The organism is Paenibacillus sp. J31R122 (genome assembly GCF_056269185.1).
Genome location: NZ_JBWDNM010000027.1, coordinates 1 through 52,840 on the forward strand (window position 1 = coordinate 1; position 52,840 = coordinate 52,840).

The 52,840-nt window shown below is 42.5% G+C and carries 51 protein-coding genes and 4 pseudogenes; 43 read left to right on the top strand and 12 right to left on the bottom strand.

The window, feature by feature from the left end:
• Positions 1 to 254 precede the first annotated feature (254 nt).
• The 5 genes from AC0YN7_RS28410 (at position 255) to AC0YN7_RS28430 (ending at position 3,949) form a co-directional block, all read left to right on the top strand.
• Positions 255 to 623: a WG repeat-containing protein gene (locus tag AC0YN7_RS28410; RefSeq protein ID WP_475813376.1), complete on the top strand. Its 369-nt coding sequence runs from the start codon at positions 255 to 257 to the stop codon at positions 621 to 623.
• Between the two features lie 68 nt (positions 624 to 691).
• Complete coding sequence (locus AC0YN7_RS28415) at positions 692 to 1,192, top strand: WG repeat-containing protein (protein WP_475813423.1); 501 nt, start codon at positions 692 to 694, stop codon at positions 1,190 to 1,192.
• 732 nt (positions 1,193 to 1,924) lie between these two features.
• Entirely contained in the window at positions 1,925 to 2,692 is a 768-nt protein-coding gene (locus AC0YN7_RS28420; protein ID WP_475813377.1) for a hypothetical protein, read from the top strand.
• A 108-nt stretch (positions 2,693 to 2,800) separates the two neighbouring features.
• Positions 2,801 to 3,280, top strand: a complete 480-nt coding sequence (locus tag AC0YN7_RS28425) for a hypothetical protein (RefSeq protein ID WP_475813378.1) — start codon at positions 2,801 to 2,803, stop codon at positions 3,278 to 3,280.
• Positions 3,281 to 3,358: 78 nt separating this feature from the next.
• Positions 3,359 to 3,949 carry a hypothetical protein gene (locus AC0YN7_RS28430; protein WP_475813379.1) on the top strand — a complete coding sequence of 197 codons (591 nt, stop codon included), beginning with the start codon at positions 3,359 to 3,361 and terminating at the stop codon, positions 3,947 to 3,949.
• A gap of 268 nt (positions 3,950 to 4,217) precedes the next feature.
• Here AC0YN7_RS28430 and AC0YN7_RS28435 read toward each other — a convergent pair whose 3' ends face one another.
• The 3 genes from AC0YN7_RS28435 to AC0YN7_RS28445 form a co-directional block, all read right to left on the bottom strand.
• Complete coding sequence (locus AC0YN7_RS28435) at positions 4,218 to 4,553, bottom strand: thioredoxin family protein (protein ID WP_475813380.1); 336 nt, start codon at positions 4,551 to 4,553, stop codon at positions 4,218 to 4,220.
• Positions 4,554 to 4,731: 178 nt separating this feature from the next.
• On the bottom strand, positions 4,732 to 5,001 hold the full coding sequence (locus AC0YN7_RS28440) for a GMC family oxidoreductase (RefSeq protein WP_475813381.1): 270 nt from the start codon (positions 4,999 to 5,001) through the stop codon (positions 4,732 to 4,734).
• On the bottom strand, positions 4,967 to 5,173 hold the full coding sequence (locus tag AC0YN7_RS28445; protein ID WP_475813426.1) for a hypothetical protein: 207 nt from the start codon (positions 5,171 to 5,173) through the stop codon (positions 4,967 to 4,969). Before AC0YN7_RS28445 ends, AC0YN7_RS28440 begins: the two co-directional genes overlap by 35 nt.
• A gap of 210 nt (positions 5,174 to 5,383) precedes the next feature.
• On the opposite strand from AC0YN7_RS28445, the gene AC0YN7_RS28450 reads away from it, so the two are divergent.
• The 4 genes from AC0YN7_RS28450 to AC0YN7_RS28465 all read left to right on the top strand — a co-directional run bounded on the left by AC0YN7_RS28450 (position 5,384) and on the right by AC0YN7_RS28465 (position 9,281).
• On the top strand, positions 5,384 to 8,143 hold the full coding sequence (locus AC0YN7_RS28450) for an endo-beta-N-acetylglucosaminidase (RefSeq protein ID WP_475813382.1): 2,760 nt from the start codon (positions 5,384 to 5,386) through the stop codon (positions 8,141 to 8,143).
• Between the two features lie 72 nt (positions 8,144 to 8,215).
• Positions 8,216 to 8,458 (top strand): sugar phosphate nucleotidyltransferase, encoded by a 243-nt coding sequence (locus AC0YN7_RS28455; RefSeq protein ID WP_475813383.1) that lies wholly within the window; start codon positions 8,216 to 8,218, stop codon positions 8,456 to 8,458.
• Positions 8,459 to 8,468: 10 nt separating this feature from the next.
• Positions 8,469 to 8,693 carry an ArdC-like ssDNA-binding domain-containing protein gene (locus AC0YN7_RS28460; RefSeq protein ID WP_475813384.1) on the top strand — a complete coding sequence of 75 codons (225 nt, stop codon included), beginning with the start codon at positions 8,469 to 8,471 and terminating at the stop codon, positions 8,691 to 8,693.
• Positions 8,694 to 8,753: 60 nt separating this feature from the next.
• Positions 8,754 to 9,281, top strand: a complete 528-nt coding sequence (locus tag AC0YN7_RS28465) for a zincin-like metallopeptidase domain-containing protein (RefSeq protein WP_475813385.1) — start codon at positions 8,754 to 8,756, stop codon at positions 9,279 to 9,281.
• A gap of 396 nt (positions 9,282 to 9,677) precedes the next feature.
• Here the strand turns inward: AC0YN7_RS28465 and AC0YN7_RS28470 are convergent, their stop codons facing one another.
• Positions 9,678 to 9,848, bottom strand: a complete 171-nt coding sequence (locus tag AC0YN7_RS28470) for a hypothetical protein (RefSeq protein WP_475813386.1) — start codon at positions 9,846 to 9,848, stop codon at positions 9,678 to 9,680.
• A 129-nt stretch (positions 9,849 to 9,977) separates the two neighbouring features.
• On the opposite strand from AC0YN7_RS28470, the gene AC0YN7_RS28475 reads away from it, so the two are divergent.
• The 3 genes from AC0YN7_RS28475 (at position 9,978) to AC0YN7_RS28485 (ending at position 11,669) form a co-directional block, all read left to right on the top strand.
• Positions 9,978 to 10,502, top strand: coding sequence for a hypothetical protein (locus AC0YN7_RS28475; protein WP_475813387.1), 525 nt, complete (start codon positions 9,978 to 9,980; stop codon positions 10,500 to 10,502).
• Positions 10,503 to 10,660: 158 nt separating this feature from the next.
• Positions 10,661 to 11,248, top strand: a complete 588-nt coding sequence (gene pgsA / locus AC0YN7_RS28480) for a CDP-diacylglycerol--glycerol-3-phosphate 3-phosphatidyltransferase (protein WP_475813388.1) — start codon at positions 10,661 to 10,663, stop codon at positions 11,246 to 11,248.
• 136 nt (positions 11,249 to 11,384) lie between these two features.
• Positions 11,385 to 11,669, top strand: a complete 285-nt coding sequence (locus tag AC0YN7_RS28485; protein ID WP_475813389.1) for a hypothetical protein — start codon at positions 11,385 to 11,387, stop codon at positions 11,667 to 11,669.
• 726 nt (positions 11,670 to 12,395) lie between these two features.
• On the opposite strand, the gene AC0YN7_RS28490 is transcribed toward AC0YN7_RS28485, so the two are convergent.
• Together AC0YN7_RS28490 and AC0YN7_RS28495 are read right to left on the bottom strand one after the other, a co-directional pair.
• Positions 12,396 to 13,352 (bottom strand): ABC transporter permease, encoded by a 957-nt coding sequence (locus tag AC0YN7_RS28490; protein WP_475813390.1) that lies wholly within the window; start codon positions 13,350 to 13,352, stop codon positions 12,396 to 12,398.
• Positions 13,345 to 14,265, bottom strand: a complete 921-nt coding sequence (locus AC0YN7_RS28495; protein WP_475813391.1) for an ABC transporter ATP-binding protein — start codon at positions 14,263 to 14,265, stop codon at positions 13,345 to 13,347. Before AC0YN7_RS28495 ends, AC0YN7_RS28490 begins: the two co-directional genes overlap by 8 nt.
• Before the next feature lie 483 nt (positions 14,266 to 14,748).
• Between AC0YN7_RS28495 and AC0YN7_RS28500 the strand changes: the two genes are divergently transcribed.
• The 8 genes and pseudogenes from AC0YN7_RS28500 (at position 14,749) to AC0YN7_RS28535 (ending at position 22,522) form a co-directional block, all read left to right on the top strand.
• The gene (locus tag AC0YN7_RS28500; RefSeq protein WP_475813424.1) at positions 14,749 to 15,033 is read left to right on the top strand and encodes a hypothetical protein; all 285 of its coding nucleotides are present in this window, start codon (positions 14,749 to 14,751) and stop codon (positions 15,031 to 15,033) included.
• Positions 15,034 to 15,186: 153 nt separating this feature from the next.
• Positions 15,187 to 15,594 (top strand): GNAT family N-acetyltransferase, encoded by a 408-nt coding sequence (locus tag AC0YN7_RS28505; RefSeq protein ID WP_475813425.1) that lies wholly within the window; start codon positions 15,187 to 15,189, stop codon positions 15,592 to 15,594.
• A 239-nt stretch (positions 15,595 to 15,833) separates the two neighbouring features.
• Positions 15,834 to 16,538, top strand: coding sequence for a hypothetical protein (locus tag AC0YN7_RS28510; protein WP_475813392.1), 705 nt, complete (start codon positions 15,834 to 15,836; stop codon positions 16,536 to 16,538).
• Between the two features lie 370 nt (positions 16,539 to 16,908).
• Positions 16,909 to 17,098: pseudogene (locus AC0YN7_RS28515) on the top strand (transglutaminase domain-containing protein); the annotation flags it as partial.
• Between the two features lie 47 nt (positions 17,099 to 17,145).
• Positions 17,146 to 19,209 (top strand): peptidoglycan D,D-transpeptidase FtsI family protein, encoded by a 2,064-nt coding sequence (locus tag AC0YN7_RS28520; RefSeq protein ID WP_475813393.1) that lies wholly within the window; start codon positions 17,146 to 17,148, stop codon positions 19,207 to 19,209.
• Positions 19,210 to 19,476: 267 nt separating this feature from the next.
• Positions 19,477 to 20,178, top strand: coding sequence for a GH25 family lysozyme (locus tag AC0YN7_RS28525; RefSeq protein WP_475813394.1), 702 nt, complete (start codon positions 19,477 to 19,479; stop codon positions 20,176 to 20,178).
• Between the two features lie 760 nt (positions 20,179 to 20,938).
• A complete protein-coding gene (locus AC0YN7_RS28530; RefSeq protein WP_475813395.1) occupies positions 20,939 to 21,415 on the top strand; it encodes a hypothetical protein in 477 nt (158 codons plus the stop codon).
• A gap of 753 nt (positions 21,416 to 22,168) precedes the next feature.
• Positions 22,169 to 22,522 (top strand): hypothetical protein, encoded by a 354-nt coding sequence (locus AC0YN7_RS28535; protein ID WP_475813396.1) that lies wholly within the window; start codon positions 22,169 to 22,171, stop codon positions 22,520 to 22,522.
• A gap of 208 nt (positions 22,523 to 22,730) precedes the next feature.
• On the opposite strand, the gene AC0YN7_RS28540 is transcribed toward AC0YN7_RS28535, so the two are convergent.
• Positions 22,731 to 22,880: a hypothetical protein gene (locus AC0YN7_RS28540; RefSeq protein ID WP_475813397.1), complete on the bottom strand. Its 150-nt coding sequence runs from the start codon at positions 22,878 to 22,880 to the stop codon at positions 22,731 to 22,733.
• A 319-nt stretch (positions 22,881 to 23,199) separates the two neighbouring features.
• Between AC0YN7_RS28540 and AC0YN7_RS28545 the strand changes: the two genes are divergently transcribed.
• Positions 23,200 to 24,006, top strand: coding sequence for a hypothetical protein (locus AC0YN7_RS28545; RefSeq protein ID WP_475813398.1), 807 nt, complete (start codon positions 23,200 to 23,202; stop codon positions 24,004 to 24,006).
• Between the two features lie 196 nt (positions 24,007 to 24,202).
• Positions 24,203 to 24,772 carry a hypothetical protein gene (locus AC0YN7_RS28550; RefSeq protein ID WP_475813399.1) on the top strand — a complete coding sequence of 190 codons (570 nt, stop codon included), beginning with the start codon at positions 24,203 to 24,205 and terminating at the stop codon, positions 24,770 to 24,772.
• Positions 24,773 to 26,091: 1,319 nt separating this feature from the next.
• On the opposite strand, the gene AC0YN7_RS28555 is transcribed toward AC0YN7_RS28550, so the two are convergent.
• Positions 26,092 to 26,577, bottom strand: coding sequence for a hypothetical protein (locus AC0YN7_RS28555; protein WP_475813400.1), 486 nt, complete (start codon positions 26,575 to 26,577; stop codon positions 26,092 to 26,094).
• Positions 26,578 to 27,026: 449 nt separating this feature from the next.
• Between AC0YN7_RS28555 and AC0YN7_RS28560 the strand changes: the two genes are divergently transcribed.
• The 6 genes from AC0YN7_RS28560 to AC0YN7_RS28585 all read left to right on the top strand — a co-directional run bounded on the left by AC0YN7_RS28560 (position 27,027) and on the right by AC0YN7_RS28585 (position 36,924).
• A complete protein-coding gene (locus tag AC0YN7_RS28560; protein WP_475813401.1) occupies positions 27,027 to 28,922 on the top strand; it encodes a cache domain-containing sensor histidine kinase in 1,896 nt (631 codons plus the stop codon).
• Positions 28,923 to 28,931: 9 nt separating this feature from the next.
• Positions 28,932 to 30,536 carry a response regulator gene (locus AC0YN7_RS28565; protein WP_475813402.1) on the top strand — a complete coding sequence of 535 codons (1,605 nt, stop codon included), beginning with the start codon at positions 28,932 to 28,934 and terminating at the stop codon, positions 30,534 to 30,536.
• A 194-nt stretch (positions 30,537 to 30,730) separates the two neighbouring features.
• The gene (locus AC0YN7_RS28570; RefSeq protein WP_475813403.1) at positions 30,731 to 31,672 is read left to right on the top strand and encodes an ABC transporter permease; all 942 of its coding nucleotides are present in this window, start codon (positions 30,731 to 30,733) and stop codon (positions 31,670 to 31,672) included.
• Between the two features lie 22 nt (positions 31,673 to 31,694).
• Positions 31,695 to 32,603: a carbohydrate ABC transporter permease gene (locus AC0YN7_RS28575; RefSeq protein WP_475813404.1), complete on the top strand. Its 909-nt coding sequence runs from the start codon at positions 31,695 to 31,697 to the stop codon at positions 32,601 to 32,603.
• 142 nt (positions 32,604 to 32,745) lie between these two features.
• Entirely contained in the window at positions 32,746 to 34,542 is a 1,797-nt protein-coding gene (locus AC0YN7_RS28580) for an extracellular solute-binding protein (RefSeq protein ID WP_475813405.1), read from the top strand.
• A 39-nt stretch (positions 34,543 to 34,581) separates the two neighbouring features.
• On the top strand, positions 34,582 to 36,924 hold the full coding sequence (locus AC0YN7_RS28585) for a discoidin domain-containing protein (RefSeq protein WP_475813406.1): 2,343 nt from the start codon (positions 34,582 to 34,584) through the stop codon (positions 36,922 to 36,924).
• A gap of 559 nt (positions 36,925 to 37,483) precedes the next feature.
• Here the strand turns inward: AC0YN7_RS28585 and AC0YN7_RS28590 are convergent.
• The 3 genes and pseudogenes from AC0YN7_RS28590 to AC0YN7_RS28600 form a co-directional block, all read right to left on the bottom strand.
• Positions 37,484 to 37,729: pseudogene (locus AC0YN7_RS28590) on the bottom strand (transposase); the annotation flags it as partial.
• Positions 37,730 to 37,923, bottom strand: a pseudogene (locus AC0YN7_RS28595) (MFS transporter); the annotation flags it as partial.
• A 338-nt stretch (positions 37,924 to 38,261) separates the two neighbouring features.
• Positions 38,262 to 39,293 carry a LacI family DNA-binding transcriptional regulator gene (locus tag AC0YN7_RS28600; protein WP_475813407.1) on the bottom strand — a complete coding sequence of 344 codons (1,032 nt, stop codon included), beginning with the start codon at positions 39,291 to 39,293 and terminating at the stop codon, positions 38,262 to 38,264.
• A gap of 328 nt (positions 39,294 to 39,621) precedes the next feature.
• On the opposite strand from AC0YN7_RS28600, the gene AC0YN7_RS28605 reads away from it, so the two are divergent.
• The 5 genes from AC0YN7_RS28605 (at position 39,622) to AC0YN7_RS28625 (ending at position 44,810) form a co-directional block, all read left to right on the top strand.
• Complete coding sequence (locus tag AC0YN7_RS28605) at positions 39,622 to 40,935, top strand: ABC transporter substrate-binding protein (RefSeq protein WP_475813408.1); 1,314 nt, start codon at positions 39,622 to 39,624, stop codon at positions 40,933 to 40,935.
• A gap of 14 nt (positions 40,936 to 40,949) precedes the next feature.
• A complete protein-coding gene (locus AC0YN7_RS28610; RefSeq protein ID WP_475813409.1) occupies positions 40,950 to 41,825 on the top strand; it encodes a carbohydrate ABC transporter permease in 876 nt (291 codons plus the stop codon).
• Positions 41,812 to 42,651 carry a carbohydrate ABC transporter permease gene (locus AC0YN7_RS28615; RefSeq protein WP_475813410.1) on the top strand — a complete coding sequence of 280 codons (840 nt, stop codon included), beginning with the start codon at positions 41,812 to 41,814 and terminating at the stop codon, positions 42,649 to 42,651. Before AC0YN7_RS28610 ends, AC0YN7_RS28615 begins: the two co-directional genes overlap by 14 nt.
• Positions 42,652 to 42,765: 114 nt before the next feature.
• A complete protein-coding gene (locus AC0YN7_RS28620; protein ID WP_475813411.1) occupies positions 42,766 to 43,710 on the top strand; it encodes an MTP-1 family protein in 945 nt (314 codons plus the stop codon).
• A gap of 26 nt (positions 43,711 to 43,736) precedes the next feature.
• Positions 43,737 to 44,810 (top strand): BtaManbiosPhlase, encoded by a 1,074-nt coding sequence (locus AC0YN7_RS28625; protein ID WP_475813412.1) that lies wholly within the window; start codon positions 43,737 to 43,739, stop codon positions 44,808 to 44,810.
• A gap of 97 nt (positions 44,811 to 44,907) precedes the next feature.
• On the opposite strand, the pseudogene AC0YN7_RS28630 reads toward AC0YN7_RS28625, so the two are convergent.
• Positions 44,908 to 45,324: pseudogene (locus AC0YN7_RS28630) on the bottom strand (IS110 family transposase); the annotation flags it as partial.
• Positions 45,325 to 45,653: 329 nt separating this feature from the next.
• Here AC0YN7_RS28630 and AC0YN7_RS28635 point away from each other — a divergent pair.
• From AC0YN7_RS28635 to AC0YN7_RS28680, 10 genes are all read left to right on the top strand, one after another.
• On the top strand, positions 45,654 to 46,100 hold the full coding sequence (locus tag AC0YN7_RS28635; protein WP_475813413.1) for a GNAT family N-acetyltransferase: 447 nt from the start codon (positions 45,654 to 45,656) through the stop codon (positions 46,098 to 46,100).
• Positions 46,101 to 46,266: 166 nt separating this feature from the next.
• On the top strand, positions 46,267 to 46,734 hold the full coding sequence (locus AC0YN7_RS28640) for a GNAT family N-acetyltransferase (RefSeq protein WP_475813414.1): 468 nt from the start codon (positions 46,267 to 46,269) through the stop codon (positions 46,732 to 46,734).
• Between the two features lie 187 nt (positions 46,735 to 46,921).
• A complete protein-coding gene (locus AC0YN7_RS28645; RefSeq protein WP_475813415.1) occupies positions 46,922 to 47,572 on the top strand; it encodes a dihydrofolate reductase family protein in 651 nt (216 codons plus the stop codon).
• Positions 47,573 to 48,033: 461 nt separating this feature from the next.
• Positions 48,034 to 48,471 carry a GNAT family N-acetyltransferase gene (locus tag AC0YN7_RS28650; RefSeq protein WP_475813416.1) on the top strand — a complete coding sequence of 146 codons (438 nt, stop codon included), beginning with the start codon at positions 48,034 to 48,036 and terminating at the stop codon, positions 48,469 to 48,471.
• Positions 48,472 to 48,884: 413 nt separating this feature from the next.
• Complete coding sequence (locus AC0YN7_RS28655) at positions 48,885 to 49,214, top strand: hypothetical protein (protein WP_475813417.1); 330 nt, start codon at positions 48,885 to 48,887, stop codon at positions 49,212 to 49,214.
• 99 nt (positions 49,215 to 49,313) lie between these two features.
• On the top strand, positions 49,314 to 49,631 hold the full coding sequence (locus tag AC0YN7_RS28660) for a hypothetical protein (protein ID WP_475813418.1): 318 nt from the start codon (positions 49,314 to 49,316) through the stop codon (positions 49,629 to 49,631).
• Between the two features lie 168 nt (positions 49,632 to 49,799).
• Complete coding sequence (locus tag AC0YN7_RS28665; protein WP_475813419.1) at positions 49,800 to 50,237, top strand: NUDIX hydrolase; 438 nt, start codon at positions 49,800 to 49,802, stop codon at positions 50,235 to 50,237.
• Positions 50,238 to 50,458: 221 nt separating this feature from the next.
• Positions 50,459 to 50,941 (top strand): DUF2975 domain-containing protein, encoded by a 483-nt coding sequence (locus tag AC0YN7_RS28670; protein WP_475813420.1) that lies wholly within the window; start codon positions 50,459 to 50,461, stop codon positions 50,939 to 50,941.
• A 10-nt stretch (positions 50,942 to 50,951) separates the two neighbouring features.
• Complete coding sequence (locus AC0YN7_RS28675) at positions 50,952 to 51,173, top strand: helix-turn-helix domain-containing protein (RefSeq protein ID WP_475813421.1); 222 nt, start codon at positions 50,952 to 50,954, stop codon at positions 51,171 to 51,173.
• A gap of 56 nt (positions 51,174 to 51,229) precedes the next feature.
• The gene (locus tag AC0YN7_RS28680) at positions 51,230 to 52,477 is read left to right on the top strand and encodes a DUF4153 domain-containing protein (protein WP_475813422.1); all 1,248 of its coding nucleotides are present in this window, start codon (positions 51,230 to 51,232) and stop codon (positions 52,475 to 52,477) included.
• Positions 52,478 to 52,840: the final 363 nt, after the last annotated feature.

The following is a 52,840-nucleotide window of genomic DNA, read 5'->3' on the forward strand; positions in this document are numbered from 1 at the left end:
TCTGCATGCCCATGAAAGACGAACATCGGAAAGCCGTATGAGGGAAAACCTCACGTACGGTTTGATGAGGAGGGGCTGGGAAGACCAGCCCTTTACTCTAGTAACGGGCAGGATACTTCCAATATGTGGTTCCTGTAGTATAATGGGGGCGAGGTTATTCAATAGTGGCCTAACGTCAAAAAAGAAACACATCTTGCCTTAGAAACATGACCAATGCACTTTAGTTTGCAGAATATGCGGAGTATAAATTAATAATGGAGAAATTAATAGGTATTGCCGACATGAATGGTGAACTTGTAACGGACAGAGCCTTCAAAGATATTAATAGGTTTACAGAAGGTTTTGCACTATTCAGTGAAAATGAAAGGTATAAATTTCTAGAGAAACAGAGTCTTACTGAGAATCCAGGGGATTACAGTTGGGCAACTGACTACTTTTATGGATTTGCTGCTGTTAGTAAAGAGACTAATGGTAAAACTGGATTTATAAACTCAAAAGGTGAATTGAAAATTAATTATCAGTTTGATGGGTTTGCTAGATTTACAGAAGATGGACTCGCTGTGGTTCAAAAATCTGGTAAGTTTGGAGCGATAAATTCAAACGGAGATATAGTATTCCAATAAAATATAATCGTTTGGATCCATTTTCCGGAGGCTTATCACTTGTAGAGATAAATAGCAAATGTGGTTTTATGAATAAAGAAGGTGAAGTAGTGATTCCGACACAGTGGGCAAATGCTCAGATGTTTCATGATGGAATAGCAGTTGTAATAAATGAATCATATAAATCAGGATGTATAGATATTAACGGAAACTTAAGAGTTCCTATGAAATATAAATTTATAGGAAATATGCGTTCTAATCGAGCAATATTTCAAAAAGGGAGAACATATGGTTTTCTAGATTCTAATGGTAACGAGATTATCCCTAATAAATATAAAAATGTTGATGAGTTTTCAGATGGCTTAGCACCTGTTATTGTAAAAGATAAATGGGGCTATATTAATTTAAACGGAGATTATGTAATTGAACCAAAGTTTGATAATTCATTAAGATTCTTCAATGGATTCGCACGGATATCGTATAATGGCAGGCAGGGTTTATTGAATACGAAAGGTGATCTCATCACATTTAAGCAATTTCAATATATGGATTATCCTTCTGAGGGACTTATATTAGTTGGACTAGAATAATAGAATTTTAGTTAAAAGAGCTTCTTATCTGAGGATGTTTAAAGAGTGAGCGACTATCTTTGTTGAAAACGGCATTTCTGATCCACATGCATATTTTACTCAGTTTGAATGTTTCGGAATGTATTAAGCTATCGGAGAACGATAGCACAATAAACTACACCACGAGGCTGCCACAGAATGAACGGCAGTCCATTACGCTAACGGGTAACTATAGCGCGGTGCTATGGAATGAGACTCATGAAAAGGAGCGAAACATTTGGATAACAAAAGGATAAGTGCTTATTTTTTTTTGTTGTATAGCGTACTGGTAGATATACGCTCCCATTCATTTACGAACACAGAGAAGTCAACAAAATTTATTAATGATCTATCAGATACATTTCATAACTTACCTTTAGTACTTTCTGATGATCCTAAAAAGTTCGATGAAAAATTATTTTGGGAATACGTAGAGAGTATCCAGGAAAGGTATCCGCAAGAAGCACGGGACTATAAGATTTTGTTTAATCAAAAGATGAACGGCTAAACTAACGGGAAACGTTAGTTAATCGCACCATGGAGCAGTTGCAGTCTGCAACTGCTCCATTTTTTCATTACGCTAATGGGCAGGTTAGTTGCAACAGTGGCTGTCAAGGCAAACATACCGACTGGTTAATTTATGTCATATTGGAATTTAGTTTTACTCAAAGGGGATAATACCTGCAAAACTTCTTCCAGAGGTGGCGTGAAATCGTGAAAAATTTGGTCATAATATGCATGGTGTTTGCTGGGCTATTCTCCTCGATACAAATAGCAAAGGCAAGTATTCAACCCAATTTAAAACCAGAGGATGTTTTATCAATTCAAGTAAACCGTATATCTGGGGATTCTAGATTATTTAAGGAAAGCGACGGATATGAAGAAGTAATCATCAGTAAGGTTGTTAAATGGATAAACACAACGAATCCTTCCGAAGGACAAACTGAGCCAGAGGCAAATATAAGCCCCATCTCTAAATTGGAAATAAGAATGAAAAACGGGGAGATTGTAGTTGTTGAACCTGCCTATAATTGTATACTTGAGAATCAAAAAAAGTCTTGCACAATAGCGGATGGTGAGGTTTTATTTACCCAAAATAATAACGAAGTTCGATTAAAATCACTTGAGTTATTTGATTGGCTTTTAGTCGAGTGGAAGTATGAAAGTATTGGAGCTCCTAAAGAAGAGCTACTTGAAGAAACCTTATATACCAGATATTTTTCATACCTCGATAAAACTTACTCAGACTTTATCATGTGTCCAAAAATAGATAAAATCGAAAGAATAAATGGCGATACAAGAAGACATATCGTACATGCAAGTGCGTTAAATTATAGCGCACATCATGGTGACGCTCCTTATAAAAGAATTCTCATCACTTTAACTGATACTCCAGAAAGTAATGTAAAAATAAATAAAGTCACAATCCAAAAAGGTATTTCTGGAAAGGAGAGCCGTAAACAATGTAGACGGGAAGACTAAAAAACTTTTTGAACTATCGGGCAGAATAGCATGGAAGCCAGAATCCCGTTCTTTGCATGTAAATTCGGTTATTGGCAATCATAAGGGAAAAGTTAGCAGGAGGTAGATATGAAGAAAGTTATTTTGCTGATTATGTCATTCTCTATCTTTTTATCAATTCCAACTGTAAGTGCAAAAATGTCAATTTTCCCACCGCAAGATATGTTAAATCGCTCCGATTACATAGTCATTGGCAAGATAATGAGGCGAATTACTGCTAATGAATATGGGGTTGTACACAAGGAAATGACTTTGTCAGTCGAAGATGTTCTAAAAGGACGACTAAATCAAAAAGAGATTGTGTTAAAGCGGGATGTACATTTTCATCCTGGTGAAGTGCCTTATGATTTTCCTAAGCGAGGAACAAAGGTTATGCTTTTATTAAGAAATAACATAAATGGTTTATCTCTCACGTATCACAACAGTATTTGCGTAATTCAAAATAGTAGGCTTTCATTATTTGAAGGTATAGGCTTTGGTGATTGGTCAGTAAATGAGTATGAGGAAACTTACCAAGCCTTTTACGATAAATCCATTGGATTCAACTAAGGGAGACGATAGCGAACTGAGCAGATGGCTACGGGAGTGCATGCAGTTTTGATGTCAAAAACAAATAGGAGACGAAGAATGGCACGTTTCACGAAAATACAAGTGCTTCTGGTTGTTCCGCTGCTGGTTCTTGGCGGTTGTTCCGGTAACCAGAAAGCTCCCGCCGCACAGAATAACCCAGTCACTTTATCCGTTTCTGCTAACCAGACTGCCAACGCCGGCATTGGACAGGCTCTTGAAACTACTGTCAGTATGGACTCTGAATACGACGTCTCAAATCTAGAATTGACCCTGCCAAAGGGATGGAACTTGAGTACCGGAGACCGCTTTAACGCATCTATCACCGACGAGAACGGAATGACTCTCGGGAGCGTTGTCACGTACCCGTATGCTGACGATTTTGACTTCAAATTTTATAAGCCCAACCATAGCGAAATTACAAATGAAGAATTAATCGATACTCCCATCGGAAGCGGCAAGCTATTTACGCTAGACGCTGACAATGGTACAGCCGCCTCCGGTCTGACCGGCACACATGACGTCTATTTCGCCGTCATCCCGATACAGGACAAAATTATTTACGTACTGGAATTTTCAAAGCATGATAAAGAGGCAACGTCCAAAAAGCAATTCGTCGGTTTATTGAACGGGTTGCGATTAAAAAAGTGAACGCTAACCAATTGAAAAAAAAGCTGAACCGGCATGCCCTTTAGACCTTCATGGTTATTAGTCGATTACGCTAACGGGTAACGATAGCTCAATATTCTTCAGGAGAAGGCTGCCGACAGCAATGGATCGGCAGCCTTCTCAACTAACGGGCAGGATAGTTTAAGAATAAATCGGTAATAAAGGCATTGGGCTGCTCGCCATATGCATACTCGTCCAAATAAACCGTTCATTCCACTGATTCATTTTATTACCATTCCCCTCTGCGTAATTATCCCGTCACAAGGTCGTAGACCTTGTGGATTTTCCCGTCTAACAGATCCATATGAACGATTCGCGCTTCTCGTATATATTCTTTCCCCTCCACATAAAGCAATAATACAGGCGCAGTAAAAACAGAGAACCTCTCAGCAACGGCTGGAACATCATGTGCATTGATCGTCCCCAATTGAATTTCCGGGTACTTCATCATTAATTTCTGTACCTGCGGCTGCAATGCATGACAAACGCTGCAATCCGTCATCGTGATATAAAGAAACGATAATGAATAACGACTTATAAATTCATTTGCCGCTTCGACACTCGTTAACAGTTCAAAATCCCTCATCAGTACCCCACCTTTCGAAACCTCTATATACCTATAGGGGTATAATACATAAGCAAATTACGGCATGTCAACATTAAGTTCAGCAAGTACTCGTTCCAAAGGTGAGTCAGCTCGGGAATACAAAATTTAAGTCATTGAAATGGGCCGGTGCCCTGTACGGGGCACCAGCCCATTTGTTTTATTGTTTCACCACGTTTTCCGCCGTACGGAAAGCCAAGGCAAGAATCGTTAACACTGGATTGACGCCGCCATTAGTCACGTGTACAGAGCCGTCGCTCACCCAGAGATTGCTGTATCCATGCACGCGACCCAATGGATCAGTGACAGATGTCGCCGGGTCGTTCCCCATACGGAGTGTACCCGCCTGATGCTGGCCGGCCCTTAGCCCGCCGCCTGGCCGGGTTCGCCACACCTCACGCGCTCCAGCTGCCCAACACCTGGATGACATCCAAAAGCGGACCAAATATCAGCATCCCGATGGAGAAAGTTACTTCAATGGCAGTCAACCACCAATAATCATCTCCAAAGCTGCGTGTCACTTGGAGCGGCGTTAGATTACCCGATCGTAGTTCGTAGTATGAGGTCAGCCAGTTTATTACTGGTTGACCTCTTTTATTCAAACAAAAGACACAAAAGTAATCAATGGAGACTAGTCCCCTGTCTTCGTTGGTGTTACAATAATCACTGTAAAAAAAGGGAAAACAACCCTTTAAGAAGGGTGATGCCGAATTGAAAGCATCCTGTTTTGAAAGCTCTTTCAATATTTTTTATAAAAAATGGATAGGCCACAACGATTTAGCATCACAACAACAAAATAGGAGGAAAGTGAATTGAAGAATAGAAAAACAGCACTTGCAGAAGCATCCGCCATGATCCCCTCGACGGTTCCTCATTCTGTTTTTGCGGGGGACTCCATGCCACCCACGGGCGATGCCGCATTCGGAAAAAACCAACCGGTGACCCACGGATACCGGGCTGTCGATATTGAGAATTGGTCACCGGAAACCGATCCGAACGCCAAGCGATTAAGAGCACATGTGCCTTTGCAGCAAAGAAACGATGCGTTTGCCGCAACCCAAGCGAATCCGAAGCTGAGTCCGAATACCGAGTTTTTCAACCTTACTGGTGATTACGATGACGCTCCCCGTGGCGCAACGCCTTACAATAACGAGTTTTCGAACTATCTCTTTAACTTCTGGCAATATACCGATTATTATGGAGGCTGGCATGGGACTCCTACGGAAGACGTACCCTCCAGCTTATATGATCCGAATGACGCCGGGCATAACGGGGCATTTGAGTACGGCATCGTAGACCTGCCTAATCCCGCTTATACCAATGCGGCGCACAAAAACGGCGTAAAATCCGTAGCCTGCATTTTTATCCCACGCGGCGGACAACCTTATGATCTGCTGTTGAAGCAAAGAGAAGACGGAACGTTCCCGGTCGCGGAGAAGCTAATCGAGATGAAGGAATTTTTCGGCTTTGACAGTTATTTTATTAACCAAGAAACGTCGATTAAACCGGAACATATTAAGATATATAAAGCATTTACGAAAACATTGGTGGATGCGGGCGTCTATACGCAGTGGTATGACACGGTAGATGATACGCAGGGCAAATTGACCTACCAGCCTTCACTTATTTCTTCGCACAGCTCGTTCGTTCGTGATGACGCAAATGGAGGAATGATTAACAACTCTATCTTTATGAACTACAACTGGAACTCGCACGACGGATGGAACAATGGAGACAGCACAGATCAGAAGTATATTAAACAGACCGTCGAAGAGGCCAAAAGTAGAGGAATCGATCCGCTTAAAACCGTCTTCTCCGGCGTTGAAGCGGGAATGGGCCGCTTTGGAGGAAGTCATAACTCGACTCGTAACTTGGATGTCATCTTAGATCCGGTGACAGGAAATCCAATGACCTCCATCGCGACGCTTGGCGGCCTTTTCGTCCAGCAAGCGCTTGACGAAAATATAGGCGACCCGAGCAAAAATGACGACCATCAGTGGATGATCGCCGAGCGCGAGCGTATGTGGTATACCGGCGTAAAGATCGATCCGACCAATACCGACAAGCAGAAAGGATATACAAGACCGGATGTCGGTGTGCAGGACGCTTCGGAATGGACAGGGATATCAAGGTATATTTCAGAACGTTCGGTCGTTAATGGAAGCGCTTTTTCAACAACCTTTAATACAGGCCACGGCATGAAGTACTACGTAGACGGAAAAGTATCAAACGATGACGAATGGTCGAACATCAACTTGCAGGATATTTTGCCGACGTGGCAGTGGTGGATCGATAGCGAAGGTACCAAGCTTCAAGTCGATTTTGATTACGGCGATTCCGTGGAGAACGGCGACAAGTTCACCTATAAGCCGATCGGCGGCTACAAAGGCGGAAGCTCACTAGTCGTTAACGGCAGCTTGGACGCCAAAAATTTCTTGCGTTTATACAAGACGGATTTGGACGTTAAGAAAACAACAAAAGCTTCGATTACGTTTAATAAGTCGTCGGCAAGCGATCGCTCGGAAATTCAGCTGGGACTTATTTTCAAAGACAATCCGAAACAGGTTGAATATGTATCCGTTCCTAACAGCGGTGAAAAAACAAATGGTTATACGACAGCGGAATTAGATTTGCACGCTTACGCAGATCGGGAACTTGCCGTAATCGGACTTGCGTTTGATCCGAAGGGAGCGGCCATTGAGGGCTACCAGGTGAATATTGGAGAACTTAAGATAACGGATGGGAAAAACTATACACCAAGCCAACCTGCCGGTTTTGCTATAGAAAATCGATATGATACCGGCGAAGCCGATGTCGTCTGGAACATGGAAGATTATAGCGAGGTGAAGCAGTACAATCTCTATGCGCAGCTGAAAAATGGAAAAGAGGTATTTTGGGGCGGCGTATACGGCAGCAATTTCTATATAAAGAGCTTGGAGCCGGACGTTATGGCCCTCAAATTGACTGCTGTCGGCATCGATCAGACCGAGAGCAAACCGGCCGTCGTTGCTATTGACGACAAGGACCAACTCTCGAATGTTAACGCCATTGCAACGGTCGAAGGATTCGATATCGTCTGGGACAAGCATAACCGCGCAAGCCAAGTTCGGTTTGACGTAAGCTTTACAGACGGAAGGAAGGATACGTATACGAAAATCGTGGATTCCGCATTGGGTTTGTTCGAATGGGAAGTGCCGGTGAAGGACGATGATCGTTACCTATTGAAAGTATCCGCCTTGGATAAAGAAGGGGGAGTGCTTGACACCGTAAGTTCTTCAGGAAAAATGAAGGATCTTTATTCTGAACCGTTCGATGGTGGTTATTATATCGATGGTGATAAGCTTGGGATCGACGTCCCGTCTTCGAAGGATTGGTGGCATATGTACATTACGGTCAACGGCCAGCCAGTTAAGCCAACGGAGAACGATCAGGGTGTTACAACCGATTATTTTATTCGCGGATATCATGATCTGAATGGACTTCCTCTGCCGGAGAAGGGATCCGTCATCAGCATCGTTCTGGAGGATTATATGGGGAATATGTCCGAAATGAAATCTATTCCTTATAATTAAAAGAATGCATTAGCACCTCAAAAACCCGCTCGCTGAGCGGGTTTTTGGTATGCTATCGATAAGCTTCATTCCTTGCGAGTAGGCGTCAATCGGGTACCGAAGGAGGACGTGTCCAAATACGGCATCGTCTCCTCCGTCAGGGCGAAGTGCGGCACGCACGTCGCCAATGGGCTCGTAGAAAAGCCCGCGCCCGAGAACGCGCCTTCCGATTTGGCCATCATGGGCCGCTACGTGCTCCACCCGACCATCTTCCCCGTGCTGGAGAAGCTGGAACGCGGCGCCGGAGGCGAATTCCAGCCGTGCACCGACACCTAAAATTTATGATATGGTCACTGAACGGATTATCAACCTATTGGAAAAAGGTATTGTTCCGTGGCGCAGACCTTGGGAAGTGGGTACGGCGGTGAATTGGAAAACACAAAAGCCGTACAGAGGTATTAATACGCTTCTATTGGAACCAGGTGAATATGCGAGCTTTAAACAAGTGAGTGAAGCCGGAGGGAAAGTGAAAAAAGGTGAAAAAGGGCATATCGTAGTATTTTGGACGTGATTAGAGAAGGAAGAAGACAATGGCGAAGTTACAAAAATTCCATATTTGCGATATTACACGGTGTTTGAGATCAGTAAACAATGCGAAGGATTACAAAGTAAGCGAAAGGACCAAAGTTATGAACATGACCCAATCACGGAGGCAGAGCGGATTTGTGAAGGATACAAAGATTCACCAGATGTACGGTTTGCGTCGGGGCGTGCATTCTATGTGCCAGCACAGGATTACATTAGTGTTCCACCAATATGTGATTATGAGAAACCCGAGGAATATTATTCAACACTATTTCATGAGCATATGCACAGCACAGGTCATATTCAGCGATTAAACCGCCAAGGAATAACCGAAATCGCTGGATTCGGTAGTGAAAGCTACAGCAAAGAGGAATTAGTTGCAGAGATCGGCGCGACGATGTTGTGCAGTATTGCGGGAATTGACAATAGTACAATAGAAAATAGTGTGGCTTATATTGGTGGATGGTTACGTAAGCTGAAATCAGATAATAAAATGATTGTTCAAGCTGCAGGGCAAGCGCAAAAGGGAGCGGATTATATTCTAGGTGTTAAACTCGATGAAAGAGGAGAATGACAACGAAGAAAAACGCGGCCCTCGGCCGGGCCCCCTCCCCGGCCAAGGGCCGATCTTATAATGAAAATGACTTATGCAATATTAATCAGATTGATTTAAAAATATTTAAAACTTGACCCACTACTGAGGCAAAGAAGCCTAAGTTGTGGGTCAATATCATAATCGGATATCTTTTACATACCATGCTTATCCATTAATCATTTACTTCTCGAATCATTAATGTTTAAAATGATCCTGTCTCATACGCTAATTACGCTGCATTTAAGCTCCTTTGTGAACGGAGGCCCAGCCAAGTGTTCACGTAGGCGCTCTAGAGAGGTGCCTAATTATGAACTGAGCCAGGAATAAATAAAAGGCGAGCCCACGGCTCGCACAGTTCAGTTCTTTAATAAGTGATTATGTAATGGAGAATTTCACTCTTGCTGCTTCATGAGTCCCGATGTGCTGAGCTATGAGGGATATTGCAGCTGTCTGCATCATAAACTTTGCCCAATCCATCAGATATTCTTGAGTTTGTAAGTCGAGTTCGTCTTTCTTAACGGTAAATGTAACTTGAAGATCCTCCATGAAATCACCTCGGTACATGTCTATGCAGCGAGTTTCCAGGGACAACCCTGATTTATTTCATGAATAACGACGGGGTGCAGTTCAATGTAACGGCAGCCTCGTTGAGCTACGTCGACAAGGGGGGATAGGATGAAAACGCTAACGAAAGAGGTAGTACAAAAAATGATTTACTTGGGTCAATCCATAACAAATTCATCAATACAAAATCTTAATTTATACAACAAACTGCTTTTTGAAGGTGAACAAGTTAGAACACCAGTGATATTTGAGTCATGTATTTTGAGCAACGTAGATTTCACGATTCTTGAGTTCTATGAACAAGTAGTGTTTCGAAGATGTAAAGTTATCTGGGCAGGCTTTCGCGGGGCTTATTTTTATAAAGGTATATTAATTGAAGACTGTGAATTTCATGATACTTTGTATTTTGATTGTGGCGGTCATAATGAAAATCCACATCTAGTTAAAATACATGGGACGGTTTTTAATGGCTATGTTGATTTTTTTGATTCCTGGTTTACGGGTCCAGTCGAAATTACAAATTGTTCTTTTAATGCGGGAACAAACCTGCTGTGTGATATGAACGGATTTGATATCCCCCCTTTATTAGAAAACAATACTGGAAATCTTCACCTTGAAAATGAGTGTGATCATTGAACTAACGGAGAACTTTAGTTGAATGCAAAAAGGAGCAGCTTGCGATCCAGTAGCTGCTCTATTGTTCATTAAGCTAAAGGGCAGTATAGCGTAGTCATCTTTCACTCATTGTTCCAATATATGGTACAATGAGTGAAATGCTGTTAAGGAGGAAATCCATGAATTTAGCTAATAAAATTACTATTGCAAGAATATTGTTAATTCCCATTTTTATTTTACTCTTCCCCATTTATCCAGATTGGCTAATCTACAAATCTGTTATCATACAGCACGTAGATTTCTATGGAATTTATTATGCCTCAGCAATATTTATACTTGCCTCAGCCACTGATAAATTAGATGGACATATCGCAAGAAAATACAATCAGATAACGAACATGGGAAAGCTTTTGGATCCATTAGCAGATAAATTGCTCATTTCAGCGGCGTTGATTTTAATGGTAAGTCAACAGTTAATATACTCCTGGATCGCTTTTGCTATAATTGCAAGGGAAATTATTATTACTGGAATTAGAATAGTGGCCTCATCTCAAAAAATTGCTTTACAAGCTGATCAATATGGAAAAATAAAAATGGTATTTCAAGTTGTAGCAATTTCAGCTGTTTTGTTAAATAACGGTCCATTCAGCTTCATCACAGAAATTCCTGTCGACCAAATACTTATGTATATTGCATTATTCTTGACTATATATTCTGGCTTTAACTACATAAAGAATAACTATCACACGCTAAAACTTGATTCTTAATCCAGCAGTAATTACGTTACGCTAACGGGACACGATAGTTGAATGAAGCAGATTGCAGGAGCAGTCCTTTTTTTAGTAACGGGTTTATATACGTAACAAGCGTAAGTGTGTTGAAGTATGAATCGGTGGTGTGGGGATGAATGGAAAACGTTCTACGTTAAGCTTTGTATTAATACTACTTACCACGATTATTGTATTTTCAATGATATATAGTTTAGCTACAGGTAAGCCATTTCTTCAATTAACAGCTAATGGGCTAAGGTATACAGCTTTTTGTGTGATATTAACTTTATTGCTTAGCTTAATTGGTATTTTCAAAATCAGCAAAAGAGTTATTCCGCTTTCCGCCCTAGTTATCTCTACATTTATAGCGTTAATCTATATATTTGGATACATAAAATGGGCTATTCAAGGAGTTTGAAATAAATCCTAATCCACTTTATTCAGCTAAATAGAAACGATCAGAAGGGCGACCACATTGCAACCCTATGCTCCGTTAGCGGGCTAATACTTCGTAAATAGATGCCTAATGCGAGTAAATAAAAATAAATTCATCGAAAGGTTTGTGCATTGATTACGCTAACGGGACACGATAGCGGAGAAGCTTCCTATGTGGTAGCCCCTCTTTTCTATTGAACTAACGGGCAGTTTAGCGCAGCTTCCACCTTCTGGAAGCGTAGTAAGATCAAGAATTAGAAATGACTCTATGGAGGTGGTATATCTGGCGTTTGAGATGAAAATGACGTCGGCATGTATTGCTACAGGCCAAAGAAAATCAACAACACTCCGATTGCAATTAAGACATACGAAATACGTTTAGTTATGCTGAAAGACAAGTGATACAGATTATGTCAATAATTTCAAAAAGGATAACATTTCCTATCTTAGGTCTAATATTAACCGTTATTGGTTACACGTTTTTGAAATTCGTTCGAGAAATTGAAGAAGAGATTCAATTACTTAGAGGTGAGATAAGTCGGTTAACTAAGGTGGTCGAAGCGCAGGGGAAAGATACAAAATAACCTTATTCATTCAATACTACAGAGCAACTGCTACGCTAACGGGAAACGTAGTTGAATTAAAACAGAAGAACCTCGACACAGCTTCTTGCAAGCAGTGCCCGAGGTTCTTAGTATTGGAATTGCCCTTAAGCGGCGACGTCGCGTCTCGTAAACAGTAGCCAAGCTAAGAATTGGAATACGATGTAGTAGGCGACAAGTATCATAATCGAGAACGTCAACGTCATTTCCGGTCTTAGCGGCGACGCGCCTTGCATATATTGCGTCAGGTCGATGTTGGAGAAGAGCAAATACTTGACCCAGCTATAGCCGCTGAGAAGCGCCGATAACGTATTGCCGACCAGCATGAACAGAAGTGAGAAGGCTATGGCCATCGAAGAGCTGCGGAACGCGGACGAAATCATGAAAGCCATCGTTACGTACATGAGCATTGATACTATCGAGAAACCGTATTTCTCCAACGAATTCAAGAAATAGGAACTTTCTTGGATAACGCCGCCATCGGTAATCGATATTTTCGCTTGGTTTGTTCCTTCGAAGCCTTCGAGAATACCTCCGGCCGCGTAAGCAGATGCAAATGTCAATATGAGCAGCAGAAGCGCGAACCCAAGCGTGGCGATGTATTTGCTGATCATAATCTTCGTGCGCGAAGCCGGACCGACAAGCAGCAGCTTGATCGTGCCCCATGTGAATTCGGCCGCAATCATATCGGCAGCGATAATGACGGTTAGAATCGTCGCTAAAATAATTAAGTATGATGATGTATCTACATAATTCCACAATGACAATTCGTTAGGATTTATATTTTGTTCCAAATAATATTCATTGAGCTTGATTTCGTTAGCGAAGTATGTTTTGTCCTCTTCCGAGAGTTCTTTGTTTTCTTGAAGCTCCTGCTGCATGTTGCTATTCCGTTCGGTCAGGTTGTTTTGCCAGTCGATCGTATTATTTTGGCTTGATTCCCACTTCATGATGCCGCTCATCAATGCGATTGTTAAAACGAGGAAGGCGATCATAAGCCATGTACGAGGACGACGATATATTTTCATATTTTCGTTTCGAATTAGATTAGACAGACTAGACAACCATCTCACCTCCGGTAATTTCCAAGAACTGTTCTTCAAGCGACTTCTGCGCCGCTTGAATGCCGAGCACGTCAATCTCCGAGCTTACAAGCAGCCTTGTAATATCGGGGATGGCAGCTTTGTCAGCCGCAATTTCGAGCTGATTGCCTTTCACCGTAATGCGGGTTGCATCGAAGATGGCGGATAGCAGCTGCTGAGCGGCAAATAAATCGCCGACTTCGATAACGATCTTCGACTGTATCGAATCGCGAGTTTCCTGCAGCGAGCGAATATCGATGAGCTTGCCGGCTTGTATTATCGCAACCCGGTCGCACATAAGCTCCATTTCGGACAGAAGATGGGAAGAGACGATGACGGAGATGCCTTCTTCTCTCGTCAGCTTGCGCAAATAATCGCGCAGTTCTCGAATGCCCGCAGGGTCGAGCCCGTTTGTCGGCTCATCAAGGATGAGCAACGATGGACGATGCAGAATCGCTTGGGCAACGCCAAGCCGCTGCCTCATTCCGAGAGAGTAACGCTTAACCTTCTCGTGAATACGGTTCTGAAGTCCGAGAAGCTTAACGACCTCATTGATCCGTTCCTTCGTAATGCCTTTATGCCGACGGGCAAAATGAACAAGGTTTTGATAACCGGTCAAAAATTTATACATTTCCGGATTTTCGACGATCGCTCCTACATGCGTCATGGCAAGCTCGAAGTGCTCGCGGACAGATACGCCTTTAATTAGGGTCTCGCCCTTCGACATCGTTATCAAGCCAACAATCATCCGTATTGTTGTCGTCTTGCCGGCACCGTTCGGTCCGAGAAATCCGAATACTTCGCCTGCGGGTATATCGAAACTAAGATTGTCGACGATCTTACGTCCGCCAATCGATTTGGTCACGTTGCGAAGCTGCAAAACGGCTTCTGTCATGCGTTAAAACCTCCTAGTATTATCGTACATATGAACTATACTGGAAGTTGCTTTGTCATAAAATAGACCTTTGATCAGGATTTCCCCCCTGCTTAGGTCGAGTATGAACGTTTTTCAAAGCATTTTTTAAACAAATACTTAAAAATATGCTTGATAATACAACTAAGGATTATTTACAACATAATGAGGTATCTCTCGAATTTGAACAGGAGGGTATAGGTGCACTGGCACTGGTGTCGATAGCTCTATGCGGTGAACAGAACCATAAATTGAAGTTCTGATCATTACCCTGACTAGACTAAACCCGAAAGATGATCACTTTTTCTAAAGTGTCTATCTTTCGGGTTGCAGTTTAGCCACGGCAGCTGCTCCTTGGTTTTATTAATCTAACGGGCAGGTTAGTTGAGGGTTAACCATAAATACTCCATTTTCAAACAAATGTAATGCGAAGTGGGGAGAGCTTATTTGGAAACTGATGCGTGGATTCCATTAATAAATTTTGAAGACGACGGGAAGATTTGGGTAGGGACAAAAGTACGGTTATATAATGTGGGATTGAACGTGAAGGATAAGTCTCTTGATTATTACGACTATCTGGTGTCGAATATCTATGAAAACAAAGACTATTTCCAATTAACTAACTTCTCGCAAGGAGAAGCTGGAAATATCATTTGTGTTATGAAAAAGGACAGTCCAAATCATTATGCTTTAGGTAAGTCTCTAAAGGAAGTGATGGAATTAGAAAATACGTATTTGCTTCTGGAATAACTAAATGCCTCCTTAGACCAACAAAATCAATCAAGCTAACGATAGTTCAACAAATAAGGAGCAGTTTGCTGTGGCAGTTGCTCCTATCTTCGTTAAGCTTACGGGCAGTATAGTTTAATTAGCATGGTATTATATGGGGATTGAAACAAGCCCATACACGAATTACATGTATCTTTTTATCCTGAGTATTTCACACCATACAACTTTGAAGATATGCAAGACTTTTTTAAGAAGGCCGTAACAAATGAGAACTTTGTTTTTCTACTTATAGAAGACAACGATGAACCACATGGATATGCATGGATTGAAATAAAAAATTACTCACAAAATGTTTTCACCAAACAGCGTAGAACCATGTTCGTGCACCAAATAAGCATCGTAGAGGAGCAAAAAAGAAGAGGGTACGGATCAAATTTAATGAAATACATTTACGAACTAGCAAAGAACGAAGGACTGGACAATGTAGAACTGGATTATTGGACCAAAAATGAACATGCAAAAAACTTTTACAGCAAACAGGGTTTCATGGGATATAGAGAATTTGTATATAAAAATATCTAAAGTGATTACGCTAACGGGAAACGATAGTTGAACAATCAAGGAGTAGTTTGCTGCGGCAGCTGCTCCCTTTTTTTGTTAAGCTAACGGGCAGTTTAACGTAAAAAAAATTCCCGAATTTGATATGCAACAATATAATTTTGCGTAACGTCTATAATAGATATTGTTTCCAAATACTGGAGGAGATTGACGTGGAAAAAGCTAAGAGTATGCCATATCAATAACTAAAGGAGGTTTCAAAATTGAAACCAAGCAAAACAATAACAACCATAACTTGGAGGCATATATTGAATAAAAATATTATTCTTTTATTGCTTTTGTCAATCGTTTTAAGTGCGTGCAGTTCTAATTCATCCAAGAAGACTAATCTCACTCCGTCGGACATATCACCATCTCCTGTTGAGAGTACAGCGGTTTCTGGAACAAGCACACCGGCACCATCTGAAACAAATGTCCCAGCTCCAGAAGTTATGACTAAACAAGAAATATTTGACTTTGATTTAATACGATCGGATTGGACCAAAGAGCAAATGGTAGAACTCGGACTTAAAAAAGAGGTAAATGACCTTGGCGGTGAAACGTATTTTTCCAATGATGTGATTAAATATATCTATTTTGATGCTCGCTCTGTAGAAACAACACCGGCAGTAGTCGATGTGTTTGGCGATCATCCGGGACCACGAGGATTTCGTGTTGGTGATACTTTTGAAGAGTTAATGGCGCTCTTCCCTCAAAATGAGGATTGGAAAAGTAATGCCAATGGTGTATTTTATGGTGAATTTGATCCTGATGCTGAGCAAGATACTTGGGGACCATCTGGATATGTTACTCAAGATGATGAAAATAAAGAAATTACAATACTAACGGATGTCTACCCGTTTGTTAGATTATTTTTTGAAGATGATGTCTTAACACATTATACTTTCTTTTTGATATCGGCTCATTAATTGCAGCTGCTTAAACTAACGGGCAGATTAGCGTGGAAACATATTTCTCTTACTTCAATTTCATTTTATGGTAATATATTGTTTAATTTATGAAAAGCATCAAGGGAGTGTAAGCGAAATGGTTCTTCTGTATTATGATATTTCATGAAGACACGCAAGTTAAAATTATTTATCTATTATCTTTCATTTGGGTATTTGGTTCAATTAGTGCATTTAGTATAAAGAAGCCAACAGAGTAGCTATTCTGATTTGGAGCAAAGCAGATTAAAACTGTGCCGATGAGTATGCTTTCCGACACGTTCAAGAGTTTGAGAGAGCAAGTTGTTGAATTATTTTGCAGTTATGTTGGCGAATAAGGGTTAATGTAACAACAGGTCTCGAGGTTCGTGTTGTAAGCGGAAAGGGCGCAGACGGACGCGGAGGCTTATGTCCGCATGCTTGGAATGAAGTGCGGATCGGCGATGGCGATGGCAGCTGGATTCCGTGATGCCACTTGGGAAAACGCCGGGGATTGGTTTAACCCGCCTGCATTCGACGAAACGCATATTCGCGAAGCGTAGCAATATTCACGGGGCAGGTTTATTTATAGGATAAGAGGTGATTCAACGTGCAAGACGATCTGCAAAAGCGGGAGATTATAAACCGGCGTCATTTTTCGTTTCGATTAAACTTATTTTTCTTTATTACGTTCGCTTTGTTTAGCGTGTTGATCGTCCGGTTAGCCATTTTGCAGTTCGTAGAGGGACCGACGCTTAGCGCGGAAGGCATCGGCAAAAGCACGCGGAGCGTAAAGATTCCTCCAATCCGGGGCAATATTTACGATTCCACTGGCTATCCGATCGCCTATTCCACATCGACTCAATCGTTATATTTCAGCATACAGCCGGAGCTTCAGCTGAAAGACGCAAAAGAGAATGCGAAGCAAATGGCCGCAAGATTTCTGAAGGTGTTTACGGAATACGGCGATCCTGCTAAGGCGATGACGGTGGACGATATTATCCGGCAAATGGATCTTGATTTCAGACGGAATACGATCTCAACCCCGCGCCGTATCAAATCCGGCTTGACAAATAGGGAAATCGCTTATTTTATGGAAAACCGCACGTCGTTCAAGGGCATCCACATCATGGAGGAAAGCGTTCGGAACTATGACTCCAATTCGATTTCCGTACAGCTGGTGGGCTATTTGAAAAAGTATAAAGGCGTTCGCGAAACGGTAGATTTCTACAAGGAAAAAAGCGTCGAGGAAGAGCCGACACTTCAATATTTGGAGGAAGAGGATGTCGGCATGGACGGCATGGAGTATATGTACCAGGATGTTCTTCGGGGAAAGAACGGCTTGAAGACGTATCCCGTTAACAATGCGGAGCGCATTATCGGCCCGATGCAAATTACGAATCCCGAAAAAGGCTCTGATATTTATCTGACCATTAACAAAAACGTACAGCTGAAAACAGAAGAAGCCATCATGAATCAATTGAAAAAAATAACGACCTCGACCAACCGGTACGAGCGGGCGGAATACGCCAAAACCGGCTTTGCCGTTGCGATGGAGGTCAATACCGGAAAAATTGTGGCCATGGCGAGTATGCCTGACTACGATCCGAACATTTGGGCAGGCGGCCGCATTAGCGTAGTAGATTACGAGAACTTCTCCAATGTATTGGAGAACGGAACGATTCGCAGCGTTTACGGCAAGTATGAGACGAAGGAAGAAAGAAAAAAACACCCATCGTCCATCGTGCCGCCGGGATCTACGTTGAAGCCATTATCCGTTCTAATTGGATTGAATGAGAAATTGTTTTCCACGACGGAGTACTACAAGGATACCGGCAGATTCAGTTACGGTAAAAAAGGCTACGAGACTTATGTTACAAATTCCCAGGGGCATGTGTATGGGAACATAGACGGAGCGAAAGCTATTCAGAATTCATCGAACCCATTCATGGCCGCTATGGTCGGCAACAAGCTTAATAAGAGAGGCGAGCAGAACGGCAAGAGCAGTGTAGAGATTTGGGATGGATATATGAAGCAATTTGGACTTGGCGTGCTTACCGAAAGCGGTTTGTACGGAGAATCTAAAGGTATTATCGATTATTTTGACTCCGCAAAGAGATTTAGTTCGCAATCTGCACTTATTATGGCTTCCTATGGTCAGCAAGGACGTTATACGACATTACAGCTTGCTCAATATACAGCAATGCTGGCTAATCACGGCAAACGGATAAAGCCCCAATTCGTGAATGTAATTAAAGATTCAAACGGGAAAATTATCCAGGGCTTTACGCCTAAGATTTTGAACACCGTTGATTTTCCCATTGAATATTGGGAAGAGATTGAGACGGGCATGTCCCTGGTAAAATCGGAAGGCTTTGAAGGCGTTGATTATACCTACAGACGGAAGACGGGTACATCGGAGCAAGACGTGGCGAAGCGCACAGCGGAAAATGCCGTCTTCATTGCTTATGCACCTGCAGAGAATCCCAAGCTCGCAGTAGCGGTCATTGTACCGGATGGCGGCTTTGGGGGTTATGGTGCATCACCTATCGCCCGGCAAATTTTTGATGCATACGATGTGGAAGTAGGTTTGACAGGTAAGCCTAAGAAGAAGCAGACCGCGACGACGGATGCTGCTGACGCTGTGGAAGGTACGAATGATTCGAATGAATAAGTACGATTAATTCCAAAAGGCTACAACATAAATGTAGTTATGTATTCCTAGTATCAAGTTTTATCATATTCAAAGAAGGCAAGGACATCCGATAACACAGTAATCACACTTCGGGCCATTCGGCCCTCGGTCCGCAGATGCAGGTTCGAGAAGTAGAAGCTGCGGACATATCCTTCCACCTAAGATAAGAGTTATCTTAGGGGAAGGACGTCGTGTATACGATACGTTATACGAAATCATTGCAAATTTAAAAATGAAGGAGAACCAATGAGAAAATTACGGAATATTATGGTATTAGCACTTCTTATAATCATCATTTTAGCATTCTTAGAATATAAAGGAGTTATTTGGCATAATTCATTTTTTGCAATGAAATATGAAGTTAAAGGGCTTGATGTTTCACATTATCAAGGTGACATTGATTGGAAAGAAGTCGGAAAGGAAAACGAGTATCATTTTGTATACATTAAGGCTACGGAAGGAAATGACCTTATCGATAATAAATTTGAATTTAATTGGAAGGAAGCGAAGAAACAGGGGATTTTAACAGGGGCATATCATTTTTTTTCAATGAGAAGTTCTGCTGAGGAACAAGCAAAGAAATTTATGAATATTGTTCCAAAGGAAAAGGACAGCTTACCATCGGTTATTGATATAGAAATTCGTCTAGATCATGACCCTAAGGAAGTTAAAGAAGAGTTGAAGATATTAGCTAATTTACTTGAAGACTATTATGAGAAGAAGCCGATACTTTATGTTACATACAATACATACAATACTTACGTTAAAGGGAAATTTGAAGATTATGATGTATGGATCCGTGACATTTTTAAATTTCCAACTCTTGGTGATCGTAAGTGGATAATTTGGCAGTATAACAATAGAGGGAGAATTAATGGAATAGATATGTATGTTGATATCAATGTTTTTAACGGTAATATCGAAGATTTTAAGAAGAAATTCAGTTAATCATGGAAGGCAATGACATCGTATAATGCCGTATCTACGCTGCGCGGCTGACGCCACTTGGTTCGCAAGAAGCCATTGGCAGGGATGTGGAATCAGCGAACAACCTTGCACAGGCTAAGTCCGTCGGACCCGGCGTATACGCGCCTTAAGCCATTGAAGGTTCACTCCCTAGGCAAATTAAAGCGATTAACACGATTATTTCAAGAGATTATGGAGGTCGCACGCTTCAACAAATGCTTAATGAGTTGAGGAACAAAAATAATAAGATTCGAGATTTTAGCTTTGATTTAATAAATGAGGCTCTAATCAAGAATAGAGTTGAAAAGTCTTTTTTTTTGGGTAAGTACTTTGAGTTCGTTGGAAGCACTATTAATTTGTTTAGGGATAAGGGAGTTTTTAATAGTAGAAATTCATTTTTTTCTAAATACACATAGGATTGCGGTTTCTATCATTCTTTTTATGGTAATATCTGGTTGTTTCGCACTTTCTTTTTTCGAGTTTATCACATGCTGCCACAAATCCAGTAAAATCAATAAAAACGGTTCCTGACTTTTTTATCACCTGACAGTTAGGCATTTATTCTAGAGCTAACGAGTAACAATAGCTTAATAAGACATGCACACAAAACAACTACCTTTGTGCCTGTATCCTTAAACAAAACCTCTCCAGAAGCATAAAAATAATTTTGATAGATTAGTACAATCTTCGATTGGTCACTATGAATATCTTATCTCATACTACTATATTGGAGGTTGAGATAATGATAGATAAGTTAAAAAAGAAACGGACTGCCGCGATCCGGAACAAAAAAGCCACACCTGCAAAGGTAACTCGGAAAAAGTCTACACTGTCAAAAGCGACTCCCAAAAAATCCACACTTGTAAAAGTAACTCCGAAAATGGCTAAAAAAGTCTTGGCGGCTAATAAAGCCAGAATCATGGCTCTCCCAGGACGAAGCTCGGGACGACGACCAGGACGATTTTGTTGCCCTGCATTTATTCAAATACGCAATTTTTATGTACAAGCAGCATCACAGGGTTTTACACAGATAAGTTTTGATGTAAAACAACCGGGAGGGACGTTGACAGTTTTTGTGGACAGCATAGACTGGTTTAATGAGCGAGACTGTTCAATTCTCCTTAACGTAAATTCCCCTATATTGGGCTTACCAGACGCGGTAATTAATTGCCAAATCCTCAATGCGATTTTTGCAGATAACCTTCAAACAATCGTATAATGATTTACAAGGGAGAAGTAGCCTATGCTCACTAACCCGGAAAACGATAAATAGATAAATAACCAGTGCGGCAGTCTGAAACTTTGTTTTTTAGGTTTTAGGCTGCTTTTGTGTTTGCGTTCTTTTATTTTTTCAGGGGGGGCTGTCCGTTGCCCTGCTGGATGATCTCATGTATTGCGTGCTGACGCACGATCTGTTCATATGATGACGATAACACTCAACAAATTAGCAATAAAATGTGAAATAGTACTTATCCAAGCGCCATGCTTCCGATATATTCCTTCACTTTGAAACCAAATTTCATATACAAAAATAAGCATATCTAAGGCTGCTAACCGGTGGAAATGCTCTATGCTTATTCTTTCGGCTTCTTTCGTCGATGGACGCTAATCGTAACGTAGACTTCTTCTGAGAACCATTGTCCCAAACATTTGTATAAAACACCCATTTTTATGAACATGTCTACACACAAAACCTTCTCAGAAGCATATAAACGGCCATACAAGCCATTTTCTTTTTATAGGTCGAATTCATTCAATTCGATCATAAAGGGAAATCGGCTTATATGGCCGTTCTGTTCGTTAAGTGCGTTTTGGTATCTACGAGGTAACATGCTCACAAAATAATGGTTTTTGTACAGATGTCCTAGTTATTAGCGTTAAGCTAACGGGTAGGATAGTTCCAATATGTGGTAGTATAAGGGGAGCTTAAGGCAAATGGAGTTTCACAATAAACTATAAAAGAGTTGATTTTATGTTCACTGTTACTGTGGAGATGACTCAGGAGCGGAAATATCAATTACGTGAATGGATAAATACACATGAGAATGCAACAGATCAATACTTTATGGGAGTCTACGCAGGGCTAAAGTGGATGATTGATAAAGTTGGTGTTAAGGAACATCTCTACTCTGAGATACCCGTAGCATCTCCAATCATTATCAATATGGCTTTTATTAGTGAATGCACTAAGAAATTTGAAGAAAATTGGATTGATGAGATATGGAATAGAGGTTTAGCTTTAGCTATTATTGCGGTCCTGGATCTATTTAATATTCAAGTTATAGAGTTTCCAACTCCGAAATTTGCTAATAAGACGTTAAACTAATATCCAGTAGAACATTTAGACTTGAGTCCGTTTTCCGTAGACTGACTTCCATGTCAGAATGAGAATAATAATTCTGTAATAAAGTGGTAAAAGCGACAAAATCAAAGCTTCTTGAGCAATTGCCTGTCAAGGTATGGGCGACGCTCGCGGCATTTACAGCTACTATAGCGATGAGCATTTTGAAACCAATGCTACCGAAATGGGAGGATTATACGAGCGGTTTTGCTCCGCAATAGGCTTCTTCCTCAGCGGCGATTCTCGGCGTAATAGTTCTGCTGCTGGCTATCGGATGGCCGAGAGTACGTATCATTTCACGGCAAATGCTGTTGGTCGCAGCCTGGGTTGTTTGTTTGCTCATGGTTTGGTCTTCAGCAGGAATTATTTTCGACGGACTTCGGGCTGCGGGTGTCGCAGGTATTTCCCGGTCTGCCGCCCGTCGTTGAGTGGACCGGATTTGCGTCCCGCATAGTCTGCCTTGTGGGGGCTGCATTGCTTATTTCGACTTTCGTATGTTTCCAACGGCTTTCGAGGGGCGCGTGCATTCACTGCGGAAGAACTCAAGAGAAGACTATCCCGGTGAGTTATAACAACTTTGTTAGCAATCCCTAATTTGATCGGACATTCACTCTGGATAATATCTATGTTAGCTAATACCGATAATACAGGAGGGATTGTAAATGAAGAAATTTAAAAAGATTTTATATGCATCAATTACTAGTTTATTACTATCCATGACTTTATTATTGAACGGTGTGTTGGCTGCTTCTGTACCTGATGATGTAAGATCTTCGGTGGAGAGCGATTTTCAGTCGTATAAAACATCTCTTGAAAACGATAAAGACAAGTTTGGAATGAAACCTAATGAGAAGGCTGCCGAGGTGGTACTGGGTGAAGGAGTTCCTTTTTATTTAGTTTCTCCAAATTTTACATCTACAATGGATGATAAGGTGGATAAGAATGATGTAATTCCTGATGATTTAATTCAATTTGAAGGGTATGTTTTTCCGATTGAATTAAATAAAAAACCAACAGGGGTAGTTTTTGCGACACAGCAAGAGGGTAAGTGGAAAGTATTCAAGATTTCAAGTGATTTAACTCTTTTTAATGATATTATTGAAGCTCAAGTAAAACTCAAAAATAAAAATGAATACAAATTAGTATATGATAGTAGTTTTGGACTTGTTGCTTTAATGAGTAAGGATACAGATGGAAATAAAATTGTTCCTCTAAGAAATAACGAAATACTAGGTCTTGAAAAAAATAATGAAAAAAAATTGAGTGAGTTTGCAGATCAACTTTATAAGGTGAAAAAAGAAAAAAACGAGAACGTTAAACAAAATGGTGGGGCATCAGGCATTGGTGCAAACGGAGAAGAAAATTCAAATAATACCGTTTTTACGCTTGCAATCGTGACGACAGTTGCAGTATTGATGCTAGCTTCTATCATGATCTTAAAAAAGAGACGTGCAAGTATCAATAAATAAGTACTAGTCGACTGTTCACTCATTAATGCAAAAAAGACCCTAAGGCTCTTTTTTTGCGTTGCAACGAATTGCTTAGCGTACGTTTTCCGCGTTTTATTGGTGGGATCCCTATGGGGGTATCAGACGCTTAATTGCTTCGCAATGTGTGCGGCAGGGTTTCCCCCTGCACCCATTTCGCTTCTGACGAAGCGACGAAATGCATTTCACGATACAATCGCGATCGACTTTCGATCAACGGCTCCCGGTCGGTAACAGAGCAGCATATACTGCTTTGGCTCTCTCATTCCCTTACCCCTTGTTGAAACTTTACTGGTCACTCGGCGGCACGTTTGGAGGAGGAAAAACCTTCGCCCATAACGCCGCCTATGGAGAAATGTTGCTATTAATCGGGAGTACGCTGCTCTCGCTGGCACTTGTTCGACGATGGGGTCGTATTTTCCCGGATTGGATGCCATTTCTGGGAGGAAGGAAAGTCCCCAGGCTTCTTATCATCACTCCCGGCTGGATTGCTGCGGGTTTGACTATCCCTATGGGTGTTCTTGCTATCCTTGGTAGCATCATGCAAGCGCTTGGTCTGTCTGACGGCCCAGTTCGATTCGATGACAGCGGACTAATCGTGCTGTTCGTTTATGGGGTATGGCTGCTGTATGGACTTTCAACGGTTGCGGCTGTCTGGCGATATACTCAGCAAACAAGGTGCGAGTGCCGACACTGTATAAAAAAGACCGTCGGAGGATCCGGAAACTCCACTCGTTTGTTCAAATAACGGGAAACTTTAGTTGAATGAACACATTGATGAGCGGGCGCTACGGTAGCCTGCTCTTTTTATTAAGCTAACGGGCAGAATAGTTCCAATATGTGGTATTATCTGTTTATTAAGTTAATGACTGAGTTACTTCAATATCAGTACGGATGGAGGGAGTTAGTAACATTAAACAGAAAAATTTTGTTGGATTGTTCGCATCAATATTTCTCATTTTCTATGGTATATGGAAACTAAATAATTTTTTTGAAACAAAAGTTGGTCCAGTAGGTAACGGTCCTAGTGATACTGTTATAGAAATAGTATGGATATTGTTTGGTATATCAATGATATTAGGTGTTGGTGGAGTGATTTATTTTTCTTATTCAATTTTTAAAAAGAAATGATTAATTAATAATCCAAAAGTTCGTTGTTCCGCTAACGAGTACTATTGTTGAACAAACAAGCAGCAGTTCACGGTAGCTGCTTCATTTCTTTGTTAAGCTAACGTGCAGATTAGCGTGGTAGCAGTCAGTGATATCTCTCTTCAATGGCATATGGTAATATTAGTTAAAGCATATATTGACATGTCCATTTGAACGATAAACCCTTTACTTTTTCAACTATCACTTAAGTATCAACGCTGGTTACATGAGGAAATAGAAATTAATTATCGTTCAATTAAGAAGTTATTAAATGAATTGAATTTAGTTGAAAACCATCAATACAAAGAAAATATTATCTCAAAACTTAAAAGAATAAGGCTGTACGATAGAGTTCAAAACATAGAAAGGGTTTATCAGAGCATTGGTCCGATCAAGTACATATTAGAAAGTTTAATAAATGTGATCGATCAAAAGGATACAGAAAAAATAAGAATTATGGCAAGTTCAGTCCATAACTACCCATCATTCATTTCAGGTAAGTACAATTGTAACTCTATAGATTTCTGGAATGAACATATTAGCTACTACAATAGAATTTTTCAAAGTGACTTCATGAGTGATTGGAAGTATTTATTTTTTGAATATTACCCGAAGCATGAGCAATAAATGTTGCGCTAACGAGTAACGTTTGCTCAATAATCACCTTCAAGGCTGCCAGCAGATCGGCAGTCTTTTCTCAACTAAGGGCAGCAGTTTAGTTGAACTAAGGAATTGCGCATATTATTCCATCCTCTGTAGTGGACAGCTTAGCTGCAATGAAGGATATCGGGTGCATTAAGCTGAGGAAGTTTTTGGTCAATGAACAAAATATAATTAAAAAACTCGCCGAAATGGACGAGTCTTTTGTGTTTTTATATACCAATTAATATTCTGAACAGGAATTTTCTATAATAACCCCTAACACAAAACTATAATTCTATAGGGTGTGGTTTGGGCGGGGATACTTTTTGTGGCAGGTCCGTAAATAACAATTAGATCTCGGTTCGCAGGGGTTCTTGAAAAGAGTTGCCCATTTGTTAATACTTTTTGAGTATATGGAGAAATATTTAATCGTAATCGTCCATCACTACTCTCCAACTCACTATTAAAATAATCTACTTTTACATTCTGATATGGGCTATCTTTTACCATGACAAGTGCTTGATATTGTGGAGGGTAAATAAAAAGAGCTGGTGCATTTCCGTCATAATATCCAGTCACGTGATCTCCTACTGCCACCATTACATGGTCTACAAAGTAAGTTGTGGGTGACACCACGAAATTTACTAATGCTCCCAATCCGTTTTCTACAGATATTAATTTATAACAGCCTTCTTCATTTTGACCTGTAAAAAAATCACTAATCATAGTGACAGTCCCGTGAAAAGAAAAAAAATTTGTCATACAATACCTCCATTTCTTTATAAAGATAATGCATAAAATGAGCTTTATATTTCGACATTAGTAGAGGCTAACAAAGAAACATCCCCTATTCGTAAAGTCAAATAACCTGTGTTTACAGTATGTGGGTTAATAACTATATGATTGTGCAGATGCCCATAAAGGATATGAAGATTCCTAGCTTCGGCGACAACTTGTACTTCATCAGCCAGCAAGGATAAGATTGTATTCAACATGGACTGGTCGCTCTCTTACGAACTGATCTCCTTTCTGGCCTGAGAACCTTAAAGGATACTAGAGATTCGTTTGATAGAGCGGACGGAGGTAGGTGAAAGCCGACCTCCTTCGACTCTACACTTGGGATGTTGCAACTTCTCGAGGATTAAAGGGGAGAAGAATCCGTATTCCGCGACGACTTGAAGCGGCTACCCGGATCGAAGAGTACAAGTCTGATGGCTATACGTTGTGGCAAATTTCATATAAGATGTTTCAATGGAAGCGTTCACAACGAGGTAAGAGGCATCGCGGAATCCTTTAATAAGCTTAAGGAGATGATTTCGATTCAATTGGATAAGCATATGGCGACAACCGCGGGAGTATTTCACGGCATGCATAGGCGCTGGAGTAACATCGGACTGCTTCAGAGATTGCTCATCAAATGCTTCGTATTTTTAATTTTGCCAGTATTAACGGTGGGGATACTCTTATTTTCGACTACTCTTCCTTTGGCGCAAAATGAAGGCCGCGATTCCTTGGTAAGCATGGTTAATCAATTGAATGAAAACGTACAGTTCAGGATTACCGGATACCAGAATATCTTGGCGCAGCTCTCTTTAGATCCAAGGCTTGCCGCCGCACTGACGCAAGAGTATACCAATGCGTCGGATGCGGTGGACAGCCTTCAAAGTATCAATTCTCTGATGGAAAGATTGGGCACCTATTTCCCGATGAGAAGGATCAGTATTTATCAGGATAACCCCACCTTGCCCGAAGACCTTGGAAGCGTATTCAAGCTGGAGAGAGCGTACAAGGAGCCATGGTACGAAGCAATGGAGAATTCGCCCGGCCAAAGTTTCTATTGGTATGTCGACGTTCGTACGCCGGGAGATCCCATCCTGCATGTCAGCGTTTGGCTTAAAGATTATCTGGAAGATAAAAATTATGGCCTTATCAAATTCGAAATCCCCAGTAGAACCGTTTTTGGTCAAATCACGAACCCCTTGCAGGACAAACACGGCGAGATTATGTTGCTTGACCAAAACCGACGAGCGTTGTCCGTTTCGCGCAATGCGGAGGCGGGGGCTTTAGCGGAGGAAAAGCCCTATCTGGATACCGTATATCGCAATAATAACGGCTGGATGTTTACGAAAATCGACGGAAAGCAAAGTCTTATCGTGTATCAGACAAACAAGCTCGGATGGAGATTAATTGCGGTCGTCAGCCAGGAAGAGTTATGGCATAAAATTCGATTAATCAGAAATATCGCGATTATCGTAAGCTTATTGTTCATCGTGCTTTCCCTATCCGTTCTTACCCACTTTGGGATCAATGTGACCGGTCGGCTCAAACGCTTGTTAAAAAGCATTCGCGAGGTGCGTAACGGGAACTTCGGGATGCAGGTCCGTATCCGCGAGAATGATGAACTGGCTGCCGTGGAAAACGAATTCAACTCTATGTCCAAGCAGCTTGACCTGACAGTGAAAGATCTAGCCGATACCCGATCCTGGGCTGAACAGGAAGAGCTTCGTTTGCTGCAGGCGCAGATTAATCCCCATTTTCTGTACAATACGCTGGCGCTGGTGAAATATATGGCCATGGATATCGGATCCGAAGCGATATACAAGGTCATCGATGCCATGTCTCGTTTTTTCAGGCTTTCCCTAAACCGCGGCAAGGATGTGATGACACTCAAAGACGAGCTTGAGCACGTCCGGGCCTATCTTGAAATACATCAGATTAGGTATCCGAATAAAGTACAGATCCGGTACGAGATAGATAGCGATATCCTGAACTATGAAATCATTAAGATGACACTTCAGCCTATTGTAGAAAATACGCTGACTCACGCCTTCGTGCACACATCCGGCCGTGGCAGCCTGACGATTAAAGCCGAACGAAGGGATGAATCGCTTTCACTGCAAGTGACCGATGACGGATGCGGGATGACTAGCGAAGCGATTGCCGAACTGCTGAACGAATCTAACGGAAGCAAGGAACGGCGAGGCTTTGGCTTGCGGAACGTCCACGATCGTCTCAAGAAGCATTATGGTGAGCACTATGATTTGAACATAACTAGCATCATCGAATCAGGGACTACCGTGGAAGTCCGGATTCCAATGAGAGGGTGAGGGTTCTCTATGATAAAGGTACTGATCGTAGATGATGAGGAAGGCCAGAGAAGCGGGCTTATTAGGCATGTCGACTGGAGCGCGTACGAGATGGTCGTCACGGGGGAGGCCGAGAGCGCTCGGCAGGCATTGGAACTCTCCGCGGACAACCTTCCGGATCTGATGATATCGGATATCCGCATGCCTGGTGCGGACGGGCTCGAACTGTGCAGATCCATGCGGGATCTTAACCATGAACTTCGGATCATCATGGTATCGGGCTATGAGGAATTCGAGTACGCCAAGACCGCGATTGATATCGGCATCGATGCCTACCTAGTCAAACCGATTGATTTTTCACAGCTCGCCGAAGTTCTTGACCAAGTTAAACATTCTTATTTCAGTCATTTGCAAAAACAAGAGGAGGATTCGCAGCTACGCGAAAAGTTGAGGGAGTTTCTTCCTTTTGCACGGCAGAATTTTCTGCACGAATTGATCTATGGGCATGCCGGAACCGAAGAGGATTTTCGCAAGCGTTCCCTATACTTGCAAATGTTCGAAATGGCCGTATCCCATGCCGTCCTAATTGTGAACAGGGACTCCGGCGACCGATTGCCAAGCGTCAGCGAAGAGAATAGGGAACTCGAACATTTGAAAATAAGAAAAATAGCCCATCATGCGTTAGGCGACATTCTGGAAGAAGTCCATATTTCCCGCGACGATACAATTCTTATTGTACGATGCCCTGTCCAGTCGAGCCCGAATCGAATTATTGAACAACGGCTAGAGAGATTCCATTCGGAGGTAGAAAGCGAGCTGGGCTGCAAAATCAATATCGGTATCGGTCCTGCTGTCGAGTCGCTGAAAGAGATCGTGGATAGCTTCCGTCTCGCGCAGAGAGCGATACACCAGAGACTGCTGATCGGATCGGGGCAGATCATCTATTGGTATGACATCGGCGAGAAGAAGATATGGCATGGAACCGGCGTCGAGATCGAAAGATCGGTATCGGATATTCTGACAAGCCTCCAGCAAGGAGACAGCGGCAGTATCGACGAAACGTTTCGGTTGATCATACGCAAATTAATCGAATCCGACTCCATCACCGATACGGAGACCGGGTGCATCTGCATGGAGCTTGTCAGTCGCGCGATCCGTATCATCGGTGAGTTGGGCGAATCGCTTCGACAAGATTTCGATTCCGAAAAGGAGCTGTGGAGGCGTCTGCTTAGCTGCAACGGAACCCTTCAGATGCTGCAGGAGACAAAGAAAATTCTCATCCAATTTTGCGATCAGATAGCCGAACGTAAAAATAGCAGGCACAGATCGATTATAAAAATCGCGCTCGAATACATCGGCGAACATTACAGCGAGGATATCTCGCTGCAGGATGCTGCTGAAAAAGTATACCTCAGCCCGAGTTATCTCGGGACCCTCTTTCGAGCCGAATTAAAGCAATCCTTTACGGAGTACCTGACCAGGCTTCGGATCGAAAAGGCGAAGGAGCTGCTGAAAGATCCGCAATTCAAGCTTTACGAAATTTCGGAGCACGTAGGCTATCAGAATCCAGCCTATTTCAGCAATATTTTCAAACGATACACGGGGTTATCTCCCAAAGATTTCCGCAATTCCTAGCCAAGGGCAACGATCGGCTTCTCGGCCATATTGATGAAATCGAGTAATAAATCATGCGGTTCGTATATTGCCCGCGGTGCAATCGGAAAACTATAATTAACCTGAGATCGAAATCAAGCGGCGTTGTAAGCGCTTTTTTTAAAAGCGATATCAGGCTCCGAACACGGGCCGTCGCATGAGCAGGAGGGATTCAGGTGAGCAGAGTCACTGAAACGGTTGGGATTAAAAGCGGTAGAACCTCTATCGTTAGAATGAAAAGCATGATTCCGTTGTATTTGTTTATTTTACCCGGAGTGATCATTGTCGTTCTCTTTAACTACATCCCCATGTTAGGTCTGCAATTGGCGTTCAAAGACTACAATCTGGGTACGAGCATGTGGGCCAGTCCTTGGATTGGACTGGATCATTTTCGGGAATTCATGGCCAGCAGCGATTTCTGGGAGGCAACCGCGAACACCTTTTTGTTGACGATGTTGAGGCTGCTTTTTACCTTTCCCGCTCCGATTATCCTGGCCATTCTGATCAATGAAATTCGCAATGCGGCGTTTAAACGTACGGTACAGTCGATCAGCTACTTGCCTCATTTCATTTCATGGGTGGTCGTGTTCGGTTTTCTGGATGCCTTGCTCTCTATACAGGGCGGAGCAGTGAATTCCGTCATTCAAAGCTTCGGCATAGAGCCGATCCCTTTTATGGGTTCGGAAACCTGGTTCCGGCCTATGTTCTTGACCAGCAGTATCTGGAAAGAAGTGGGATGGGGTTCGATCCTTTATCTGGCGGCCATTTCAGCCATCAATCCCGAATTATATGAGGCTGCGAGTATGGACGGAGCGGGGAGATTCAAGCAGATGAGATATGTAACGCTCCCAGCGTTGGTTCCCATTATATCGATCATGCTGGTGCTTTCCATTCCAGGCCTGCTGAGCATAGGGATCGATCAGATCTACCCGATGATCAACGCTGCGAATATGGGGGTTGCCGAAGTCATCGATACCTATGTGTTGAGGCTCGGCATCGGACAGGCGCAGTATTCAATGACAACCGCCATTGGAATGGTGACCAGCATTCTGGCTACCCTTCTGCTGCTTGTTTGCAACACGGCATCGAAACGATTAGGCGGAGAAGGGATCTGGTAATCCAATGAGGCGAGGAGTCAATATGAGAATCAGGTTAAGCCAAGGATATAAAGTCACCCGATGGATTGAAACCGTCTTCTTCATCCTTTTGTCGTTCTTGTTCATCTATCCGTTCTGGTACATTCTCGTTCTTTCCTTAAACGAAGGAATGGATGCAAGCAAGGGGGGCATCTACTGGTGGCCTCGGGAATTTACGCTCGGCAACTATGTAGTCGTTCTGACGGATCCGGCGATTTATAAGGCCTTTAAGATTTCCGTGCTGCGCACCGTCATTGGAACGGCAGGATCGATGCTGGTTACCGCGATGGTCGCATACGGATTGTCGCGCAAGGAGCTGCTCGGCAGGAAAGCGTTGGTGACGATCTTCTTTATTCCGATGCTTTTCGGGGGCGGACTCATTCCATACTACCTGCAATTAATAAATCTGAAGTTGATAAACAACTTCTGGGTGTATATCATTCCAAGTCTATTTAGTGTCTGGAACATGATCGTGATGAAGACTTCATTTAAAAGCAATCTTTCCGAAAGCATTATCGAATCGGCAAGAATCGATGGCGCCGGATACAGCAGAATTTTCTTCGCGATCGTATTGCCTCTTTCCGTTCCGTTAATGGCATCCTTAAGCCTCTTTACGGCAGTCGGACATTGGAACGACTGGTTTACTGGCGCGTTTTACGTAAACAACCCTGATCTCCAGCCTCTTCAGACTTATCTTCAGAAAATCATGAGCGATATCGATGCCATTAACATGATCAATAGTACTCAGATGGAAACCAAAAATATCGTAGGCTTGTATAACCTAAATGCCATTACGACAAGATCGGTCAAGATGGCCACCATTATGGTCTCTACTTTGCCTATCCTATTTATTTATCCTTTCGTTCAGAAGTTTTTCGTCAAAGGCGTCATGATTGGATCCATTAAGGAATGAAGAGTCAAAAGGTATGATACGGCCGGCTTAATCCTTGGTTCGTTCCCAGCAAGGGCCCTGCAAAGGTTCCAACCGGGATTGTGGCTTATCCGTTAATCATAATGATCAACGAGTAGTAAAACTATTTATAGGGGGACATTCCATGAAGCGAGCATTATCTGTTGTACTCGGGTCTTTGATATCCATTTCTCTCATTCTATCTGCATGTAGCGACAATGGAGGCGACAATACGAACTCCGCCAAAAAAAAGGATGCCCAAAGCTCTCCGGTGACATCATCGGCGGAAACGAAGTCCAAACCCGCGGAAGGCTCCAATCATTTTTCTCTCTATTATCCCGGGATGACTACCCCAATTAATCTGGATGGACCGGGAACCAAGGAGATTATGCAGAAGTCGGGAATCGTCTGGGATACAGTGGAAGCCGGCAATGGCAGCGATGTCGCGCAGCAGGTGAATCTGAAGCTTGCGAGCGGCAGCCTTGCGGATGCGATTACATTAAGCGCCAGCAGCGAAATCTGGGCACGGTTGATCAAAGCGCAAAAGCTGATCCCTTTGGACAAATACTTTGAGGATCCCGTAAATTATCCGAATCTTGCGAAAATAGACAAACGAATTATCGATTTCTGGAGAGCCAGCGATGGACATATTTATTTCGTTCCGACCGGATATGAAGCGATTATGGAAGAACCTTCGGCATGGAACGGCAAAGCGGATGGGCTGTGGATTCGTCAGGATCTTCTTAAAACCGCGGGAATGACAAATGATGAGATCAAAACGCTTGAAGGCCTGGAAACTTTTCTCGGAAAAATCAAAGGAATGACGGACGGTAAAGGCCGTAAAATCATTCCCTTATCCATTGGCGGTCAAAATTTCTCGTATGCAAGTATGATAACGGCCATGTTCGGCACGGCCAAATGGAATGAGCAAGCGGATGGGACATTGCTTCCGGATTATCGGATGCCGGGATTCAAGCAGGCTTGGCAATGGCTCAACAAGATGTACAAAGAAGGCATTTTGGATGCGGAGACCCCCTACCATAAGGACGATCTTTATAATGAAAAACTGAATAGCTTGCGCTACGGGGCCTTATTTACCGGTGGATGGGGTGCTCCGAATCCGTTCGTATTGCAGGAATACAAACTCCCGACGACAACAACGTACGCGGAGTTGGAAAAGAACGGATTCCCGGCAGAATGGTACAGCATGACAGAGCTGCCGCAAGTCCCGGAAATGAAGCCGCTACCGTATCTTTACCTCTCTCCTTTCGGCGGCAACGGAACCGGCGTAACGATCGAATGCGACAATCCCGATCTCTTGCTTAAGGCGTTGGATTGGATGCAGACGGATGAAGCATACCGAATCATGGAATGGGGACCGGAATCCCTTGGTGCTCATAGCGTCAAGGATGGCGCAGCCGTGCAGCACGATGAAGTGTTCATGAGCGATAAGTTCTGGGGTGGAACGAATCCAATGAAAAACGTCACGGAAATCGGCTTCTGGTGGTGGAAAAACATTGCGAGCGTAAGTTCAACCCATATCTTGGTGCTTGAACCGCCATTCCCTGTTCAGAATGCGGAAATGTACAAAGCCGAACAACTCAATTGGGAGCAGGGTTTCATTACGCCGAATCCGGTATGGAACAATTTAATTCCAATCATCAGCGGAAATATTGAAAAGTATTCGCCTATTCAAAACGACATTCGGCTTAAATATTACGCCAAGATGATGATGGCGAAGTCGGACAATGATTTTAATGCGGCTTATGATAATTTCCTAAATGAAATGAAAGTACGGGGTCACGACAACGAGACGATCGAGGAATTTAACAAGCAATATAAGGATTACGCCAATACGCCTGCAGGCAAGATAGAATGGAAGATTAGCAAAACGATTCCTCGCAATGTATACGGCAATGAACCGGTAGTCGTGGGTAAGTAAACGTCAAGAGTGAGATTTAACGACAAAGGAGAATGAAAGATGACTGCAGCGATTCAATCAGGAACCGGCGCCGGCCTGGCCATTCGGCTTGACGGCCGCGAGGAAGGACTTGCCTTCGGCGGGATCGGCGCCGTAAGCGCCGGTGGATCTTCCCGATTGCTAATTGATTATCCGGAGCCCTGTCGCACCGAGATATTGGATTATTTGTTCAAACCGGGATTCGGAGCGGCATTCGCTTATTTAAAGACGGAGATCGGCGGGGACGGCAACACGACTTGCGGATCTGAGCCGAGCTTCGCCAGAACGAGAGACGAGATGTCCTATCCCAATTATAATCGTGGCTACGAGTATTGGCTGATGAGCGAAGCCAGAAGAAGAAACCCCGCCATCGAATTGGATGCTCTGGAATGGTGCATGCCGGGCTGGTTCGCCGACAACAAGCCGTGGACGCAGGATAATGCGGATTACATCGTCGCGTTCATCAAAGGCGCGCAAAGCTGGGGCCTCGAGATGAACTATATCGGCGGTTGCTGGAACGAGAGAAACTTCGACAGGGACTGGGTCGTCAACAACTTGAGACCGACTCTCGACCGGAATGGACTATCGCATATCCGCATCGTTGCCCTCGAGGGAGGGCACCCGGGCTGGGCGTTCTGCGACGAGTTGATCGACGATCTTGAATTCCGCAATACGCTATCCGCCGTGAGCGTGCACTATGCGGACAGCTATATGCGAAGCCCCAAGGACGATTCGGACCTGGCAGGACCGAATGCCAGGAATTGCGGCGTTCCCTTATGGTCGGGAGAAGACTTCTCGTTAAGCGGCAAGCCGTGGAGCAATGCGTTGTACATGGCCAAGAGCGTATTGCGCTGCTATATCCGGCAACGGATCGTGAAGGTCAACATGTGGTGCCCGATCGCCTCGATGCCGGACAATGCGTGTTTCTGCAACGTCGGTCTGATGAAAGCGACCGAGCCCTGGTCGGGTTATTATGAAGTATGGCCGGCCATATGGGCGGCGGCGCATTTCAATCAATTCGTTCAACCCGGATGGAAGTATCTGGACGGCGGCTGCGGATTGCTGCCGGGCGACGGCGCCTATTGCACTTATAAGAAGCCGGACGACAGCGGACATTATAGTATCGTAATCGTGAACGGGGATGTGGCGCAGAGCATTACGTTCCACTTATCCCATCTAAGCGCGGGTACGCTGCATGTATGGAAATCGGACGGAACGGACCAAATGGCGAAGCGGTACGAGGTGACGCCCATCGACGGGACTTTTACGTTGGAGTTGGATGCGGACAGCATCTATTCGCTGACAACGACAACCGGCCAGATGAAGGGCTCGTATGAGGTGCCCGTCCGCACTCCATTTCCGGCGGTGTACACCGACGATTTCGAGAGCTACAGCCTGAACCAGGCGCCTCTGTCGCCGAAATACTTCTATGATAATTCCGGAGCGTTCGAGATTTGCGAATCGCCGGGCGAAGGGAAAGTCGTCCGGCAAATGCTGAACAACGACATCATTCATTGGATTCCGGACGCGTGCGCGTTCACCTTCGTCGCTCAAGGCACGGAATGGGAAGACGGGGAGATCGCATCCAACGTATTCGTCGAGGAACAGGCGTTCAACGGGATTGGTTATGCGGGTATTATTGCAAGAGGATCTTACGAAAAAAAAGCGCAAGCGGACATCCCGATCGGATACAGATTGAATATTTACAAAGACGGTACGTGGAAGTTGCTTACCAAAACGAAAGAGCTTGCTTGCGGGCCGATCGATGCCGATCGGTGGCATCATCTCAGGCTGGCGTGCGATCGGAACAGAATCCTCGCTTATATCGATGGCAGTTTGGTTGCCGACATTGTCGATTCGACCTATGTGCTAGGCGCCGTGGGTTATAACTCGGGCTGGAACAAAGCCAAATTCGATCAGCTGAACATCCAATACCGTCCTGTCGAAGCTCTGTTGGTTTCGGAGTGGAAAGCCTCGGTTGCGTCAAGCGAGGCGGCCGGTAAGGAAGCCTTCAACGCGTTCGACGGAAATACGCTCTCGAAGTGGAGCGCGAATGGAGCCGAGTTGCCTCAATGGTTGGGGGTCGATTTGGGAAGGCCATATCTGGTCAAGCGATGCGAGACGTTCATGGGGCTTGCGGGCCAACTGTATTCCTATCTCATCGAGCACTCCGTAGACCAAAGGCATTGGAAGGTGTTCGCGGACAGAAGCAGCAGCGGCCAGGTTATCACAAGTCCTTGTTATGTCGACGTAAACGAGGCAACGGCGAGATACTTGCGGATTACGATACTTGGGACGCCCGAAGGCGAAGAAGCTAGCGTGTACGCGTTCAAAGTGTATGCCGCGATCGAAGGGGAACGATAGTAAGGGTAGGCAGAAATGCGCGCATCACCTGGCATTGCCCCCATTTTTTCCGGGGGCATGTTTTTTAGGATGGAGGCGACCTGTCGCGATTGCCACCTACCATTGAAGGTAAATTCAAAACTTACTGGACCATATTACCTGGATGAAGCGGCTGGCTACTATGTTCGAATGCAGGGTCGTAACAGGCAAACTGTTTGTTTCGACGCTGCGGCTGATGGACGAGGCAAGGCCGGACAGTGAATTCCCTGTCCGGCTTCTTTTTGTTGGTGAAACTGTCTGGTGAAAATGAATGTCGGACGACAACAACATCTATACAACGGAAGTCGCATAAACTGCGGCTTTTTTATTTTTTGTATAGAAGTTCTTGTCTTTTGCTCAAGACAAGAACTTCTATACAAAGTCAAATCAGGACAGGAACTTCAAGCTATTCCAGCTAATAGCTTGTCAATATTTAATTATTAATGGCCGATTCCAGGAGTGGTATACTTAAAAATAATATGACAAATAACCGTCCCCTTCGGCACAGGAATATATTTTATCTTTTTTTATTTCATGCTGCTCATTCTAGCCGAAATGCTTCTTTTGAAGTCAAGATGGCAAAAATCCAGTGGATGAGTTTGTTTACACAAGCAATTACCGCTACTTTGAACAGCTTTCCTTCCGCGCGCTTTTTATCGTAGTAAGCTCTTAATTTCTTGTTTCTATTACTACGAATACCACATCGCACAGCTTGAAACAGGGCTGTACGAAGCCTTCTGGAGCCATGTTTCGTGATTCTACTATGGGTAGCCACAAACTTACCTGAAGCAGTAGCTAATGACTGAATACTGACCACTCTACCATTCATAGCATCTTCGTAACCGGTCCTTGAATGTATAGATTATATAAGACAGAGAACATACCGCCTCCGATCTGAAATAACACATTTGCAAGAAAAAACAACTTTATATTTAGGGATAAGTCATTCCATCCCGTGTTTACTTGCTGTATATAGCGCATGATGTTTCCGTATCCTCCTCATGTTTACTGACCATCGTAACTATTCTAGCAGTTTTTGTAAAGACAAGGGAGTGACATTTGTAAATCGAGCAAATTTATTGTGGAACCCTATCCTAAGGAGGTCAATTCGTCATTGTAGTGGTCATTCTGTAGACTATTTTTTAATGAGAATTGGGGCTGAGGTCAGTCATTGTTGATAATGACGACATCGAGGTTGCTTAGAGATTTGTAAAGAAAATCCTCCCACTCGGATGTGGTTCATATAAAAAAACCACAAAAGTAGGAGGGGAAGTACAAAGCGATTATGGACTTTCATCAAAATTATTTTTCTAGTAATCTCAAGACGGTACGGGCCCGGTTGAGGACCGAACCAGTAGATTTGTAGGCAGAAGGAGCTCTGTGAACGGATGTTCCGGATCTTCCGGATGTTCCATCCGCCAGAATAATTGCTCGACGGCTTTGCGGCCATAGAGCCTCAAATTCACATCCATCGTGGTGATTTGAGGCGTAGAAACCTGGGACAGATATCCGTTATCGAAGCTAGTAACAGATACATCTTCCGGTACCCGGTATCCGAGTTTTTGAAGCGTCGAATTCAGCAGGAATCCGAACCCATCATTGACACAAAACCATGCAGTAGGCATGTGGTGCTCCAGCGACTTGATGTTGTACAAAATAGAGTCGGCATCTTCAACCGCATCCTTGAAGACCCATGGTTCGTGGATCTCCAATCCGAAGTCGCTCATAGCAAGCACATAACCCTCCCACCGTTCGTAGTAGCTCGGTGAAAAGGAGGAGTTAGCCATGAATCCGATTCTCCGGTGTCCCAATTCTGTCAAGTGACGGACTGCCTCATAAGCGCTGAATCGGTTATTTGTTAAAATACAGTCTGCCTTGATGGATGGATGGTGATGATCAATCAGCACCGTCGGCTTGCCGGTATTTGTAATGGTATTAATGAAATCCGTAGTAATGTGAGACAACACGAGTACACCATCCACAGATTGATTCTGAAGGAAATTGGGCAGAATCAGCTGTTCTGCTGCCTTCTTACTAATGGAATGAATTAGCAGATTTCTGCCTCGCTTCACAGTCTCGTGTTCAATACTTAAATAAATCTCTCCGAAAAAGCTTTTCATTGAAAACGCAAAATCCGAAGCGATCAGCGCAATGTTACCGGACTGCCCGGATTCGGGTAGTCGTCGTTTACGACTTTGGGAATACATGTAACCCATTTGTTCAGCTGTCTCCAGAATAAGCTTCCGAGTTTCCTTACTTACTCCGTCTTTTCCTGATAATGCCTGCGATACAGAATTTTTGGAAATACTTAAACGTTCCGCAATATCCTGCATTGTTACTTTTTCTTTCATATGTAACACCCTCTATTGTCATTTTCCTTTATTACACGATCATTGATATTGCAAAAATAGAACAGATCAGTAGACACGTATAAGAATCATGTTGCTCGATCATACTACCTTAGAACTGTATCCGATTTGCTAGATAACATATAAATTGTAACGTTACAAGAAACACAAGTAAAGGGTCTTTATTTAAAAACAATATTGTCCAATGAATAGACACTTGACTTTGAATTTGTAATGTTTAATAATAAAGTTACACAAGCGCTTACAAATGTTAAGTAATTTAATTGTAACGTTACATTTTAAATGATATTATTTGAGGAGGTTTATATTCATGAAAAGAAAAATTAGCGGGCTTCTTGCCCTCGTTATGGTTTTCACCATACTTACGGCTTGCGGCTCTAAAGAGGGAAAAGCTACTACCACAGCAGACGGAGTGACGACTATCGAGTTCTGGGCTGCAAATAATCCGACACAACAAGCGTATTGGGAGAAAATGGCTAAAGCCTATGAACAGACTAATTCCAAAGTTAAAATTAATGTCAGTGTCATTAAAGAATCCCCAACTTCCGAGGCCAACATTCAATCTGCTATTGCAGGCGGAAGCGCACCAACGATTTCCGAAAATATCAACCGCGGTTTTGCAGCGCAGTTAGCAAACAGCAAAGCGCTTGTTCCATTGGATACGTTGACCGGGTTTAGTGATATCATTACCACACGGAATATGGAAAATACTATTGAACCATGGAAATTTGCCGACGGTCATCAATATGTACTACCGATCTACTCCAATGCGATGTTGTTCGGGTGGCGTCTCGACCTTCTTAAAGAGCTTGGATACAATGAACCACCGAAGACATATAGTGAAGCTCTGGAAGTTAACAAAAAGCTGAAGGCTAAATACCCGGACAAATATTTTTGGGCCAAAGCCGCCTTGGCAGACCCTACTGCCTATCAAAGATGGTTCGATTTCTTCATGCTTTACAATGCTGCTTCGGGTGGCAACAAATTTATTGAAGGTGACAAGTTTGTCGGTGATGATGCGGCCGGTATCAAAACACTTCAATTTATCGATGACTTACGTAAAGATAAGGGCATTCTTGCCCAAACCGTATCCGATCCTTTCGAAACGGGAACTAGCTTGTTTCTTGATCTAGGACCTTGGACATTTACGAACTGGGCAGAGAGATTTCCGGAATTGAAATATAACGAAAACTATACTCTTTCGATGCCTCCCGTGCCGGATGGAATGGATATAAAAGATTCCAAAACATTTGCCGATACGAAAGGCTTAGTTATTTACGCTTCTGCTACGAAGGAACAACAACAGGCCGCGATTGATTTTATCAAATGGGTATATTCCGATCCTAAACATGATGCGCAGTGGTTCGACGAAACGAAGCTGCCACCAGCTCGCGATGACTTGACTACTAACGAGTCCTTTAAAGTGATTTTGGATAAAAATCCGGAATTGAAGCCATATGCGGAGAATGTTCCGAATGCGATACCTCTAATGGATAATCCAAAATATAACGAGTTGCAAACATTTATCGGAACAGAAGCGTGGAACAAAGTAGTCCGAGGTGAAATTGATCCTGCTACAGGATGGGCTAACATGAAGAAAGCGATTGAAGGGGAACTTCAATAGAAGGGGGTCTTCTAATGAAAGAAAACAATAACCGGTTGGGTTGGCTTTTTGCCAGCCCCTACCTTATCTATTCCGCAGTATTTTTTCTTATCCCGTTAATTTGGTCTTTTTATTTATCTTTTACAAACTGGGATCTCATCGCCCCTACGTATGATTATGTTGGTTTTGACAATTTCATCAAAGCGATTAAATCTCTGGGTGTTCACGCTGCATTTTGGAATTCGTATAAGTTTATGATAATCTTCATCCCGCTGGTAGTCGTGATGTCACTGGTGGTTGCTTTACTTGTGCACAGTCTGCCGCGGTTCAAAAGCTTATTTCTTGTAGGCTTTTTTCTGCCGTATGTATCATCGGGTGTCGTTACTTCCTTGATTGTTCAAGGTCTTCTGTCATTCAACAGCCCGCTGAATACGGGGTTGCGAAAGATTGGAATTAATATCGACTGGCTCGGAACATCATGGTCGGCTCTTCTCATTGTTGGCTTAATTATGGCTTGGAAATTTACTGGGTATTACGCCTTAATCTTGACGTCAGGCCTGGAAAATATTGAGCAAGAAGTGTATGAAGCAGCAGCGATCGATGGGGTTACAGGAAAGCAGCGTTTCTGGAAAATTACGCTTCCACTTCTTTATCCCTCCCTGTATACGACGCTAATCTTGGCCTTTGGGGTTACATTCGGTATTTTCACCGAGGTATATCAATTGACTGGCGGAGGACCGAATTACGCGACAAACACGTGGCAAATGGAAATCTACAGCCAGGCGTTTAAAAACCTTCAGGCAGGCTATGCGTCTGCTGTCGCTTTGATCGCTGCTTTAGCCACCTTTATTTCAATCTATATCATTAGAAAACTGCTTGAAAAGTGGGGTGCTCGAAATGGTTGGTCTTAAACAAAAAAGCAATTCCAAACTGATTCTGCGCTACATCATAGCAGGAGTTCTTCTATTGATCATGGTGTACCCTTATTTGTACATGGTACTCAATTCCTTTGCAGATTGGAGTCAGGTGAATCGTACATTGATTCCTAGTTCGTATTCACTAAAATCCTACACCTGGTTGTTTTCCGGCGGTGAAACCGGGGTGACACGGCCGTGGATTGGGGCATTTACCAACAGCATTATTGTTTCACTAGCATCCACTGCCCTTATGATGTTGTTTGGACTTATGGTCGCTTATTCCCTTTCAAAGCTTAAATGGCGCGGCCGGGATATGGTCAATAACTTTATTCTGTTCCATATGTTTTTTCCGGCGATCATTTTGCTTGTTCCGAGCTTTCTGATTATCCAGAAGATTGGATGGTATGACACGTATTGGGCGCTGATTATACCAAAGGGTGTCAGCTTGTGGGCGATCTTTATGTACACCAACTTCTTTAAAGCAGTACCGGACACATTTATTGAGGCAGCGAAGTTGGATGGGGCCAGCGATTTTAAAATTCTGTACAAAATTATGATGCCGATGTCCAAATCTATTACCACCATAGTTTTCTTGTTTCTGTTGATGGAACGTTGGACGGAGTTACTGTGGGATATGATTATGGTACGGAGCGACAGCATGCTGACGCTAAACGTACTCCTCTCGCAGATGTTTGGTCCTTACGCCACTTATCCGGGGCCGCTGTATGCTGGATCTGTACTGTTGTCGCTTCCGATTATTATTGTCTTTATTATTTTCGGGAAAAACCTCCAAAAAGGTATGCAGGTCAGCTTGAAGTAGGCTGCATGAAATAAGAAGAGTCGATTTATTCATCCTTATGAGGTAGTCATTTGGATTAGCGAATAGCGGTCCGTTATGTAAAACCGCACAATTGTTATAAAGGAGAAATGAGTTTTGAAACTGAATAAAACGCAAGTGAAGACGTGTGAAGTGCTACTACAGGAATTTTTGGCGAAGGATGCACCTATGGCTGATGCTATTAAGTTGGTGTTTACGGGGGTAGGCGACAAGGACGTATATAACATTACTTCCCCTTTTGAAGATGGAGGCGAGCAACTGATTGCTGGCAGGGTGGAATCCCGTGACAGCGAGCATTCTGAAGTTGTCTTTTTCGTGGAAAAAGACGGAAAATGGATTCCCCGTGATGGAGCTCCGGTTCTGCAGCTTCAGGATCCGTTCCATACAGTTATCGGCGGCGAGCACGTCATCGGCGGAGTATACATTTTCCCTCATCCTGAGCAAGAACATGCACTTATGTGGAGAACAGTCTTCTATAAAGGGGATAGCATTGCCAATCTGAAGCCTTTCTTCACGGGCCCGGACGGTATGAAGGATCTTCGGTTGACTGAATTGTCGGATGGACGTATCGGTGTATTAACACGCCCGCAGGGAGATAAGGGAGGACGCGGCAAGATCGGATTTTTCCAGGTAACGTCGCTGGGAGAACTTACCGTAGAGAGCATTGAGAATGCTCCGCTGCTTGAGAACCAGTTTACTGACGATGAATGGGGAGGGGCTAATGAAGCCCATATTCTGAAGAACGGTCTCATCGGAGTACTAGGCCATATCGCGTGCTTCGACAAGAGCGATGACCGACATTACTATCCGATGGCTTTTGCATTGAATCCCCAGACTGGTGATTTTTCGGACATTGAGCTGATCGCGGTTCGCGCCAATTTCATGCCTGGTCCAGCTAAACGAAGCGATCTGCAGGATGTTGTATTTAGTGGTGGCCTGATCCGGCAGACAGATGGTACAGCTATCCTTTATGCAGGAATAGCCGATGCAGAAGCGCATCGTATTACGATTCAAGACCCTTTTATCCAATTTGAAAAATAGTCAATACAATTAAGGAGTTTACTCGAATGAATATACTACGATATGCAGAAAATCCGTTGGTTACGCCGAAAGACGTTAAGCCTCACCGGGAAGATTTTGAAGTCATCGGTGCGTTTAATGCAGGAATTGCACAGTACAAAGGCGAGACGCTAATGCTTCTCCGAGTGGCGGAGAGACCGATCAGTAGTGATCCCAACGTCGTAAAAGCGCCCGTCTACAATGCAAAGTCTGGTGAGCTTGAACTGATCGAATTTCGCACAGATGATGACCGCTATGATTTTTCTGATCCGCGTGTCATTCGCAATAAAGCGAAGAACGGAACATTTGAATACCTTACATCTCTTTCTTATATCCGGATTGCGAGAAGTAAGGACGGACATCATTTTACCATTGATGAGAAACCGTTCATTTACCCGTCCAACGAGCAGGAGACCTTCGGCATTGAAGATCCGCGTGTCACCCAAATTGGTGACACCTACTATATTTATTTCTCAGTTGTTTCTCCAGTAGGAATTGGTGAATCGATGGTATCGACGACTGACTTTGTGAATACGAAGCATCACGGTATGATCTTTGGACCTGACAATAAGGATGTGCTTATTTTCCCTGAGAAAGTGAACGGTAAGTACTACGCGTTACACCGTCCTACGATGAAAAGCATTGGTAATCCGGAGATTTGGATCGCTGAATCCGACAATTTGCTATATTGGGGAAACCACAAGCATCTTCTCGGTCTTCGCGAAGGCATGTGGGACAGCGGTCGTATGGGCGGCGGAGCCGTACCATTCCGTACAGATAAAGGTTGGTTGGAGTTGTATCATGGGGCAACTGTGGATCACCGGTACTGCATGGGTGCCGTGTTACTCGATTTGAACGATCCGACCAAGGTGATTGCACGTTCTGACAGACCGGTCATGGAACCTGAAGCCGAATACGAAAAGCATGGTTTTTTCGGAGACGTCGTATTCTCCTGCGGTGCGATCGTGGAAGGTGACACAGTGAAGATGTTCTACGGTGTAGCGGATACTTCGATGGCATGTGCGGAGCTAAGCGTACAGGAAATACTGGACAGCCTCAAATATATTGAAACCGAAGCATAATAATTTATACGAGGAACGCCAAAATGATACCTTCGTTTTGGCGTTTTGTTTTATTCATCATGACTACAACGGCGGAGTATTTGCCTCTGTCGGAGAATAGAAATCGAAGTGAAACTTTCGAATAGAGGTCACCAAACACGCCATGGTATTCAGGAAAAACCTGATCTAGAATAGCCTGGAACTGCAGCTTCGCTTGAACATACATACTCGTTAAAGATTCATGCTGACGAGTGAGATAGCGTAAATTCATGAGATGCTGACCCCGTTTTTTGATGGGCTCAAACTCTTCTTTATAGAACAGCGCTCCAAGTTGATAGGCATCAGCAGCATCCGTCTTGACCCGTCTCAAATTAGTTTTTTTGGCTTCATATGAGATTAACGGATTAATGACGATTGATAATCCCTCTAGATCATGATTAAATCTAAAGATCTTCCCATGAGGTACCCCACGGTCTAAAAAAGCTTGTGCATGGCTCTCTCCCTTGGACACATCCAAACCAATAACTGGATTCATGAAATCATTCCTGTAGTATTTTCACCGGCAACCCCTAACCTTCTTGTCTTCCATACTATCGCATGTGATACGGGATCAATGTCTGGGCCAGCCTAACCATGGTTGAACAAGTAGGGGGGATGAACAGAATAGCTCTCGGGATCCAAGTCCCACGGGCAGGTACGTTCTATCCCCGGCTACCTCTATCTTACGACCACACAAAAATGAGGTCCACCAGAAAGATCTGGTGACCTCATAATACGAACGGGCAGGTTAGTTTTATATCGAAAATCCCAAATTTCGTGTAAAATTATTCGATAAAATAAATTGTTTATGAGGTGGGGGGAATTATGAAGATATTTCAAGCTACAATTGAAGATTTAGAAGGAGTGTCAAATTTATTTAATTCGTATCGTATGTTTTATCAACAAGAATCCGATTTAGAAAATGCTAAAACTTACATAAAAGAACGTATAGAAAGCAAGGAATCCGTTATATTTGTTGTTAAAGACAAACAAAACTATGTAGGCTTCACTCAACTTTATCCTACATTTTCATCTATATCTATGAAAAGAGCTTGGATATTGAATGACTTATATGTTGATACAAAAGAAAGAAAACAAGGAGTAGGAGAATTGCTCTTACATAAAGCAAAAGAATACGCAATTGAAACAGGTGCTAAAAGTCTTAGTCTCAGTACAGCACCAGATAATTATTCTGCTCAAAGATTATATGAAAAAAAAGGATACAAAAGGGATTCTCAATTTTATCATTATGAATTAGATTTAACCGAATAGCCATTAAATGCTTATTCAACTATCGGGGAACGTAAGTTGAACAAATAGGGAGCAGTATGCTGCGGCAGCTGCTCCCTTTCCTTGTTAAGCTAACGGGCAGGATACTACCAATATATGTATAATTAATATTGGAAATTAGAAGGGATTTTTTTGGGGGGATTGGTTAGTGAAATTTAGAGAAATAACGTGGGACAACTTTATTGAATGTATTGAGCTGCAAGTTACAGAGGAACAGATACGCTTTATTTCCTCCAATCAACATGCACTCGCAGAAGCTTATATTGCCTCAAAAGAGGGTCAGGTCATTATTACATATGCGATTTATAAAAACGAGAAGATGGTCGGCTTTATAATGATGTATTATGACGATGGAAATGGCAATTTCGATTACAGCAGTTATGGAGTTTTTAAAATCATGATTGATGGGCGATATCAGGGCAAAGGGTATGGCAAAGAAGCCATGATAAAAGCTATAGAATTTTCTAGGGCATCTCCTCATGGAGAAGCGAGGGTCGTTGAACTTACATATAAACCAGAAAACCTAGTTGCGAAAAATCTATATTCATCACTAGGTTTTGTAGAAACAGGGAATACCCACCCTTCTGGTGAAGTATACGTTGAGTTTGTCCTATAGCCTAGCCTTTTGAGCTAACGGGGAACGTTAGTTGAACAAATAAGGGGTAGTTTGCTGCTGTTCAGTGAAAATAAAGTATTAGACTCTCACCGACGGCGCTGAAATAACGGGCAGATTTGCGCAACATTGTTGTCTTCGAAGAAAATTCAGATTTCCACTTGACCCTTACGTAACGTAATGATTTATAGTGAACGTAAGAGCAGGACGAAACACGGGCCTACTGCCAAAAAATCGAACAACTAAATTCGAAGTCAGAGGAGAAGCAAACATGAGAAAACTCGTATTGTTCATGCATGTGTCGCTGGACGGGTATGCGTCGGATTCGAACGGAGGACTAGATTGGATTCCGTACAACGAGGAATTAGAGAAATACGCCGAGGAGGTCGTAGCCGAAGTCGGCTCTCCCGTATACGGACGCACGACGTATCGGATGATGGAGAGCTACTGGCCCACGGTGCTGGACAATCCGAATGCGTCGAGGCACGGTATGGAGCATGCCAAATGGCTGCAGGATGTTAAGAAGATCGTCATTTCCGGCTCGATGGACATTGTGGAATGGAACAATACGATGCTGATCAAGGACAATATCGCAGAGGAAATCAAGGCGCTCAAGGAGCAGCCTGGCAAAAATCTCGTTATCTTCGGCAGTCCGGGGGCGGCGAAGACGTTGCTTGAGCTTGGCCTGATCGACGAATTCCTGCTGACGATTTGTCCGGTCATCTTGGGCGGCGGAAAATCGGCATTCCACTGCGACGGTGAGAAAATCAGGCTCAAGCTGCTGTCCAGCCGAACGCTCAAGTCGGGCATTATCGCGGCCCGCTATGAGTTGGAGAAATAGCCGTGCCGTACAAGGTGTTCCACTAACGGATACGATAGCTCAATAACAAGAGGCAGTCTAAGACTTTATTTTTCCAAGTCTTCAGACTGCCTTTCGTTATTGTGAAGTGTAGTCTAAAACTTATATCTTGAATGCTGCCGATCCTCTAACCCAAAATACCGCGTTAAATCAACGATTCCAGTCTAAGACTTAATGTTCATCGGACAGCTGCGGCAGCTACTCCCTTTCTTTGTTAAGCTAACGCGGGCAGTATTACTCAATGGCATGTGTTATATAGAGATAATATCTTTCTGTAAATTAATCACCAGCGGTGTTAAACTTATCTTATTGATACTTATACTAAAAATAGTAATGGTAGGTAAATTATGTTGAGTGTGCAGTAAAGAAAATTAGCGATTGAAGAGTGTGTACTAATAAATGACATGAATCCATCACAATACATAAATAATGCATGGAGAGAAGTGGATGGAAAACGCCATTTAGTCAAAATTAATTATCAAGATTCTGATTGGGCTAATGGTTACGAACACCATTTCAATAGTTTAAAAGCAACTATTTTAAGTAACGGTGAAGCGGTAGGTGCTTTTGATGAAAATAACAAATTAATAGGGTTCGCAACATTAAATCGTGAGTTCTTTGGTGAAAATTATAAATACGTTTTATTAGACCAATTATTTATTTCATTAGAGCATAGAAATAAAGGAATTGGCAAAAAGCTATTCTTAATAATCGCAGAAAGAGCTAAAGAGTGGCAAGCAGATAAAATATATATTTGTGCTGGTTCTGCCGAGGAGACAGTTGCATTTTATTTTGCAATTGGCTGTAAAAAGACGGTAGAAATAAATAAGAAACTATACGAAAACGATCCAAGAGATTTTCAATTAGAGTTTCTGCTTTAGTAGGGTAGTCAATTCAACTAACGGAAAACGATAGTTCAATATCGAAAAGGGCTGCCGCGTGGCAGTCCTTCGTTGCGCTAACGGGCAGATTAGTATATTGGTGAGGGGGCAATCGTATGTACGAAAGATTACTTTTAGCAAGTGGAATGCCGCTTTTAATTATTTTTGGTTATCCTGCTCTTATGAAGACTGATAGTCCTGAATATTACAGGTACGTCAGTTTTATGGGGCTCACTCTAATTTGTATATATTATTTTTTTAGATATAGACGTAATAAAAGAAAAGATTAAGCTAACGGGGAACTATAGTTGAACAAACAACTGCGGCAGTTGATCCTTTCTTTATTGAACTAACGGGCAGTTTAGTTCCAATATGTGTTAAATTGAGTGGGACTAAAATTTGGAGTTGAAGTAATGACAATTAGCAAAAAAGGGTCAAGAAAGATTATTGTCGGGCAAGAGCCATTCAGATGGGTAATCACTCCATCAGCAAGAGGTATTATTACGTTAACCGTTCAGCATGATGAAGTGAAAGGGCAATTGCTCCGAGTTGATATAGAGTCAGACATCAACGGATTCTGGGTGGAGTTTCCGAATGTTGAATCACTCAATAATAAAATCGTGATGCCTGCTGAAATAGCTTTAATTATTTCGGAGGCAATCATACAAGGTTGGAAACCTAGGGAGAAAGGTGCGTTATTAAGTTTCAAACATTCAGAAAACAAGCTGTTATCGTTGAAATAATGGGAGAGGATAGTTCCAAAACGAGATAACGGCAGCAGGCCAGTCAGCTTAGTCCAACTGAATTGGATATGTAACTTTTAATGAGGAGAATTAATACTATTGAAGCTTTTTACAAAGGAATTCAAGAAAATTGTAGTCGATGATTATCCATTTCTTTGTGTAATCGACCAAAGGTCTGAAAACGAGCAAATTAGTTTTAAGATTTATCCATCCAATACGAAAACATCATATTTCTTGATTTTCTTCTCTTGGAAAATCAATTGGGCAACGAATCTTTGCCAACCAATGGTTTGTGCTAAGTTAATTCATTACGCCATTAGCAGTGGCTGGGACTATAAATCTGAACGCGCTGTGCTCAAACTCCAAGATGGAGACATTCTGGTAGATCGGCTCGGTTTGGATGAATTAATTCGGTAATGGTACGCGTTTTGGCTATCGGCTAAACTAACGGGTAACGATAGCGGAGGAGCTTCTTATGTGGTAGCTCCTCTTTTCTATTGAACTAACGGGCAGGATAGTGAAAGAAGGATATGTCATTTTTCTAAGCGGAGTTGACTATAAATCTGAAAATAAGGGGTACTACAAATGTTCTATGTAAATGTAGAAGGAGCTGTTTTTCAAGAGGATAAGTGGCTAATAATTGGACGCAGTATGAAAGAGGAACACGCTGGGGGACTTCTTTCGCTTGTTGGAGGTACAGTTGAAAATGAGGGTAACACCAATGATATATTAGAAAGAACTATTAAAAGAGAACTCTTTGAAGAGGTGGGAGTAAAGGTAAAAGATAAGATTAAATTTGTAAGAAACGCCTCTTTTATATTAGACAATGGTAGTGAAGTTATTGATATTGTTTTCCTTTGCGAGTTCGATAAGGGTGAACCTTATGTTAAGAGTTCAGATGAGGTTGATGCCGTGTATTGGATGACAACTGATGAAATACTGAGTAATCCAATGGCTCCTATCTGGCTAAAAGAAAGTATACAAGAGGCAGAGTCTCTACGTAAAAAAGAAACTTCATATTAGCTAACGTGGAACTATAGTTTAACACCAAAAGGGCTGTCACATGGCAGACCTTCGTTACGTTAAGGCGGAAACATTTCTTTGATATGAGGAATGCTTTTTTTATTTAAAATGATATATCCACATATCAATAACAATATGTTTTATATCAGTGTTTTTTTATTGCAAAACGATAAATTTTGTGTTAAAGTCAAATTAAATTTAACAATAAGTGAGGGCTTTTTATGAAACGAGGAACAACATTCTTTTTAAAGGCAGCTGTTATTCTTATTGGAATCCCAGTTCTTGCTTTGTGCGTATTTTTGGTACCTGAGATAGCGAATTATGCTGTTGAGTTGAATCCAGATCTTCCTTATTTGAAATATCTCGTTTTTATTGATTTGTATGCAGCGGCGATACCTTTTTACTTTGCTCTGTATCAAGCTTTTAAACTTTTAAGCTATATCGATAAGAACAAAGCGTTCTCGGAATTATCTGTAGGGGCTTTAAAGAATATAAAATACTCTGCAATCATAATCAGCAGCTTGTACGTGCTGGGCCTGCCACTCTTATATCTCATAGCTGAGAAAGACGATGCTCCAGGGATCATAGTCATCGGATTGGTTATAATTTTTGCTTCCTTGGTGATTGCCGTTTTTGCTGCAGTTCTCCAAATGCTTCTAAAAGAGGCTATTGCTATAAAATCTGAAAATGATTTGACGGTCTGAGGTGAAAAACATGGCGATAATAATCAATATTGATGTGATGTTGGCTAAAAGAAAAATGAGCGTAACTGAACTTTCAGAGAGGGTCGGAATAACAATGGCTAATCTTTCTATACTGAAAAATGGAAAGGCGAAAGCAATTAGGCTTTCAACTTTAGAGGCAATTTGCAAAGCATTAGAATGCCAACCTGGAGACATTTTAGAATATAAAAGTGAAGAAGACAGTCGAGAATAATAAACTTTGTAGAGGAAAGTAGGACTTAATATGACTTTCTTTGAGGGAGGTATAACATGGACATTAACAATCTGATTATTGAAAATATGGCTAACCCCCATGAACTGGAGAGAATATATAGAAAAGAACCCGAAGCGTTTAAAAAGTCATTCTCATATGTCTGGGAACATAACCCTGATTCGAAGGTTCTTGCCGTTTGGTATGAAAGATTGCATTTCAAGGAGGCGGCAAATACAGAAAAAGCTTCCTTGCTTCAAAAGAATTTCTTATTCATGGGCATTTTAGCAATACTTGCAGGGATAAGCACTAGAATAATTTTTCATTTTACCGAACAGCAAGCAATAGCTCCTATTAACCTTGTTTTTGGTGTACTTCCTTTTATTGCAGCTTATTTTGTATATAATAGTACCCCCAAAAAAAATGTTCTTTACATCGTTGCATCGTTATTCCTAATCTCCGTATTATATCTTAATATGCTGCCACTAGAGCCTAAAGACAGTATTATCCTGGCTTATCTTCACCTTCCCATTTTCTTATGGGTATTATTAGGGCTTGCATTTACAGGAAATGAATATGGAGTAGGCAGCACAAGATTAGCCTATCTTAAATTTAATGGGGAATTTTGCATACTCTACGCCACCATGGCAATCAGCGGAATGCTGCTAACAGCATTAACCATGCAGTTATTTAGATTTGTCGGCATGGATATATCTCAATTTTATTTTAAAAATGTCGTTTTATTTGGTGCTGCCGCTCTCGCTATTGTGGCTACATACCTAGTATCAAGGAACCTTAAACTTTCTAAAAATATTGCACCGTATATAGCCAGAATTTTTAGTCCTCTTGTACTAGTCACATTAGTAGTCTATCTTATAACGGTAATTTGGGTCGGGAAAAATCCATTCTTGGACCGCAATTTCCTTATATCCTTCAACGGAATACTCCTTAGTGTATTGGCCGTCACCATATTTTCTATTACCGAAAGCGGCAAAGACGAGAAAAAGAACATTTCTGATTATATAAATTTTGCCCTAATTGTTCTTGCTCTTATTATTGACAGTGTGGCTTTATCAGCCATAGTGTTCAGGCTTTCTTCTTATGGGATTACGCCCAACAGACTCGCTGTTTTAGGAGTAAACATACTTATCTGGGCCAATCTAATTTGGATTATGCTATCCTATATGCATTTTCTACGAAACAAAACCGGACCTTCAGCTATCCAAGATGCTGTTACGAAGTATTTTCCGGTTTATGGACTTTGGGCAGCTTTCGTTACATTTACTTTTCCTTTATTTTTTTATTAGAAAGGTCTGTTAATGTAATATCAAATCTACGGAGTCGATAGTTCAATAAACACAAGTAAACGGCAGCCGATATAACAGGCTGCCGTTTTTTTCAAACTGGCAGGTGATTGCGGAGATTGTGGTTATAAGTTCTCCCATGCTCCATCCCGAGGAATCCTGCCTAGTCTTTGCCTTAGTTGGAATAGTTAATCCTTAATCCATGGCCCTGAACTAACGGGACACGATAGTTGAACAATCAAGGAGTAGTTTGCTTGAACTGTAACCCGAAAGATAGACACTTTAGAAAAAGTGCCCATCTTTCGGGTTTTTGTGTTTTAATAAAAAATACTACAATGAATGAGGTAAACCTACACCATGTCCAAA

Coding starts and splice junctions, on each gene's coding strand:
- AC0YN7_RS28410 (WP_475813376.1), top strand. CDS start 255: ATGGAGAAATTAATAGGTATTGCCGACATGAATGGTGAACTTGTAACG.
- AC0YN7_RS28415 (WP_475813423.1), top strand. CDS start 692: ATGAATAAAGAAGGTGAAGTAGTGATTCCGACACAGTGGGCAAATGCT.
- AC0YN7_RS28425 (WP_475813378.1), top strand. CDS start 2,801: ATGAAGAAAGTTATTTTGCTGATTATGTCATTCTCTATCTTTTTATCA.
- AC0YN7_RS28430 (WP_475813379.1), top strand. CDS start 3,359: ATGGCACGTTTCACGAAAATACAAGTGCTTCTGGTTGTTCCGCTGCTG.
- AC0YN7_RS28435 (WP_475813380.1), bottom strand. CDS start 4,553: ATGAGGGATTTTGAACTGTTAACGAGTGTCGAAGCGGCAAATGAATTT.
- AC0YN7_RS28440 (WP_475813381.1), bottom strand. CDS start 5,001: ATGTCATCCAGGTGTTGGGCAGCTGGAGCGCGTGAGGTGTGGCGAACC.
- AC0YN7_RS28460 (WP_475813384.1), top strand. CDS start 8,469: ATGGTCACTGAACGGATTATCAACCTATTGGAAAAAGGTATTGTTCCG.
- AC0YN7_RS28470 (WP_475813386.1), bottom strand. CDS start 9,848: ATGGAGGATCTTCAAGTTACATTTACCGTTAAGAAAGACGAACTCGAC.
- AC0YN7_RS28475 (WP_475813387.1), top strand. CDS start 9,978: ATGAAAACGCTAACGAAAGAGGTAGTACAAAAAATGATTTACTTGGGT.
- pgsA (WP_475813388.1), top strand. CDS start 10,661: ATGAATTTAGCTAATAAAATTACTATTGCAAGAATATTGTTAATTCCC.
- AC0YN7_RS28485 (WP_475813389.1), top strand. CDS start 11,385: ATGAATGGAAAACGTTCTACGTTAAGCTTTGTATTAATACTACTTACC.
- AC0YN7_RS28495 (WP_475813391.1), bottom strand. CDS start 14,265: ATGACAGAAGCCGTTTTGCAGCTTCGCAACGTGACCAAATCGATTGGC.
- AC0YN7_RS28525 (WP_475813394.1), top strand. CDS start 19,477: ATGAGAAAATTACGGAATATTATGGTATTAGCACTTCTTATAATCATC.
- AC0YN7_RS28530 (WP_475813395.1), top strand. CDS start 20,939: ATGATAGATAAGTTAAAAAAGAAACGGACTGCCGCGATCCGGAACAAA.
- AC0YN7_RS28535 (WP_475813396.1), top strand. CDS start 22,169: ATGTTCACTGTTACTGTGGAGATGACTCAGGAGCGGAAATATCAATTA.
- AC0YN7_RS28540 (WP_475813397.1), bottom strand. CDS start 22,880: ATGAGCAAACAAACAACCCAGGCTGCGACCAACAGCATTTGCCGTGAA.
- AC0YN7_RS28545 (WP_475813398.1), top strand. CDS start 23,200: ATGAAGAAATTTAAAAAGATTTTATATGCATCAATTACTAGTTTATTA.
- AC0YN7_RS28550 (WP_475813399.1), top strand. CDS start 24,203: ATGCATTTCACGATACAATCGCGATCGACTTTCGATCAACGGCTCCCG.
- AC0YN7_RS28555 (WP_475813400.1), bottom strand. CDS start 26,577: ATGACAAATTTTTTTTCTTTTCACGGGACTGTCACTATGATTAGTGAT.
- AC0YN7_RS28560 (WP_475813401.1), top strand. CDS start 27,027: ATGGCTATACGTTGTGGCAAATTTCATATAAGATGTTTCAATGGAAGC.
- AC0YN7_RS28565 (WP_475813402.1), top strand. CDS start 28,932: ATGATAAAGGTACTGATCGTAGATGATGAGGAAGGCCAGAGAAGCGGG.
- AC0YN7_RS28575 (WP_475813404.1), top strand. CDS start 31,695: ATGAGAATCAGGTTAAGCCAAGGATATAAAGTCACCCGATGGATTGAA.
- AC0YN7_RS28580 (WP_475813405.1), top strand. CDS start 32,746: ATGAAGCGAGCATTATCTGTTGTACTCGGGTCTTTGATATCCATTTCT.
- AC0YN7_RS28585 (WP_475813406.1), top strand. CDS start 34,582: ATGACTGCAGCGATTCAATCAGGAACCGGCGCCGGCCTGGCCATTCGG.
- AC0YN7_RS28600 (WP_475813407.1), bottom strand. CDS start 39,293: ATGAAAGAAAAAGTAACAATGCAGGATATTGCGGAACGTTTAAGTATT.
- AC0YN7_RS28605 (WP_475813408.1), top strand. CDS start 39,622: ATGAAAAGAAAAATTAGCGGGCTTCTTGCCCTCGTTATGGTTTTCACC.
- AC0YN7_RS28610 (WP_475813409.1), top strand. CDS start 40,950: ATGAAAGAAAACAATAACCGGTTGGGTTGGCTTTTTGCCAGCCCCTAC.
- AC0YN7_RS28615 (WP_475813410.1), top strand. CDS start 41,812: ATGGTTGGTCTTAAACAAAAAAGCAATTCCAAACTGATTCTGCGCTAC.
- AC0YN7_RS28625 (WP_475813412.1), top strand. CDS start 43,737: ATGAATATACTACGATATGCAGAAAATCCGTTGGTTACGCCGAAAGAC.
- AC0YN7_RS28635 (WP_475813413.1), top strand. CDS start 45,654: ATGAAGATATTTCAAGCTACAATTGAAGATTTAGAAGGAGTGTCAAAT.
- AC0YN7_RS28655 (WP_475813417.1), top strand. CDS start 48,885: ATGACAATTAGCAAAAAAGGGTCAAGAAAGATTATTGTCGGGCAAGAG.
- AC0YN7_RS28665 (WP_475813419.1), top strand. CDS start 49,800: ATGTTCTATGTAAATGTAGAAGGAGCTGTTTTTCAAGAGGATAAGTGG.
- AC0YN7_RS28670 (WP_475813420.1), top strand. CDS start 50,459: ATGAAACGAGGAACAACATTCTTTTTAAAGGCAGCTGTTATTCTTATT.
- AC0YN7_RS28675 (WP_475813421.1), top strand. CDS start 50,952: ATGGCGATAATAATCAATATTGATGTGATGTTGGCTAAAAGAAAAATG.
- AC0YN7_RS28680 (WP_475813422.1), top strand. CDS start 51,230: ATGGACATTAACAATCTGATTATTGAAAATATGGCTAACCCCCATGAA.